Genomic DNA, 55,051 nt, shown 5'->3' with positions numbered 1-55,051 from the left:
ATCTTCCAGAAATTCTGCTTGTAGGGCATTAGAATGCCTGGACCCTCTGATGTCTTCTGCAACTGTCCGCGCACGGGGGCGATCAGCATGGTTCGGTAGGTGCTGTAAGGCAGTCCTTTGGCAGAGCCTCCTGTGGCACTGACCGTAGGAGGGTGCTCCGTCCTTAAACCGATCAAGAGTGCCGTGCTGATCGGAGACGGGGCGGAGCTAACGGATGCCGTCGTCATGATCGTGGCATCCTGCGCAGGGGCTGCGTCACTTTGGGTATGAATGCTGCTCCATGGAAAAAGGAGTAACGCTGCAGCGATAGCCCCCACTCCGGCGAAGCAAAGCAAGGGTTTTACCTTAGGTCTTGCACGTTCCTTGCGTTCAATCGCTTCCTCAATGTTGCGTTGAAGCTTGGAAGTAAAGCCGGGCTGCTCAAGCGGTCCTGATTCCAACTCCTTATGTAAGTCATCCGGATCAGGATTGTTCAAGCGCTTCACGCTCCTTCAAACTGATCACCTTGAGTCTGGCATGGTGAAGTCGGGATTTAACGGTTCCCTCCGAGATCTTGAGTATGGCGGCCATTTCTTTGGTCGTGAGCTGATGATGAGCATGCAAAATCAGAATTTCTCTATATTTCGGTGGCAGAGAAATCACTTTTTTCCATATATCACTCGCATATAGTTTCTCCATAGCCTCGGTTTCTGCCGAGTTGGTTGTGCCTGCGGATTGAATGAAGCCGACAAGCGTAACTTTACGCCAGAATGCTTTACGTAGATAGTCGTAAGTCGTATTGCGGGTAATCGTTAACAGCCAGGTTTTCACCGAGGCTTCACCGCGGAATGTGGTAAGATTGCGATAAACTTTTAGGAAAGCATCTTGTGTAATATCATCGGCTAAATCCGAGTTTCGACAAATACTGAACGCATAATTCCATACGTCATTGCCGTAGGCTTCCATTAAATTGCGAAGGATTGCTTTCTCATCCGTTGTTTCGGATACGTACTTTAAATAATCAAACACATGGACACCGGTCGTCTCCATTCTCTCACCTCTCTGAATTAGACGCTTCAAGTGCAATAAAAGTTTGAAAAAACTCAAAAAAAATTCGAGTATTTTTGCGCATCTTTATATCATTCGGGAGCAGGCCGGCATATGGGTCGGAACCTTTGGTATTGTTGGAAATTGGCAGAGGTCGAAAGGTGGAGGAATTTCACAGCGTGGAAGAGAATAGAAGGGATAACTTCTTTTTCAGGGCTGTACCCCGCCATTTTTCGACATGGTAGATCGCGTAGCAGCTTCAGCTCGAACCGATGAGGAAGGTCAGTGGGTTGGAGAAATCAAGAAGCAAAGTCGGCTGTACGTTGCGATGTTCGATAAAGTTGTTGCGATCTATAATAATCAGAACAACTACACCGCCCAGCAATTAAAAGCAGAATATAAAAAGGTAGATGATGAGACGGATGAGGCTAAAAATAGTATTTATGCGCTCACTGACAAGTTAATTATCTCCTACGATAAATCGAATGTTGCCGCTGAAAATCAGCTGAATAACAGTATGTCACAGTTGGTTCTTACGCTCCTTATATCTAGTATAGCAGTTGTCATTATTGGCTTGGTACTGAATCGATCCAGCAAATGCTGCGAATCGAGTCGTCTGTGGAGGCTTCGACACAAACTCTTTGCGATGGAGGCGATAGATGGCTCCGTGGTTGAGCTGACAGAGACAGCATCTGCCCTACAAAGAGTTGTGCAGCAATTTAAGATATAACAGGGGGATGACTTGCAAGGCTTGCCATTTGACCAACCGTTAAGGCTTTGTACCGCCAAAAGGTTTCGGAAATAAGAGCAGCCTCCCGCTCATTTTCGTACTGGACAAGAATAGTGACTTCGGGGAGTTTCTTGGCTTTAGCGGGTAAGCTGTGTTCGGTTCTGAATAACCGACTGATTCCAAACCCTAACAAGAAGCCCCCTATTCCGGTTAGGAGCCCCCAGATAATGGGCCCCCATGCGAGGACAAAACCGGCGCTAATCCCAATCACACTGCATGCCGTAGCACTAGCCAAACCAATCTCGACGGACTTGGCTGTCCGATCGAACCGCTGATCCACGATATTAATGGATTTATCGGCATCAACATCCATGAGAACGGGGGTTATTCGGCTGCGAGAAATACCGTTATGTTCAAGTATGCTTAGAGCTTGTTCCAACTCAATGGAATGTTCAAATGTACCTATCATCCACAAGGGGGGATTGCCTCCGGAATAGTTAATGAATTGCGGTTTCGGTTGGAGATAATGATCCGTTAAATAATTCCTTTGCTCAAGGCGAAATAAGCGATTCTGTTCAATGGCACTCGTATAGGAATGGAAGATAGCCCCCCCTAGTACAGATGGCATGAACATGAACCACTGAGGATGCAGAATACTGGCCACGAGCCGATTATTTCCTAAGATCAAAGCATGCAGCGCTTCATAAAAGTGGGAGAAAGTTATATAAATCCACCACCAGAAAACGCCATAAAAGCCTAGCCAAATATGTTTATTGTACAGATGTCCGAGACCGGGGAAAATCAATGCGCATATTGCGGCAGTCAGGGGTCTTTTTTTCTCAAGGAATTGGATGCCTGTGGAACGCATCAGTTGTACAGGAAAGCGGGCGTTCTCTAAAATCGCTAATTCATAATGCTTATTTGTTTCAATCGCACAGCGATAACTATCCCAAATAGCAAAGAAATAAATAATCATATAACCGTATAGCCACAAAGGATTAAGCACTTGCTTGGCCATGGTGAAATTGCCGGAAAAGGAATAGACCATGGCCAAATTGATAGATGCTAATGAATTGATGATGACCTCGGAAAGGGTTAAAAGCACACCTACGGCATTTTTGTACATAAGCAGGTGACCAAATCCTGGGAAGGAGGCCGACCACCAGGCGATGAGATAGGGATTGCGGCGCTGAGTATAGATAATGTCAAACCTTCTTACAGAGGCTAGTCCCCATCGGGGGGCGGAATTTGCTGCCATAATCTACCCATCCTTTTCGCTGCTGTACTCGTTTGAGGTAGTATGTAAATAAATGGTTTTTATTATGCGATAAGCTTGTTGAAAGTTTGCTAATGGAATGTCTTGACAATAAGAGGTCCTAACACGCAATATGAAGATAGGACACTGCGTCAAGATCAGGTCCTTCAGAGAGGAAGAGCATCATGAATTTCGTCGAGCATATCATGGATCACTTACGATCTGGACAAGTTAACAATTATCCGCAGCCGATTGCATTGAATTTGGGCTTAGCTTACACGGTTAAACTCGAAGACAGAAAGACGAATCTAATTTGGCTGCCTTTCGAATATACGGGACTTGCTTATGTAGATACGGGGCAATTGATCAATGTTCATCCTTACTACAGAGGTGTAATTATTGAGGACATTGAACTCTCACGCGGGTCGGATCTGCATAAACCGCAAACCGAAGAAGCGTTCATCAAAGCGATTTTCATCAAGAGCTGGGAGTTTCATCAGCTGCTGCAAAATGGGAAATACGCGGATCTGCAAGGGAATTCTGTGGATTTCTTGACCAAAATGTTATACATCGCAGATTGGCTGCGCTATTATAATTCGGCAATAACCATTGGAGCGGGCAAGCGGCTCGGCTAACCAAGAAAAGGACCAACCTTCGAAGTGCGGAAGGTTGGTCCTTTTCTTGCCTACCCCAGCTTGCGCCGCCGTTCTTTGCGCAGCAAATAAAGGAAGTAGGGCGCGCCGATGACGGCCGTCATGATCCCCACGGGTACCTCCCGTGGGATAATGAGGACCCGCCCGAGCAAGTCGCCCAGGAGCATCAAGTCCGCTCCGATCAGCGCTGCGAGCGGGATCAGCCACTGATGCCTACCGCCGACGAGGCTTCGCGCAATGTGCGGGGCGATCAGGCCGACGAAGCCGATCGCCCCCACCGCGGACACGGAGATGCCCGCGAGGGCAACGGCGAGCAGCAGCAGCCAGAAGCGCTGCTTCGCGATGTGCAGCCCAAGCGAGGCGGTGATGTCATCGCCAAGCTGGAAGATGTTCAGCTTGGCGTAGTTCGCCCACACGAGCGGAATCAGCACGGCGATCCATGGCAGCAGCGAGTACACATCGTGCCAGCTCCGGCTCCACAGGCTGCCGGACAACCAGAGCAGCGCCATGTTAATGTCGCTGGGGTGCCTTACGATTAAGTACTGGGTGCCAGCCTGGAACACCGTTCCAATGGCCACACCAACCAGGGCAAGAGAAGAAGGGCGCAGCGTCAAGCGCCGGCTAAGCAGCAAGAGCAGGAGGAAAGCCAGCAGGGCTCCTCCAAAAGCGGCAATCGGCAGCAAATAGCTGGGCGATTTGGGAAACAGGAAGATGACGGCCGCAGCCATCAGGCCGGCTCCCTTGGTGATGCCGATGACGTCGGGGCTGGCGAGCGGATTTCGGACAATGCTTTGCAGAATGGCTCCGCCAACAGCTAAACCGAAGCCAGCCAAGATGCCAACCAAGATGCGTGGCAGCCGCACCTGATGAATAATGAAATAGGAGGGATGCTTGGCATCCACGAGTGCGGGCCAAACATCCCGGTACGGAATACGTACGGCTCCTACATGCGCATAAATGAAGGCTAATCCAATCATGAAGGCTAAGGCAATCAATAAGGGCAGCACTCTTTTTCCCACTGTCCATGCGGATCGGTTCATCGTGTACCTCCCTGCTTACGCGCTAAGTAGATGAAGTAAGGGGCGCCGATCGCGGCGGTCACAATGCCGACGGGAGATTCGAACGGAAAAGCGATGAAGCGGCTGAGAAAGTCCGCATACAACAGGAGAACTCCTCCAAGCAAGGCGGTAAGAGGTCCTAGAATCGTCAAATTCGTGCCGACCAAAGAGCGAGCAATATGCGGCACAATCAGGCAAACGAAGCCAATTGGCCCGCATAAAGCAACGGCTGAGCCTGCGAGAACGATAACGAGCAGAATACTGATGCCGCGCACGAAATGGATGCGGCCGCCTATGCCTGCGGCAATTTCGTCATCCAGCAGCAGCATCCTAAGGGAAGGGAGCATGAGGCTGAACAAGAGCACGCCGCCGACAAAGAAAGGCAGGATAAGCCGAACTTCCGTCCAGGCAGCTTGGTTCAAAGAGCCGACAAGCCAGAAGATCATACTGTCCGTCGCCTGTTGATTCATAATGATGAATCCTTCCGTAAGCGAGGACATCAGGAAATGAATCGTAATTCCGGCGAGCGCCAAGCGCACATATTGCTTATTCCCCGTACCCGCGAGCGACCAAACCAGCAAGGCCCCTAGCGCCGCGCCAACAAAGGCAAATCCGATTAATCCGAAATTTCCGAAATGAGGGACAGCAACCAAGCCAACCGCGACGGCCAAGGCAGCACCGGCATTAATGCCGAAGATATGTGGCGAAGCCAACGGGTTCTTGGTGGTGAGTTGGGTAAGCAAGCCAGCCAAAGCAAGCTGAATCCCGACAAGACAAGCCATGATGGCTCGAGGCAGACGCAGGGTCTGAATGTACAGATGGGCCTTGTCGTTGCCCTGATAGGTAATGGCTTCAAACAACGTTTGCCAGGAAACTTGCGATTGGCCCCATTTTAAACTGCACAGAATACCGATCAGCATCACAAGGATGAAGGCAGAAAAAAGGAAGAGCAGAGGCCATATGCGGCTCTGCTTCTTATCGCTATATCCCATTGGATTATTGCCCCAAATTCTTCACGAGGTCTGCAAGAATTTTCTCAGATCCGAGCATGCCGCGAGACAGGGACCAGTCGCGTCTCTCGACGGTGTAAACTTTCTTGTTCGCAACGGCATCAATTTTTTGCCAAAGCGGGTTCGTCTCCCACTGTTTAACAATCGTTTCTTTTTCCGTAGGAAGCAAGAATAGCACTTGAGGATTAGCTTCAGCTAACTGTTCCAACGTGATTTGCGGATATGCCGCTGCATTTTTTACAGGGTCTGTGTAGCCTAGCATCGCCAGGAATGATCCACTGTAGGCATGGTCGGAATGGGCGAAGAATCCTTTTGGATTCACAACCGCAGGCAGTACGCGCAGATTCGTAGATCCCAGTTTCTTTTTCAAAGTTTCAACCGTTGCTTGGTGCTCAGCCATCCGTTTTTTGCCTTCTTCTTCTTTACCGACAGCTTTGGAGATGATCGCGACGTTCTTCAACATTTGATTGTAGTCTGCTTGGAAATCATCCAGTACCAGCACAGGAGCAATACCTTTTAATTGCGGAATCGCATTTTTATGTTTATTGATTTCCACGATGATGAGATCAGGTTTGAGCGAGCTAATCAATTCAATGTTTGGCTCGTAGCGGGAGCCTACGGATGTGTATGTTCCTAATTTACTTTTGACAGAGTCCATGAATAAATCCGGGCTGCTATCATCCGCTACACCAACAGGCTGTGTGCCGATGGAAACGAGAATATCGGTAAAGCCAAACTCCATGGCGATGATTCGTTCTGGTTTTTTGGGCAGCTCAAGGGTGCCTACCGCATCTTGAACGGTAATTTTGCCGCTTGCCGGGGTTGCAGGCTGCGTGCTAGCTGCAGGTGTCGTTGTTGAGGCAGCTGATTCATTATTGGTCGTTTTGCCACAAGCGACAAGGCTTATAGCAAACACGCTAATCAGTGCGATAAAGAGTAGATGTGTGATTCGGTTTTTCATTGATGTGATTCCCTTCGTGACAATGATTATTATTCTCATTGGGAATCATACCGAATATTCCATGCTAAGAACATGTCTACGATACAGATTAGACATGTCTTATTATTAGATTTCTTTTTGTTTGATGAGAAAAGTCCGAGGCGACATGCCTGTCCTTTTTTTAAACACTTTGCTGAAATGGAAATAATCCATAAAACCAACCCGTTGCGCCACTTCTTTGGCGAGTAAATCGGTTTGTTGAAACATTTTCTGCGCTTTCTCAATACGTAAATCATATAGGTAATCCATGAGGGTAGTACCGGTATGCTTTTTGAAAAGAACGGTGAAATAGCCCACGCTCATAGCGGCGCGTCTAGCCAGCATGGGGAGTGAGAGCTCAACCATATAGTGCTCATTGATATAGGAGAGGGTCTCCTCGATCGAGACGGAAGCTGGTTTCTTCTCTTCAGTGAGGTGAGATTCGTAGAGGTAGATGAACAGAATACGTTCGAGCATCATGCGCTTGCGAACTTGGTGAGCGGCTTCTTCGTCCGCAGTCAACGGATGGATTTCATGAGTTGTTCGCAAAAGTTCGTCAATCATATAATGAATTTTATATTCGCTTAAAGTGGTTAGAGGACCACGGAGGGACCAGAGATGATCTTCAGGCAGCATGCGATAGGTGATGAGCGTATAGTCCGCTGCTCTTGTTTTGGGCACTTGAATCTTGAAGGCGCCATGTTCGGAATGGAACGCGTAAGCTTGCGCGCAAACGATCGGCTCCTGATCTTGCATAAGGATTTGCACATGCCCGCTGCGTACAATAAGAAGCTGATAAAGATGGCGCGGGCATTCATATGTCTGGGAGGACGTACTGGCTTCAATATGTGCCATAAGCGGAATAATTGAGATGAGTTGATGAAAATTCATGATCAAGATCTCCTTTCCTTAACAGCCTATTGTCTGATAGTGACACATAGTTCCAAGATTCGTCAATCGCCCAAAGGGGCCGAAAGCTTGGTGTAACAACGTCTATACGGCTATAGTCCCGAATTCTTTAGTCCTTGACCTGAACGTCTTACTAGGCTTAAAGCCCGTTCTCAAAGGTAAATAGAAGGTTTATCCTAGAGAATGGCGGCTGTTTGTGCCTAATAAACTTATGGAGAAGCGGAGAATGAAGGATGCGGCAATGGAAAAAATGGATCTTTTTGGCAACAATTTGTTGCGTAATGACAATTGGTGTCGGACCAGAGAAGAGTGAAGCAGCGGGCCTTACAGATGTGAAAGGACACTGGGCTGAGCAGACGATTAGCCAAATGGTGCAGCAAGGCCTGCTGGACGGATTCCCGGATGGGACTTTTCGACCAGATGAATCGGTTACGGCTGACCAATTTGTGAAAATTGTGCTGCTCGCTTTTACAGATATATATCCAAATGGAGAACGGAAATGGAAAACGAGCTTTACGCAATCATTAAACGCAAGCAATCAAAGCATTTTACAGCAGGACTACCGGGATTTCACGTTTAAACCGAATACAGTCGGATATTGGGCTAAGCCCTATCTAGATTTAGCCAGTGATCTTCATTTTATAAGCAAAGGCCAGTTTACGGATTATAAAGCCAAGCTCAAACGGGAAGATGTGGCGGAAATTCTGTACTATTTGCTCAAGGAAACCGAGTATTTGGAAGATGAAGTCTATAGTCTTAAAGCGGCTTCCAAGTTCGGGGATCTCCAAAGCGCGACATCCAGGCAGCAGAAATTCATCGGTGAAGTGATGACCAAGGGCATTATGGAAGGATATCCGAACGGGTACTTCGGTGTAGGGCGTTATGTCACTCGTGCGGAAGCCTTGCAAATCATTACGCGCTTGCAGACGAAGTCTAAGCGGATTAATGTCGTTCACGAGAACGGCTTCATCAAGGTAGTTCCTACGAAAGATGGCAGCTACAAGAAGCTGATATTCCCGGATGAGCGTATGCTCAAAGCCTATGAAGTGATGGAACAAGCAGGGAAGCTGCGTGGTACGAACTACGATCTGGAAGAAACAACGCTGCGACTTTTCCGCGATGCCGAAGCCAAGGCTGCGGCGATGAGAGGCGCAACGACAGCAGAGCGGAATAGCAATGAGGCTTCCTTATGGCTGGATCCGCAATTTTCGACCTACGGGGTAACCGTGCATCTGGAAGAAGGAACGTTGGCACGAAATATGGAGAGCGTGCGGAAGTTTACGGATTACCTATTTGGCTATGATGCGGATATCTTCTATCGTCACTTCACAGAAGCTTGTCAGTTGGCGGCAGCGAAGGGAGTATTCGAAACGAGCACGAAACAGATCGGCAGCTACTCCGTTGAAACAAGGTTGGAAGCGGATGGCAAGACGATTATTTTCTCCATTATTCATAATTAAAACAAGATTAGGCTGTACATACAAGTGAGGCGAAAAAACTTTATATCCCCACCAACTAGATAACATGTACGTACAAGTGTATAATGAGTTATTATCTGTACATTTTATCGGAAGGTGTTGAGATCAGATGCTGGAGAACTTGAAGCAGGCAGTCTTGGAAGCAAATTTGGATTTGCCCAAATATCGTCTCGTCACATTTACGTGGGGCAATGTGAGTGGAATTGATCGGGAGCAAGGGCTGGTAGTGATTAAGCCGAGCGGTGTTCCTTATGAGGATTTGAAAGCGGAAGACCTCGTCGTCGTTGATCTGGATGGGAACATCGTGGAAGGCAAGCTCAAGCCATCCTCGGATACGCCAACCCATCTGGCCTTGTACCGCGCGTTCCCTGCAATTGGCGGAATTGTCCATACGCATTCCCCTTGGGCGACGAGCTGGGCACAGGCGGGAAGAGGCATTCCGGCGCTCGGGACAACACATGCGGATTACTTCTACGGCGAAGTGCCGTGCACAAGGTTGATGACAGAGGCTGAGATTAAGGGAGCCTATGAACTGGAAACCGGCAATGTCATCATCGAAACCTTCCAGGCATTGGACCCGGCGATGGTTCCGGGCGTTCTGGTCAATTGCCATGCGCCTTTCAGTTGGGGAAAAGATCCGCATAATGCGGTTCACAACGCAGTCGTCCTGGAGGAAGTAGCGAAGATCGCTTACCGCACCTTCACGCTGAATCCAGCGATTGAACCGATGGACCAAACGCTGCTCGATCGTCATTTCCTGAGAAAGCACGGAGCTAACGCTTATTACGGGCAAAAATAATACAAGGGGCTGTCTCAACAGGTTGAAAACCTAGAGAGCAGTCCCTTTGTTCATATGTTTTGGAGTTATCGAGGAGTTGCCGCAGCTGCCTCGTGCAGAGGTGAGGGAACGTCGCCGGAATTGTAGCAAAAAGTGACATTATCGCAAGGGTGAAGGAACTCCAGTCCGCTATTCGAGCCCAATGTGGCATTGTCGCGAGGTTGAGGGAATTCCAGTCCGCTATTTTGCTGTTTGATGGGGACATTCAGCGTTTTTCGCGGAAATAAGACCCTGTAGTTCCGTTACCGCCCTCGTATCCCTGCTATTTGCCTATATAGCGTCCTCTAGTTCCCTTAACAGGTTTTGTCGCTACTAAGAGGCTGATCTCTCAGGGCGGCGAAGCCGTTTTTCTTTATTTGTTTTGGAGTAATCGAGGAGTTGCCGCAGCTGCCTCGTGCGGAGGTGAGGGAACGTCGCCGCAATTGTAGCAAAAAGGGACATTATCGCAAGGATGAAGGAACTCCAGTCCGCTATTCGAGCCCAATGTGGCATTGTCGCGAGGTTGAGGGAACTCCAGTCCGCTATTTTGCTGTTTGATGGGGACATTCAGCGTTTTTCGCGGCAATAAGACCCTGTAGTTCCGTTACCGCCCTCGTATCCCTGCTATTTGCCTATATAGCGTCTCTGAGTTCCCTTCAAGGATTTGGCGCTCTTAAGAGATTTATCTCTATCTCTCAGGGGAGTGGGGTTTGGTAAATTTGCGACTGCAGGAGCCTCCAAATACGCTGATTTCCCCAAAATAGAGAATCTAGGATCCTCTAGTGTGAAATTTGCTCATGTGTGTGGAGTTAGATAGTGGGTTGGGAGGAGCGCTGAGAGTTGCTGAGAGGTAGAGTAGCTATTTGTTGGCGGTGCGGCAGCACGCCTAGAGCGAGAAAATGTTGAGTTTCTCCAAATCAATTGGTCTTTGCCAACGATCTGTATGATGCTTATTGACGCGAAAATGGCTTCTTTGACGATCTAACGAATTGAATCGGCGGGGGCTTCGCTCAAGATCCATCGGCCTTTTGGAGCCGTTCCTTTTGGCGGGAGCGAGCACTTTTTGGTATGATGGATAGGTTACTTGTGAGGTTGAATGAAGAATAAGAAAGAAGGATGAAGTCCGATGTTTGCCAAATCCAGTTATGAAGGAACAAGGGAACAACAATATACCTTGCTGATTCAGCAAGTTGAAGCATTGATACACGATGAACCGAATCGCATCGCGAATTTGGCGAATGCCGCAGCGCTGCTGGGCCAGTTTCTGAGCGATGTGAACTGGGTCGGATTTTATTTGCTCGATCAGACGCAGGGTAAGAACGAACTGGTCTTGGGCCCGTTCCAAGGAATGCCTGCCTGTGTGCGGATTCCGCTGGGCAGAGGTGTTTGCGGGACTTCTGCGGCACGCAGAGAAACCGTACTGGTGCCGGATGTTCACGCATTCCCCGGTCATATCGCTTGTGACGCGGCTTCCCAATCGGAGATTGTGGTGCCTATTCTGCTCGGCGATGAGCTGATCGGTGTTCTGGATATCGATAGCCCCATTATAAATCGCTTCGATACGATCGATCAGCAGTACTTGGAGCAATTTGTTCAAAAGCTCGCAGCTGCTATGTAAGTTCATATTTGGCAGATAAAATATCGGCCATATCTTCATCCGAACAGAAGCTGCAGCTGGCCAGCAGGTTCGTCTGTTTTAAGCGGGTGCTGAGCTGAATCAGGTGACGAATGAGCTGCTGCTCAATGAGAGGATCAGCGATGCTGAACGCGATGCCATATTCATAGAGGGAGTTGCTGAGCGTCATTTTTCGTTTAATAACGCCCAAGATCTTCATTTCTTCATGGAAAAGCAGGAAAGTGAATTCCAGCAGCAAGTTCAAATCCACGGGTAAATTCAAAGGGGTATGAATGCGAAGACCCCCTGCGCTAATATCCTTGATCATAATTTTGGATTGCTTCGTATCTGCGGCTTGATTGCGAAATCCGATAATTTTGAATAGAGCAGACAAAGGAATTTGAAGATGCATGCGGAAGCTGGAGCGCTTATTTAAATGTGACATGCAGAGTGCTCCTTGTTGTTTGTAGGTCTGGTATGTAGGTTTGGTATGTAGGTCTATTATAAAAACTGACCTTTCAACTGTTCGCAGTTGAAAGGTCAGTTTTGTATGTTGAATCAGGAAACTAAACCATGCTTAAACCACGTTGCAGATAATAGTAGCCAGTAATTTGCGCATGGAACGCGTTCCGACTTTATCCATAATTTTATCGATATGTACTTTGACTGTTTTCTCACTGATGTTGCAATGGTCAGCGATTTCTTTGTTGCTGAGGCCTCTCATGGCAATAAGACCAATGATTTCAGCTTCACGATTCGTGAGCATATGAATGGCTGCGAATTGCATAATGACGGAGTGGACACCTGTATGTGGAAGGATGCGTATCGAATTTTCTTGGACATGCGGCATACTTGAACGACCTCAATATCTGTATATAAAATGGTAACACTTGTATTCATTGTAACAGAGTTGCTTCCTAATCTTATCCAAATGATTTGTCGATTTTGAAAATCTTTGTTAATCCTTGCTTTGAATGACGAGTAAAAGGCCGCTTTCGAGCTCGATAAGTCCCTGTGATTCAACCAGAATATTACTAATGCCCAGCGATTGACCGATTTGAAGCCGGGCTTGATGAAGGGGATACTGAAAGCCGTGCAATGTGATGCCAGTCACTTCCAAACTGAGTGGAAGCAGGGAGATGTGCGTATAGTTGCCCCGTGTAATGCGGGTGGATTGTTCAATGATTCTGATCTGATTGTTGGCATCGATGATGGAACAGTCAATGTCTTGCTCTATGCCTTTGCGCAGTAGGTGCACATTGGCTAAGGAATGATCGAAGCGCGTGCCAATCGCGCCGAGCAAGATAATCTGCGCAGGGTGCTGATCCAGTGCCCAATTAAAGGCCATTTCGGTATCGGTTAAATCTTTGAAAACCGGATCACAGTCGATGAACGTTAGGCTTGAAGAGCGAATAAGGGCGAGCTCACGCTCTGTGACGGAGTCGAAATCGCCCATTGAGATATACGGTGTGTATCCGTGTTGAATTAAATATAGAGCGCCTCGATCCGAGCCGACCAGGATGTCATCGGCTTGGATCTCTCCCAAAGCCCACTCGCCAAGCGTGCCGCCTGTGACAATAATGATGCGTTTACCGTTCATGCTTGTTCCTCCAACGATTCATTTCATCCCCTTAGTATACCATACGGGAACAAAAAACCGAGCTGCATCCCTTGCAGCTCGGTTCTGTGCCTAAGTTCGTGTATCTACGCGTTTGCGCAGCGGATTAAGCTCCGTTTGATCATGATCAATTTCGGCTTCGTCCGCGAAGCCCTGCAATTCCCATGTTGTTCGGCCCAAGACAAGATCGGCTGGGAACTCGTCGCCACGCTTCAACGTAACCTCTTGTCCAGCTTCATTGGCATAAATGCCATCGGTCTCAACCGTGTCGCCTGTCATAGGTTCCATCGTTTTGTCTTTCGACATACCGTATTCCTCCTTTCCTGTTGCTTATCCATACCATTTCCAACGATGGAGGAAATTATGAGTAGAATCATGTAGAATGAGAAAGTCATCCACAGATTTGCCAGATAGAAAGGGAATGAATCGCATGGCGTTATGGGGAACGATTGTCAATGCAATCGCTATTATAATTGGGGGATTATTAGGCATGCTGCTGCCCCGCATCTCAGAAGGTATAAAAAGCACAGTTATGCAGGGCCTGGGGCTCGCAATCACTGTGCTGGGCATTACAATGGCGTTAAAATCGAATCAAATTGTACTCGTCATTATGAGCGTGGTTATTGGTGGTATTATAGGAGAGTTGCTGCGAATCGAATACCGGCTGGGACAGTTGGGTGATTGGCTGCAGTCAATAATGCGCAAAGACGGTTCGGCAGCAGACGGTACAAGCAGTATCTCGGAAGGCTTCGTGACGTGCACCTTGATTTATTGCATTGGTGCCATGGCGATTCTAGGACCACTCGACAGCGGGCTTCGCCACAATCATGATATTTTGTACACAAAATCCTTGCTCGACGGCTTCTTGTCCATTATCTTTGCCTCGACCCTTGGGGTCGGCGTGATTTTCTCAGCAGTATCCGTATTCCTGATGCAAGGCGTCATCGCACTTGGGGCAACGTTGATTGCCATGGCATTCAGCCAAGCATCCCTGGATGTGATGATTGTCCAAATCACCGCCGTGGGCGGCATTCTGGTCATTGGCGTCGGGATCAACATCTTACAAATCAAGAAGATCAACGTGGCGAACATGCTCCCCGCGCTTGTGATCGCAGCCATAGCGGTTCCTTTGCAGGAACACTTTACCGGGTGGCTGAACCGACTTTTCTAAACGATAGAGCCGTTAAATTTGTAGCCAACACCGCGAACCGTGATAATATAACGAGGCTCAGCCGGGTTGGATTCAATTTTTTTGCGTAGATTGCTGATATGCACAATAAGCGTTCGGGGATCGCCCATACTGTCCAAGCTCCATATTAGTTCAAATAAATGTTCAATTTTGTAAACACGATTTGGTGTCTTGGCCATGACAGACAGCAGATCGAACTCTTTGGCAGATAGGGAAATGGTTTGACCATTTACTCGGACGATGTGGCTGACCAAATCGATTTCAAGGCCTGGGAATTTCACCAGCTGCGGGTCATCTTTATGTTGATCTCGAATGGAGTACCGCCGTAAATGGGCTTTGACTCTCGCAACCAGTTGACTAGGACTGAAGGGCTTGGTCATGTAGTCATCGCCGCCCATGCTGAGTCCTAGAATAATATCGATGTCCTCGCTTTTGCACGAGATGAACAGGATTGGGGTATTGCTTGTTTTGCGCAGTTGGCGGCATACTTCAATACCATCTAGTCCTGGCAGCAGAATATCCAAGATAATTAGATCCGGCCTGTGTTCCTTCACGATCTCAAAGACATCTTGTCCATTATTGGTGCTTATCACTTTATATCCTTCTCTAGCTAAGTAGAGTTGAATGAGTTGGACAATTTCTTGCTCGTCATCAACGACTAAAATAGTTTCTCCTGCCATACGATAAGTCCTCCTCAGTCACGGAACGGCTCTGTTGGGGAAATGGTGTTCCCATTCCCCCTGGTTACTTTTATTATAGAACGATTCTCCCAAAAATTTCTATCCTTTTATTGTAAAAACGTGAGGTATGATACGGTTTATGACTATTAATAGGTATTATGGCCTATATAAAAAACCCGATTATTTTTCTTTTATTACATAAAGATCTAATATTTTACTTTTTTTGACGAAAAATTTAGCTGATCTTTATGGAAAATTTATGTTCTCGTGCTACGCTACCAGAGTCTCTATGTAGAATCATAAGAGGGGGCGACGAAAGTCATGAGTCATAAGGCTGATTTGGATCTTGCTGCACTTCCATGGTTTCAGAAAGATGCTTGTGTACGTCAATTCATCGAGCAAGCGTGGGACCTTTTTTGCACATTCGACATTCATGGGAATTTGACTTATGCATCGAAGAGTTTTACGCAGGTGATCGGATTTATTCCTCAGGATTTTGGACAAGTTGTAGATTTTATCGATTCGGAATACCGTATGGATTTATATAAAATGTTTATTAGAACCTTGCAATCCAGCAGCAGCAATAAGCTCGAATTCCGGGCCAAAAGTGCCAAGCAAACCGATATTTGGTTAGACTGCCAGGCAATTCCGATTAGGAACGAGACGGGTGAGTGGGCTGAAATTTCATTCGTACTTAATGATATAACGCTCCGCAAGAAACAGGAGAGCCGACTTGTCGCGATGGCTTTCCACGATACGCTGACAGGCTTGCCTAATCGGCGGTTATTCAAAGATCATCTGCAGCAAATGATTGCCGAAGTGAAAAGGACGAATCGGTCGTTTGCTCTTTTATATTTGGATATCGATGATTTTAAGACTATTAACGATACGATGGGGCACGATGTCGGGGATGCCTTCTTGCAGACGTTCGCTCAGCGAATTCAAGGATGTCTTCGTGAGGTTGATATGTTTGCCCGTATGGGAGGCGATGAGTTTACCATTTTGCTGCCGGCTGTAGATTGTGAAGAGCATGTAGAAAGTATAGCTCAGCGGATCGTTCAATGCGTGGATCAACCTTGGGAAGTTCTCGATCAGTATTTTACAGCAACAGTGAGCATGGGAATTACTTTGTACCATAAGGGAATCACAGATTCAGCCAAAATGATGAAGGAAGTTGACATTGCGCTGTATCAAGTAAAAGGAAAAGGTCGCAATCACTATCAATTTTATCATAGCCCGTAATGGCTAAGTGACGATCTCAAAGAACCGTTAAGCAGAGAGCTAAACGCTTGCTGCTAGCGGTTTTTTTGCGTTCACCAATATTTACTCCTAGCGCATTTCGCGAATTTCCATGATGATAGAAGGAGCGAAATAGGATAGGAAAAGAGGGATGTGGATGAGGAAATCCAGAAAATTATGGCGCAAAATCGTGGTTGCTCTGGCAACTTCGGGATTGGTAGCGATGGCTACGACGACTGAAGCTCCTGTGACACAGGCCCAGACAAGTTCGGCGCAAGGCGCGTTTGCTATGTCTTATCTTTACTTTGGGGCACCCAATTCGTATACGTCTCAGGTGGATAAAAGCGGTCAAACACTTGATGTCGTTTCGCCGAGCTATTTCCATATCCAAACAGACGGCAGTTTGCAAATCGATGATTCTTTCCAAGCGACTTTCGTTACGGATATGCACCAAAGAGGGAAGCGGGTTGTTCCTTTTTTGAGCAATGATTTTGATCAGGTGCTTGGGGAGAAAGCCATTGTTAACCGCGAAACTTTGGTGAATCAAATTGTTCAATTCATCACAACGAATCAACTGGATGGCATTAATATGGACATCGAGAATGTTGGAGCGGAATACCGGGATCAATATACAGATTTGGTTAAAATGCTGCGAGCAAAGCTCCCGAGTTCAGCTGAGGTTTCGGTGGCTGTAGCCGCGAATCCAACAGGCGCAACGACAAGCTGGATTGCTTTATATGATTATACGGCATTGGCTGCCGTTAGCGATTATTTGATGGTGATGGCTTATGATGAAAGCTATCCCGGCGATACGACACCGGGTCCTGTAGCTAGCTTGCCCTTTGTCGAAAAATCGATTCAATATGCAATTAAGATGGCCCCTGCCGATAAAATTGTGCTGGGTCTGCCATTCTACGGAAGGTACTGGAATCAAGACCCCGCAGCGAATGGCGCGGGTATTTCCTCACAAATGATAAAGAATCTCCTGGACACATATAAAGGAACTGTGCGATATGATGCAGCAAGCCAATCGCCTGTGGCTACATTCTCAATCTCTGCGACAGACGCAGCAACCAGCGCGTATGGCAATAAGCTGGGCCCTGGCGATTACACGGTATGGTATGAGAACGAACAGTCCTTGAAGGAGAAGCTCAAGCTGGTTAGCAAATACCATCTCAAGGGGACCGGTAGCTGGAGTCTGAATCAGGAAACTTCCGATACCTGGGATTATTACAGCCTTTGGTCGGATGGATTTTACTTCACCGACGTGCAGAAGCATTGGGCACAAGATGATGTGCTTGCCGCGGCGAACCTTGGTTGGATGCTTGGCGTAGCCGCCGACCGGTTCGCGCCGGACGCGGCGCTCACGCGGGCTGAAGCCGCGACGATCATCGTGCGCGCGCTGGGCTTAACCGGCGAGGCGGCTGCAGGCAGCGCCTCGTTCCGTGATGTGCCTGCCACCCACTGGGCGTGGCAGTCGATTCGGCTTGCGAAGTTGAGCGGGCTGATCCAAGGGATCAGCGACGATCGCTTTGCGCCGGATCAGATCATAACGCGGGAGCAGATGAGTGTGCTGCTCTCCCGCGCTTTGGGCTTGACCTCGCAGGCCGGCGGCGGAGCCGCTGCGCAGGTGTTCGCTGACGTGCCGGCTGGCAGCTGGTCGGCGGGGGCCATTGCTGCGATGAGCAGCAATGGCCTGGTCGACGGCTACGCGAACGGCACGTTTCGCCCGAGCGCGTCGCTGACGCGCGGGGAGATGGCGGCGCTGCTCAGCCGCGCCCAGCCGCTGCTCGCGAAATGAGCGAAGCCTTCAATCCCACGCGCTGCTGTGCGGGGATTGAAGGCTTTTTCGCGCTTGCTGCGGCTGTCGCGTGTCCATACCGTCAATCGTTGTCTGTTTTGACGAAGGTTGTCTGTTCTTGCGGACCTGGTTTGTCGGTGACGAATTGGCGGATGTTTTTGATGCGGGTTTCTGCGCTGGTGATGCGGTTGCTGCCGATCTGGAACAGGGAGGTTGAAGAAATCCCCAGGATGCGTACGCCCCCAACACGAATGAAAGAGCCTAAGTTATCCACACACATTGTGAATGGCTCTGGCGGCTGCGGGATCGGGAAGGGTCTTTGATAAAAAGGATAAGCCGCGAAGCTGCCTTCATTCCCATTGAAATAAGGGATTTGGCGCTGCACGGCAAAAACCCGGCTTTGGAGCAGCGTGTTGATATTATCTCCGACATGCAGGGTGCTGCTAGAGGATATGCCGTAGATATCCAGCCAGCCAACGATGGATAGTCTAACCATGGTTAGCTCTCCGCTGGAAGCGGGACGAAGGGGGAGATAATGACGGATTCCGGTGGTGTGTCGAACATGGAGGACAAGGAAATGACCTCGGTATCGCCAATCAGGAAGATGGAAGAACTGGATACCCCAATGATGCGCACATCGCCCACGAAAAGCTGTTTATTTTCGACATTCAAATTCAGCATAACTTTAACCCTCTTTCCTCGGTAAACTGGATATGTAGCTCTCTATGGCACTGACTATGTCTTGTTTGGTGCGGTCCATGATGCTGGTCGTAACAGCCTCCATAGGTTCACTGAATCCCACGCTGCGGTATTGGTTGATATAGTGCTGGACTCGAGTGTCCAATTGTTTGCGAATATCCTCGATAATGAGGTTTTTGTAATCTTCGTCCAGGATATAGCGATACTTATTTTCCAAGTTGTTCATATCGGCCTGAACCCCATGCTGCAAGTATTGTTCAAGTCCGCTCGATATTTCCCGCTGCATGCCATAAGCATCCTCTTGCGGCGATGCCTGTCTGTGTCCCCGATTTACTCCTTTATCCGTTCCCTGGCCTTGCCCCTGCATCGGTCCTATACCCGGCCCCGGCCCCTGTCCCTGTCCCTGCATATATCCAGAACCAAAGGCATTCTGGTCGGAACCCATGCCGTCGTTTTTTCCCATCTGAGAACCATTGACGGTGAAGTCATCGATATTGTCCAGTGCGCTTGGACTGATGCCGATGGTTAGGGTGCCGTCCAGTTTTTCAACCTTAAGCTGATCGAAATTATATTCGATTTTATCGATGTGGACACGTTTTTGATCTTTCAGCGCGGTGAGATCGTCTTGCAGTTTTTTGACGTTTTGTTCGAGCTTATCTATGCGTTGTTTCTGCATTTCAATATAGGCGGAGAGCTGCTGGGCCCATTGCTGCCAAGTAATAGAGTTATGCATGTATGAAAGGCACCTCCTTCCTAAATCCTGCTGGTCCTAGATACTTGGGGATCAAGTTGGGGCTGGCAAGGGGACGAGAGACACTGGATTCGTTGCGGATGTGCCCAGTTCTGGTGTTGGTTCAACATAACCGCCTGTGTTATATAAATTGGACAAGGAACGGATCGATCCAGCCGTACCAATCTGCAACACCGAGGAATTGGACACAGAGCTCACCTTTAAATGTTGAATCATGATGGTTTGATGGATGTACCAGTTCATAGGAAATGAACACCTCACTCGATTGGGAATTAGTAGTTAACCGTCGACCTGAGCCAATGCGTCGTACAAGCTTGCATGGCACTTGTGCTAGATGACAATGCCACTTGCGTTGGCTTCGATAAAGTCGGAGTCGTTCGTTATGGTGTTGCTATATGCATTATAGATGCGTGGGAAGTCACCGGTATTAAATGAGCCTGCTCCTGCAAAAGTTTTGGAGGAACTGGTGGGTGCAATGATGAAGGAATCGCCGAAGTGGACGACGGAGCTCGGTCCCACACTAATAATTTTGACATTCCCAACGATAGATGGCATAGTCGATCTCCCTCGCTTCAGGCTTATCACTCTTTAAAGTATATGAGGATATTCGCCTAGAGGTGCCCTGATTTTCCTTAGGGTGTCATTTCCAGACATAGGCACATATACTGCAAGAGAAAACGAGGTGATGGGCTTGAGCGGGTTTAATCGCCATCCTTGGCTGAAGTGGGAACAGGTCGAAAAGTTCCTTGGACAAAAGCTGCCTTTCGGTGAAAAAGGGCAGACCTTTCTAGATAATATGACGTGGGTTGAGGGATATGTACAGGACATGCTGAAAAAAGCGATGCCAGGCGAAGAAGCGAGCCTTTCCTCGCATCATCCGGCGGGTACGGAAATCTTTGAGACGCACGAGCACGTCATTATTAAGGTGAAAATTGCCAAAGAGGAAGATCCAAGAGCGCTTCAGGTGTTCGTCAAATCCAATCAAATCAAGCTGACGGGCTTTCTAAGCGACAAAAGTCGAATTCTTAAACTTCCCACTCTTGTGCTCCCAAGAACGGCCAGAGTGAGCTACAAACAGCGTCTGCTGCAGATTAAGGTGCGTAAGCGAGGTTTGAAAGAAAGTTATGTTGAAGCGTATATTAGATATTAGAAAAAAAGCAGTTCGTTCCTCATCGGAGGGCGGGCTGCTTTTGCTTTATCGGTTTCACAACGGAGGGATTTTGCGGTTGTTTTTTGTGATCCATTGGATAAATCCAATGAAATGCACAATTTCCGGGTTGAAAACTCACTTACATTGGATATTTCCAATGAAAATCTCAAAATCAGCCCTTTCTGGGCGATTCCAAGCCAAACCATTGGATTAATCCAGTCAAAGGTTGATTTCAATCTCTTCCGGGCTAATTCCATTGGATTAATCCAATCAAAGGTTGATTTCAATCTCTTTCGGGCCCATTTCATTGGATTAATCCAATGAAGTAGAAACACTAGCTAGTTTTTAGTGCATGGTGCCGCAGAGTGAGTGGTTGTGAGGTGCATGGTGCGGTGGGCAGGATTAGGAGTCGGAGAAGTAGTCAGGTGTAATAGCGCATTGTCAGCATGGTGAGTAGTTCCGCGGGCGAGAACAGTAGCTTGGGATGCAGTCAGGTGGAATCGCGCGTTGCAGATAGCTGCAGACTCTTGGACATAAGTGTACAGAGGCTGCCATGCTGGTCAGCATAAAAAATCCAGTACCCGCTGCTGCGGCACTGGATTTTTTATATGCATTCTTGCTGTTGTCTTAGGTTGTGGGGCTCTTAGTTGGGGGAATTTATAACACGCGGCGTGCCGTCATGTAACGGGAAGACCAAGTCCCACTGTTGATATTCGTGATGCGTACGCCACCCGCGCCATACGTGTGCAGCAAGTTGCCGCCGCCCATGTAGATCGCGACATGGTTAATGACGCCAGGCTTGCCTGGAATGGAGAAGAACACGAGATCGCCAGTGCGCAGGTTGCTTCTGGACACATAGCTGCCTGCATGGGACTGCTGCTTGGAATTCCTAGGCAAGTCCACGCCAATCCGATTATATACATATTGTGTGAAGGATGAGCAGTCAAATGTTCGGGTTTGACCTGCTTGGGCTCCGAACTGATAAGGTCGTCCTAAGTAGTTTTTACCGATGGAAATGACCTGACTTGCACGAGAAGCTGCCGTAATTGAAGCGGTTGCTGCATCAGCTTGATGAGGAGCACCTACAATTCCTGCCGAGAGTCCTATAGAAACGGTTAAAGCCGTTATGACTAATTTCTTGTACCATGTTGGTTGGTTTTTCATCTGGGTTGCCTCCTTGGGATGTCTTGTCGTTCTTGAGCCCAAGTATAGCAGATGAAAAACCGCCTAATATTTACCTTGCAACCTTCGCTTCCTTGCTGTCACAGGTATTGGCAGGGATTCTGAGAAAATGATGATAATCCCATTATAATCTTTCTATTGACAAGTCTTCGGCAGCTGAATAATGGCTGTAGTCCCTTCGCCCAAGCGGCTTTGAAGCTCAACATGACCGCCATGCTTCTGGACAATATGCTGGGCGATGGCAAGTCCGAGCCCAACACCGCCTTGTTTGCGATTTCTTGCCTTGTCGGTTCGATAAAAGCGATCAAACAGATGAGGCAACTCGTTTTCTGCAATGCCAATGCCATGATCGATCACCTTGATTTCGACCCACTGGTTCTCCATCAAGCGGATAGTCAGCTCAACCTGCTCCTGACTGTATTTGAGGGCATTGTCGATGAAAATGACGAGCAATTGCTTGATTTTATACGGATCTCCCGTCATCGCAAGCTCATTCAGATCCGCAGGGCATGCTACACGAATCTCACGGCCAGAAGTCATTTGCAGCGCTGCCGCGGTGTTTCTCGCGATCGGCAGGAGATCGAAGGAAAGGCCTTGTTCACAGTTTTCTCGTTCGGTATCTGTCAGAGAGAGGAGGTTCTGTGTGAGCTGTTTCAGTTGTGCGGACTCAGAGATAATGGCTTCCAGCGCTTCCTCCCGCAGCTTATCATCTTGCAGCGCCCATCTGCGCAGCAAGCTGGCATAGCTTTCGATAATGGTTAATGGCGTGCGCAGTTCGTGAGAAGCGTCAGCAAGGAATTGCTCCTGCTTCTGAAACATATCTTTCAAGCGGTCAATCATTCTGTTGAACGTAGCGCCAAGCATCGTCAATTCGTCATTGGGCCTCTTGGCTGGCAAATCGATGTGCCGGAAGGAGCCGCTTTTCTCGATGTTCTGCATCGTGCTGACAAGCTGCTGAAGCGGGCGAAAAAGCACATTCGTATAGAAATAGCCGCCAACAAGAGCTAGAATCAATGCCCCTGTGGACGTTAAAAGTAGAATAGAGATGAGCATATTCGAGTACTCGCCCAGCCTTCGCAAGCTTCGTCCAATTTCTAAAGTGGCGACCTGATGCCCTTCTTTGTAAACCGGCATCCTGATAAAGATGAAAATCCCATCGGTATCCGTCTTTAGGGTGACCGTTTCTTTGTTGACATAACCTCCTGCATAGCGCAACAGCTTCGTATCCGAATAAATTTCATGAATGACTTTAGAGTCTGGAGCAATGTATCTCAGCACTTCTTGGGGAATCAGCAGTTCATCCATTTGGGAATTGTCTTGCCAATACTCCGGGTGGTTGGGCAAATCTTTGAGCAGCAGCGTTTGTGCTTTCTCTTTTAACAAATCTAGCTCGCCCTTGGTGGTAACCCGGATGAACATGTAGTAAACGAATGTAAAGCTGAAGAAGAGGATCAGCATAAGTCCCGCGCTAACCCACAATGTGATTTTCAGTTTCAGGCTCATGAGGGTTTGGGCTCGTCTTTGGGGAGAGAGGCACCAGTGCTGTCATCGGCATCTTTGTCTGTGGCGGAAGGCTCGTATCGCAGCAAATACCCAACGCCTCGTATCGTCTGAATCAGCTTGGAGGAGAAGGACTTGTCCACCTTCTGCCGCAGATAACGGATATAGACATCCACGACATTCGTATCCCCTACGAAATCATAGCCCCATACCTCCGAAATGATTTGCTCCCGCGTCATCACTTCGTCTTGATGTTGAATCAAAAAGCGCAGAAGATCAAACTCCGTTGGCGTCAGCTCAATCGGCACACCCTCGCGGGCGACAGCCCGACTTTTTAAATCCATGGTCAGGTCATCTACTTTCAACAAATGGGGCTGTTCCGGCGGTTGATCCTGCAGGCTTCGCTGTCTAAGCAAGCTGCGGATACGCGCCAGCAGCTCAATGGTGGCGAAAGGCTTCGTCACATAGTCATTCGCCCCTTGATCCAGACCGCTTACGCGATCAGGCACGGCGTCGCGCGCCGTTAACAGAATGATCGGCAGCGTTGGATTCACTTGCCGGATGCGGCGCAGAACTTCCAAGCCGCTGAGCTCTGGCAGCATGACGTCGAGCAGGATAAGTTCCCAATCAGATTCATTCAATGCCGCAGTCAGGCCGGAACGTCCATCCGATCTCGTGTGGACTTCATATCCTTCATGCTCCAGTTCCAGTTGGAGGACACGGGCGATGCGTTCTTCATCTTCAATCAGCAATATGCGGCTCATAGTGGGTAGATGTCACTCCTGGCGTGCTGTTTTACCATACTATTTTCAGAACGGAGCAGAAATATCCTTCCTTGCCTAAGATCACCTATGTATTTTTCTCCTAAATAACAGGTAGCGTTCATATGCCTAGTCCGCGTTCGTCCTTAGCGACATAAAATAAAACAAAGAAGATAAAATGAAGGAGTAGGACAAATGAGTATATCTCCGAAAAAGAAGGTGCGTATTAAAGCGAATCAAAAGGTAGCCATTATCCTCCAAGATCATGATGCTACCGGTAAGGTCTATGTTGAAATTCAAGGTAGTCTCAAGTCGCGTGAGGTGATGGTCGAAGCGCTTAAGCGCTTGGAGGATGGATTGATTTATGCCGATGAAGACTGTACAGAGCTTATTGAAAGTGAATATATCGAGGTGTTTCGCAAAAGAAACGTGTCCCGACGGGACGAAGAGGAGTTCATCTTTCTCATTGATCGGGCGTATGCCGAGGATTATGTGGTTTCAGCTAAATTGCTTAAATAACAGAAAACCCCTTGCGAATCCACGTCGTGTGGACCGCAAGGGGTTTTAATGTGCAAATAAGGAAAGGCTTAGTCTTTGTGAATAGCAGGAGCTGTTTCCACGGAAGTCAAACGATCGTAGAAATCTACAAAGTTATTTCTTTCGTTGGAATTCAATAACGCCATTGCCGTACGTGGATGCTCATCAAGCGCACCAACGATCATGTAAGGAATGAGGTAGCCCCAATCCCATTTTTGACGCATCGTAATCATATGTTTCTCGATAATTTCAAGAACTGGACGAATGTCGTAACGTGCGCCTTTGAGGTAGCTGAGCAGCAGCTCAGTCGTACAGTTTCCAGCAGCACGGCCCATTCCGTATACGGAGGAGTCAAGGAAGGATACGCCTTTGGCAGCGCCGGCAATCGTGTTAGCGAAAGCAAGCTGCATATTGTTGTGCATATGCAAGCCAAGCTCTTTCTCTGGCAGCAAACGTTGGAACTTCGTAACCAAGTAATCGATATCTTTGTGATCCATGCTGCCGTAAGAATCTACGATGTAGACAACGTCAACTGGACTTTTGTTAATTTCTTCGAAAGCTTCAACAAGCTCGTTTTCCATTACGTGCGAAAGCGCCATGATGTTCAAGGACGTTTCGTAGCCCATGTCATTGAATTTTTGGACAAGCTCAAGGCCTTTATCTACATCTTTGATGTAACAAGCAACGCGGATCAGGTCAAGCAAGCTGTCTTCACGAGGCAGAATGTCCTTCTCATCAACACGGCCGATATCTACGAGAGCAGATAGTTTCGTATCCGTTTTTTTGGTAATGACATCACGCAAGAAGTTTTCATTTAAGAATCTCCACGGACCGGAAGCTCCGCCTTTCAGCAATTTTTCCGAGTTTTTGTAACCAATTTCCATATATTCTACGCCGGCTGCACTTAACCCGCGATACATGTCTTGGACAAATTCCACGCTAAAATCCCAATCGTTTACCAAACCGCCGTCCCGAATCGTACAATCCAATATCTTGTGTTGATGTTGCTTACCCATGCTCGTATTGCCCCTTTCGACAGCTTATGTCGCGTAAGATTTTGCTATATTATCACTTATGAATAGGCAGCTTGTCAATCTAACCGTCCTCTTAACCAACAACTTTCGTAGGAAACATATGGTAATATGAGAGAGTGGAGTACTAGATGGCACAAAGGGGCTGAGCAATTGGAACGGAATGAGAAGACTTTAGCCAAAGAAGTTGCACGAGAGGCTGCTCGGAAAGCAGGCGCACTTGCCAAAGAGCGCTTCGGAAGTACAATGAACGCCGTGCACAAGGACGAGCGGGGTGATTTGGTTACGGAAGTAGATATTCAGGCAGATCGTTTAATTGTAGACGAGATTTTGGCTGCCTTTCCCAGTCATCGTATTTATAGTGAAGAAGCAGGCGAAGGCGGGGTTGCGAGCGATTGGGTATGGCATGTAGATCCGCTGGATGGAACGAATAATTTTGCTCTGGGGATCCCTCTTTATGGTGTTTCTATTTCACTGAGCTACCAAGGACTGATTGTGCTAGGGGTCGTCCATGATTCCGTGATGGGGCTTAGTTACGTAGCCTCCCATAAGGAAGGCGCCTGGCAGGAAGGGATTCAATTAGAAGCGAAGCCGCAAGGTGCCCTTGCCAAATCGACCATCTCTTGGATTCAGGGTCATGGGGTGGGGAAGAATGACGCTACAGCGTTAGGGCTCAGACATCATCTGGAACATTCGCTGAAAAGAGTGCTGCGCATGTGGGCCCCATCGCTGACTTGGGCGATGCTGGCGCGCGGAGATTTGCACGGCATTGTGCTGTACAATTCTGAAGGTGAGGATCTGTACGCAGGCATGCTGCTGGCGCAAGAGGCCGGCGTGAAAGTGACGGATTTCTCAGGTCATCCCATCTCGCTGCTGGGTGGCGGGGGAAGCGCTCACTGCGAACCAGCGGAGGGGATTCACGTTGGAGAAGGCAGATATGTAGTAGCTGCTGTAGAGGAATATCATGAAGAGCTGCTCAAGATCGTGCAGGCAGGAATAAGAGGGGCATAGATCACGAATAGGCTAGGAACATTTTGCAAAAGCTAATGGCAGACTTTCCCTACGGAGGAAGAAAGGATGCTGGGCGATGAATAACTTTGTTCCTATTTTTTTTGAATTTGATAAAGAACGTGATGCGCTGCTTGCGCTGGATACACTGGAAGAGCTCGGCTACAAGCCGGAGCTGCTTGATGGAGAGCGGGCTACCCTGCATATCCATCTGGACGATCAGGAAATCACGTCTGCGCTAGAAATCGCGCAATCGCACGGTGGTCGGCTCGCGGAGCGGCAGCAGGCGCAGGCAGAGCAGGCGACGTTCGCCATGGCGTACGATCTGGAGGGCTCAATCCGCATCCCGGCTCACACCGTGAATGAGGATTGGCCTGACAGCTACGCACAGGCGCAGGTACCGCTGGATAGCGACGCGGTGCCAAGTGAGGAAGAGGCGGCGTTCGACCCGTCCTCCGACGACTACAACCATTTCAGTCCGGGCATCCGGATATGAAATGGGGCTGGCGCAGCCCGCTGGCTGCCTCGGCTACGAGGCGGCGGCGGAAGTTGAAGGTTGGCGCGGCTCGACAGCGCTAACGTAGTGCAGTGGCCTCCCTGCGTGCAGCAGGAGGCTTTCGGAGGCCGCCCACGTTGTGGGGCGGCCTGTTATGGTTTGGTGCCACCTGGCGGAGTCGAAACAGCGAAATAGAGGGACAGAGTTCCGCGGAAGCACCCTTTGGCGCGGTTTTCGCCAAAAAGCGGATCTTTATTACAAAGTTATGGACGATCATTTAGTGATCGAGCCGGGTCAATCCGCTGGAAGTGAAGCAAGAAACAACGAATATTCAAACCCGATTGGCAAAATCAAACCATGCAACTGGTCGAATCATAATCTGTGGCTCTCCCTAGAACCCTGCCTTATTATTGTAGATACCACAGAAAACGTAACTTTTATCAGCACTGACTCCTCAAGTGCCTTGTCTCATTTTCCCAGCATTGGCCCGCAATTCTAAGGGATGGCTTGCTGAGGGAAGGGACGGCTTTTCGCATACAAAATGCTGGTTATGCCTCTAGTCCTCATTCTTGTTATTAACAGTATTTCATCGCTCTCAAGTCTGGGTCAGCTTCGCAAGTTGGGACTCAAAACGATTGGTTGGTTCTTGCTCACAACAGGGATTGCCGCATTAATCGGGCTGTTGGTTGCTCTGGCATTTGACCCCGGTAACGGCATTGCACAAGCGGTACCGAAAGATTTCAAAGCAAGAGAAATTCCTACGTTCTCACAGGTTATTCTCGATCTGGTACCATCCAATCCGATTAACGATATGGCCACGGGGAAAGTTGTGCCTGTTTTGATTTTCGCGATTTTCGTAGCAGTGGCTATCGTGCATGTAGGTTCCAAAAAGCCAGAAACGGTAGCGCCTATTAAAGCGTTTATCACATCAGCTACGGCTGTTATTCATCAAGTAGTTAAGTACGTAATCCGTCTTACACCTTATGGTGTTTACGCATTAATCGCGGCTATGGCGGCTAAATATGGTCTGGATACACTTGCTCCTCTGGCTAAAATCATCCTTACGTCTTACGTAGCCTTGATCATTCACTTCGTGTTGATCTTCGGCGGGTTGGTTCTTCTTGTGGCCAAGGTTAATCCAATCAAGTTCTTCAGAAAGGCCTATCCGACAATCGCAGTTGCCTTTACAACACGCAGCAGCTATGCAACATTGCCTGTGAACTTGGAAGTCATCACGAAACGTCTGCGCGTATCTCCCCGTATTGCAAGCTTCGTTGCCCCGCTTGGCGCAACGATGAACTTCAATGGCTGTGGCGGTGTATGGCCGGCAGTTGTAGCGATATTCGTCGCGAAGGTTTACAATTTACCGCTTAGCGTGTCTGAATATGCCTTGCTTATTCTAGTAAGCGTGATTTCTTCCATCGGTGTGGCTGGTGTCCCAGGTCCTGCTGCAATCTCGACGACTGTCGTGCTTACAGCATTAGGCTTGCCGCTGGAAGGTATGGGTCTTGTGCTTGGCGTTGAGGCGCTGATCGACATGGGTCGTACAGCTGTTAACGCAACAGGAACAACCGTAACGGCTCTGCTTGTGGCAGAATCCGAAGGTGAATTCGATCGCGCCGCATTTGACCGCGACGAGGAAGATGATCTTGAGCTGGCTACAGCTTAAGTGGTAATAAAGAGGGTGCTCTCTCGGTTGAAAAACCGAAAGAGCACCCTCTTTATTTGTCTGATGTCTAACAGGAATGCCTCCCGCTAATTTTGGAGAAAATGGCTGTTCAGCGAGAAATCAGCAGCATGTTTACCAGCCATAAACCCTGTAGAGAAAGCCGCGGTAATGTTATAACCGCCCGTATATCCATGGATATCTAGAATCTCACCACAGAAATACAGCCCGTTCACGAGCTTGGATTGCAGGGTGCTCGGATCGATTTCTTTCAGTTGGACGCCGCCGCCTGTGACGAAAGCTTCTTCCAGCGAAAGTGTCCCTTTGATGATGACGGGGAAGGCTTTCATGAGCTTGCAGAGCTCCAGCCATTTCTGTTTAGGGATGTTGTCGTAAGTTAATTGCTCGTCGAGGCCGGATTTATCCAGCAAAATTGGGACCAGACGCTCGGATAGAAGGCTTTTGAGCACATTCTTGATTGCCTTTTTGGCATCGGCCTTGGCAAGAGCCATGCTGTGGTTATACACGTCGTCCGTGCTTTGATCCGGAAAGAGATCCACGGTAAGGAGGACTTCTTTGCGCTCCGATTTGTTGAGCTCTTTGACGACGAACTGGCTGCAGCGCAGCGCAATAGGACCGGACAGGCCGAAGTGGGTGAACAGCATGTCCCCTCGATGGGAAATTATGGACTTGCCTTTGGCGTTCCACACGGACAGGCTCACATCCCGCAGCGACAGCCCCTGCAGCTCGCGGCTGCGGATAAAGGCCTCTTTCGAGGTTAACGGCACCTCGGTCGGGAACAGCGGCGTGATGGTGTGCCCACCAGCCTCGGCCCAGGCGTAACCGTCTCCCGTGGAGCCGGTGTGCGGGACCGAGCATCCGCCGGATGCGATGATGACAGCGCGGCTGTGCATCGTTTCGCCGGACTGAAGCAGGACGCCTTGGACGCTGCCGTCCTGGTACAGGACCTTCTTGACCGGACTGTTCGTCCGGATCTCAACGCCTTGCTTGCGCACTTGGCCGATGAGCGCGTCGACGACAGTCTTGGCCTTGTCGCTCACGGGAAACATTCGGCCGTTGTCCTCTTCCTTCAGGGGTATGCCAAGATTCTCAAAGAAATCAATAATGTCCTTATTCCCAAAATGGGTGAATGCACTATATAGAAAGCGGCCATTGCCCGGAATATGCTTGATCAGTTCATCCATGTCTTTGTTGTTCGTGACATTGCACCGGCCACCACCGGAAATCCCGAGTTTACGCCCGAGTTTATCCCCTTTATCCACAAGCAGAACCTTGGCGCCGCCACGGCTGGCTGCGATACTGGCCATCAATCCAGCGGAACCCCCGCCGATTACGGTTACATCATAAATCATACAAAACTCCTTTATACCTTTTTGCAAATTGTAGCATTAAATGGAGGCAAACCCAACTATCCAGACTAGTATCTCTGTAGCAAAAAGATTCGGGCATGAATATCTTAAATTGTCAGTCAAGGCCAGCTTGGCCTGTTAAGCGACCGTTATCCGTGATTATGACAAGCTATAATAAACCCGGGTTTGTGGGAGGGGCCATTCAAGGTGTCCTGAATCAGACGCATGAGGACTTTGAGCTGCTGTTGATGGATGATAACTCGAATGAGCAAACAACCTCTGTTATTGCAGCCTACCTCTATACGATATGCTGCGCTTATCAATCAGGCGATTGGCATGGCACTGAGCTTAAATCCGCATGCGGAAATCCTCATTAAGCCGCATCCCTGGGAAAGAAAGGGCTTCTGCAGGCATATGAGCAGCTGGCATCCGAGCATGCGAGGGTCCAAATCGTGCCGGCTGAGACAGATCCCGTTCCTTCCTATGCTGGAGGTCGGTTTCAGCAAACATTCAATTAGCGTTCATTTTGTGTTCATTTCCCCGAGCTATGATGAGGTGAATTCACGAAATGAGAGGATGAGCAGCGATGAATATTACCAGTACCAGTATGAATTCTTTGTACAAGCAGCATACGCTTAAGGTATCGCAAAGCTCCACAGCGGACAATGACTCGGCCGCTGTCACCAGCTCGAAAACCAAAAAAACGGATAGCGATTCCATCCAGCTAAGTCCAGAAGCGCAGCAGTTGTTTTCCTTGCTGAAACACTCAGCGACAAGTACCGAAGATTCTGCTGCAACAGGCGTGGAGGATGCAACGTCAACTTCTGCAGCGACTGCTGCCAGCGGCTCGACAATTTCAGACGAGGATCTAGATAAGCTGCTCACAGAGTTGAGTGATGCCTTGGATGGATCGACGAAGGATGAGGCGACCGCAACAACGTCGTCTGCGGAAGCCGGGAAGCGTCCGATGGGACCTCCTCCAGGAGGCAGACCACCGGGTGGTCCGGGTGGGGCCGGCGGCCCTGGAGGCCCTGGCGGAGCTGAGGGAGCAGATGCGACCTCCTCCAAAGATTCACTTCAAGCTTTGCTTCAACTGTTGAGCGAAGATGACGAAGACGATGACGAAGATGACGACAGCGTAAACAGCGTAAACAGCACGCAAAGCACGACCACGGCAGTAACGGCATCAGCATTGCAGGAATTATTGAAACGTACATATAACGTAAGCAGCGGGTTTGATAGCGAATCGTCCTCCTTGTTGGACATACAGGGTTAACCAGAGGTGAGAGAGGCGAGAATGCTTTAGGAAGTTAGGCTTCCTGAGGTATTTTCGCTTTTTTTGCTATGGACCTGCGCTAATAGTTGCAGTAAACAGTTTTCAGCAAACCATCAGCTTCTGTTCAACTGATTTTCAGCCTTCGCTCAGATGGGATTCAGCCTATCCCTATAAACTAACTGCATGTAGAAAGGGGATTTCGCATGGCTCGCATTCTCATCATGGACGACGAAGGTACCGCTCGACATTCTCTCCGGTACAGCTTGCAGCGCGAAGGATTTGAGGTTGTTTGTACGGATGACACACAGCAAGTTCCACTACTTATTGAACAATTACAGACTGAATTAATTATTCTGGATGTCACGGCTGCGCAAATGGGAGGCTGGCAAATCGCGCGTCAGCTGCGGCAAGAAGCGGATCTGCCAATGCTGCTCATCGGCCCTGGCGGCGATTATACAGACGCCGTGAAGGGATTTCAGCTCGGCGCTGATGATTATATGGCCAAGCCCTTTCATCCAGAGGAGTTGGTGATGCGGGTGAGATCGCTGCTGAAGCGGAATCGTGTCGCGGCATGCACCAAAATACACATCGGCGAGTTCATGATTGACAAAACGATGCATGAAGTTCAAGTCCAGGGGCAGAGCCTCTTTCTTCCACTTAAAGAATTTCAATTGCTGTTTACATTAGCCAGTTATCCCAATCATATTCTGACAAGAAGTCAATTAATTGAGCAGGTGTGGGGGGTCAATTATGAGGGAGGCGAGCGAACCGTTGATGTGCATATCAAGAGATTGCGCAGCAAACTTGCGGCTTTCTCACAGGCCATCCAGTTCACAACCGTGCGCGGGTTAGGTTATCGGTTCGAAATAAAAACGACTCGACATTAGGCTTCTTGGAGCTTTGTCGGGTCGTTTTTTTTGACATTTTTTTTGTGTCTTGAGTGGCATCTAATGAACTGTAGGATGCTTATCGACGAGAAAATGGTTGCTTTGGAGATTTAATGAACTAGATTGGCGTTATCGACCACTTTATTGGCGAAATGGTGATCAATTGCTTGAAATAGCGCATCTGGCATTCATTAGATTTTCAGAATGAGCGATTTTGGCCGAATAAAGGGTATTGAGTTCGTAAGGAACTTGCGAAGGTGCATGGACTTGATGACCTAGCCGCAGGCTAGGTTTTTCATGCTACGTTCCTGCTTATAGCAAAAGCATGCACAGGGTGTGGATAACATGTTGATGGAATTGCATATTTTGTGGGTAAATCCTAAATGTATTGTGGATAATGTGTGGATAAATGTGGATAAGTACTTCGGGAGCAGATAGCAGCTCGTCTCCTCAAGTGTATCTATCCACATTAGTTGAAATCAAGAGACTAAGTCATGGAAATGGAAATGGTCAATTTGCATATCCAGCCACCTGCGACGGAGCGATATTTCCTTTCCAAAATAGTGCAGCTCTTGATTCGCAGAAACCACAACAGCTTCGCAAACCGAAGTGCGCTTAGCCATGAGCGCAAGGCCTTCGGCTACCCCAAGCCTGCAAAGCAGCCGTGCCCATACTTGGCACTCCACAAGATCCTGGCCTGCAACGGTGCACTGCACGACGTCGCTTGCGGAAGGGGCTGCATGGTGGTCTTCAAACTGGTTGTAAGTAGACAGGGAGCCTTCCGGCATGGCTACAGCGCCCAGCTTGGCATTCGCTTGCCAAGGGTTTTGGATGCCAATGATCCACGGGTCCAGCTTCTGTTCGTTGCGTCCCCATACCGTCATGTCCCCACCAGCCAGGATCAGGCCTTGCTGCAGGGACATATGCCTGCGAATATATTCGGCTAACCGTTTGATGGACCAGCTTCTATCAATACCACGCAAGTCGATGGTGGAGTGTATAGGCAGTTTAATGGATTTCAAAGACGGATCGACTTCCCATTCCAACGCGGCCGTTGATGCAGCGAAGGCTTCATTCGTTTCATTAGGCAGGAGTGGATTATAGTTGCCATCCGTGACGGCTTGATACATTTCAGCCAGGAAGAGTACCTCTAGCATCGTGTTGGATACCATACAGTTTTCGCCGGCCAACGTATTTAATAGGCTGATTTCACTATCAGCGAGTATGCGGCTGAAACGTTTCTCCGTTTGGTGAAACCAGTCAGTGGCCAGCTTCTTGATGGGGGCATAATCTTTCTCCTCGCAGCTGAGCAGAAGTTCCACATTGGATTCAATGGCTTGAAATTGAAAGGAATGAAAGGATGGTGTAATAGGCTCCATAAGGTTTCCTCTTTTCTTCGTGTCCTTATGCCTTATTATAGGAGGGTTAACTGAGATTCAATTGATAGTTAGCTGAAAAAATACTGAAAACTCCGTTAAGGTTATCTTAAATCGCCCATCTTCAGCAACCTTTCAGCCACTGCTCAGGTTGTTTTTAGGCAGGATATGGGATACTGGGTATAGAAAGCTTTAAGCAGGAAATTTATTCGGGAGGAATACACCCCATGCGCCAATTAAAAGGGATTAAAATATTACTCGTAGATGACGAGCCACATATCTTGGAATTTCTGGAATTAGGTTTAACGAATGAAGGCTTTGAAGTGATGACGGCATCCGATGGGCTATCAGCCATTACGACATGCAATAAATTTCAGCCGCATATTGCGATTTTGGACGTGATGATGCCGGGCATGGACGGATTTGAAGTATGCCGCATGATTAAGAAGACGGAGAATGTCGCCGTCATCATGTTGACTGCCAAGGATGAAGTGGATGATCGGGTGAAGGGACTTACGCTGGGCGCGGACGATTATATGGTCAAACCGTTTAGCTTTGAGGAATTGCTTGCCCGGATTTATGCCCGGATTCGCAATCATTTTCCCAACTTGTTCGGCGAGGTTGTCATTGGACCTCTGCGGATGGATGACCGCCGGAAGGAAATCAGCTTGCACGATAAAGTGCTGGAGCTATCACCAACAGAATATGAATTGCTTAAATTTATGGCGATTAATCACGGGCTTGTGCTCAGCAAATCGATGATCCTGGATAAAGTCTGGGGTTACGATTTCGGAGGCGAAGAAAATATTGTCGAGGTGTATATCCGATCCTTGCGCGACAAGCTGGGAGATAAGGAACATAAGCTGATCCGCACGATTCGCGGCGCCGGTTACCGGATGGATTTGACATGAAAAGGCGAGGCAGGTTTGCCGACCTCTTCGTGATGGGTTCCTTGAAATTTCAGCTATTATCGCGATCATTGCTAGTCATGTCTGCCCTGCTTCTGCTCATTGGCGTATTTCAATATGTCGTTATGCAGAAGTTCATGTATCAGAATAAAGCGGAGACGATTCGCAATCAATTGGCGGCGCTTCCGCCGAATATGTGGCGCTCCGGCGGCGGGGATTTTCAAGGCCCCATAGGAACGCCTTCGTTCCCGAAACAAGAACAAGAACGCAATAATAACCGTGCCGACAATGGGGGAGACCCGCAGCGAATCTTCGTCTCGGAATTGTCGATTGCTTTGATTGACGCAAGCGGTAATTATAAGCTGATGTCGACACAAAATGAGCAGCCTACACCGCAGCTTCCGCCGTCGGAATATGTAGCGATGATGGCCAAGAGGATGAAGCTGCCTTATAAGATTATCAATGACGCCAATGGCAATGAGCAATTGGTCGTTTTTCATCAAATTGGCGGCGAACCTGAGCGATCAAGGGGAAATGCCGGCATACAGGGCATGATTCAAGCTAGCACAAGCACGGCACCACTGAAAGATGTGCTGGCTCAGCAGTTGGTGACCTTCATCTTCCTTTCTTTGTTAGCGCTTATATTCGGCTTGCTGGGCTTCCTTCCCGTGTTGAGGCGTACGCTGGTGCCGCTTTCCAATATGGTCGATACCGTGAAGCAAATTGATGCCGGGAATCTGAATGAACGTTTTCCGGCGCATCAAGGACAAGTGGAAATTGATCAGTTGGCTGTTTCTTTCAACAGCATGCTGGAGCGGCTGGAATTTTCTTTCGAGGCGGAAAAGGAAGCCAAAGAGCAGATGCGGCGTTTCGCGGCCGATGCCTCGCACGAATTGAGAACGCCGCTCACCTCGATTCACGGCTTTCTGGAAGTGCTGCTTCGCGGGGCTTATCAACAGCCCGAGCAGCTGCTGAAAGCGCTGAAAAGCATGCACGGCGAATCCGTGCGCATCAATAAATTAGTCGAGGATCTTCTCATGCTCGCGCGCTTGGATCGTACCCCGTCTTTCCATAAGACGGATGGCGTGCTCGATGAGCTGCTGCGCGAAATGGAGCATCAACTCCGTCTACTCGCAGGAGACAGGACGGTTACGTTCCGGCTAGAGCCGCAGACACATTGTCTGTATGATCCGGACAAAATCAAACAGGTTGTGCTCAACTTGTTCCACAACGCCGTTCAGCACACCCATCCGGAGACAGGCCAGCTCAGGCTTTCTCTGGCGACAAGGGAGGCAGGCGTCGTTGAGATCGCCATTCAAGACAATGGGCCGGGAATTGCTCCGGAGCATCTCCCTCATTTGTTCGATCGCTTCTACCGCATCGATTCCTCGCGGGCCAGACGCAGCGGCGGAGCCGGACTGGGCCTGTCGATCACGCAGACGATCGTCGAACTCCACGGCGGTATGATCGAGGTGGAGAGTGAGGTAGGGGTCGGCAGCACATTCAAGGTGCTGCTGCCTGTAGGGAAGTGAGAGAAGCCTTATCCCGCGTTGGGGGATAAGGCTTTTTTTTGCGCTGTTGCAAGCGCGCTGATAAAGTGAAGTCCCTTCCAACCGCCTCACCGTGTGTTTGAAATTGACGACTATTCCGACAAGCTTGGCTTTAATGGAGATCGCCTTCTTGCTCGGGTGTCCACTTTTCCTAATCCGCAACCGTTTTCAAGTTTTGGTTTTGCGCTCAACGCGGTACCTTAGCTTTCATGCTGCTTCTACCCCGGTTGCCGCCAATTAGCGGATCGTGGTTCCTTTTGACACTGCGCTCTGTGACATCGCATAACCCAAAGGGAACTAGGATCCGCTATAAAGCTGAAAACCGCCTAATTCCACGCCAAAGGGAACTACGATCCGCTATTTCACCATTTCCCGGTCGGAATCAGCAACTTTCGCTTACATAGCGTACCTCAGTTCCCCTTCCTGCTGCTTTTACCCCGGCCCCCGCCAATTAGCGGATCGTAGTTCCTTTTCACGCTGCTCTCGGTGTCATCGCATAGCCCAGAGGGAACTAGGATCCGCGGAAGCCCCATTTTGGGCGGTTGCCGCCCAAATAGCGAATCTGCGATCCCTCTGAGCCCAATTGGTCCTGAAGGCGAAGGGAGATAGATGGTAAGGAGAACGTGTAGAGTAGATGCTTCCATTTTCAGCCAACCCTCAGAAACTTCTCAACGAACACTCAGTTTATACTCAGATGGGATTCAGGTAAGGGGGCTATACTTGGTTTTGTAAGGAAGAAACAAACAAAAAATATAAGAAAAAGGTGGAAACAAATGATGAAAAACATCGGCAGAAAAATTCTTACAGGTTCATTGGTAGCTTCTTTCGTACTCGGAGTTGGTTTTGTTGGCGCCCTACATAATCAAGCATTTGCAGATACGGCAACAGGTTCGACAAATAGCACAACGACGCAGGAAGCGCACGGCGGTAAAGGTCGTGGTGATTTTGGAAACCGTGGCGGCTTCCATGGCAGCAATGTGGTGAAAGAAACAGCGACCATTCTGGGCGTTGAAGAAAGTGCTGTTCAGGAAGCGTTGAAAGCTGATAAAACGTTGGCCGCATTTGCAGTGGAAAAAGGACTAACGGAAGCGGACTTTCTGGCCAAGTTGGTCGCAGCTGAAACGGCATCGATTGCAGAGCAAGTGACAGCAGGCAAAATCACGCAAGAACAAGCGGATAAGGTTATCGCGGGTCTATCGGATCAATTAACGAAACAGATCCAGGGCAAAGGTTTCGGCGGCGGCGGATTCCATGGTGGAGGTCAAGGCCAGTTCCCAGGCGGAGATCGCGGCGGCAAAGGCAGCAATTTGATTGCGCAAACAGCTACGATTCTTGGCGTAGAGCAAAGTGTTGTGCAGGATGCTGTAAAATCAGGCAAAACACTGGCCGCTTTTGCGGTGGAGAAGGGGCTGTCAGAAGCCGACTACGTGGCGAAGTTGGTTGCAGCAGAAACAACGTCCATCAATGCAGAGGTTACCGCTGGCAAATTGACACAAGAGCAAGCTGACAAGAAGTTGTCCGGTCTTTCCGAGCGCTTGACGAAGCAAGTAGAAAGCACGCGTCCTGAGGGCGGTCAAGAAGGCAGAGGAGGCCCTGGCGGTCGCGGCGGCCCAGGTGGTCCTGGTGGATTCTTTGGCAACCCTGAGTTAGTAACGTCCATTCTTGGCATCACGCAGGATGAGCTCAGAACTGAGCTGGAAGCGGGTAAATCCCTCGTGGATGTAGCCACATCCAAAGGCATCAGTGAAGACGACTTGATCAGCAAAATAAAAGATGGCTTGACCGACAGCATCAAAAAACAAGTAGAGCAAAAAGGCACGGACCACAAACGTCCGGATGGCAAAGCGGGCAAGGGAGCCGCAGCACCGGCACCGACTGCAGCAGCCGCTGCAACAAACTAAGAGTCGGAATCCGTTTCATCTAAACGAAATGATAAATCAACCGCTGCCCCCTGGAGGGAAAGTGGTTGATTTTTTGTATTGACACCTTTTAGGAGATGATCTATAGTAAGAACAACCTAATACCAAGTTAGTAGATCGGAATTGTAAATTTAAGCATTCGCTAAGTGATTGGAGGGCTCAAGTTGAACATCGAGAACATCGAAGCATTCGTGTATGTGATTCATTATGGCAGCTTCAATAAGGCAGCGGAAGTCCTCTATCTGTCTCAGCCATCGGTCACAGCGCGAATACAATCACTGGAGCGTGAGCTGGATTGTCGACTTTTTGATCGCGTAGGCAAACAGACTTCTCTGACGGATGACGGGAAGAAATTTCTGCCCTTTGCCCAGCAACTTTTGCAAACCTTTCAGAAAAGCAAGATTCAGTTGAAGCAAAAAAGAACACTGCCTAACGAACTGCGCGTAGGGTGTACCGTGTCCGTTTCCAATTATATCATTCCAACGATTATACCGAAGCTCAAGCACAAATATCCTGACGTTAACTATAAGCTCTCCACGGCGGCTTCTGAGGATATCATCAACAGAGTGCTGAACCGCGAACTGGATCTCGGTTTTGTTCGTAATATCAGCCATCCGAATCTCCTCTCTGCCAAAGCCTATGATGACCCTATTCGTCTATATGTCTATGCAGGCCATCCTTTTACTCAGAAGGCAGAGGTCTCGCTTGAAGAGATTGGCGAATATTCCCTGGTTTTCTTCGAGTGTGGTTCTCTGGACTGGATGCGAATCCATCGGTTATTCGCCAGTATGAAGCAGCCGCCGAGTATTGAATTTCAGACAGATAATCTGGAAACGGCCAAGAAGCTCGTGCTGCAAGGCGCAGGCATCGCGTTTCTGCCCAGTCTATGCGTGGAACAGGAAGTCAGGGACGGGAAGCTCTTTCCAATCGATTTCCCGCAAACCGCGGGCATTTCCTTACAGACGAATATGATCGCTCTGAACGGAGAGAACGCGATATTTTTCAATAGCGCCTTAGATTTGTGTAAGGGAATTGCTCAGTCGATCCGAGAACATATATGACTTTTGAATATGCATATAGAAAAACTCTATTATCCAGTTGCTGCACTTGATGATAAATTAAAGGCATAGCTATAATCCACACTTAACAGGTAGGAATTATTAACATTAAATTTAAACAGAAGATACAATGGAGGGGTTCACGATGAAACAATTGACAACACTTGCTGTGACAACACTAACTTTAGCCTTGGTGGTAGCAGGCTGCGGCTCCAAAAGCACAGCAACAGATGCATCCCCTAAAGCTGCTGCAGAAGGCAGCAAAGCTCCAACTGCAAGCGCTGCTGCAACAACAGCACCTGTCAAAACGAAAAAAATCATCGTAGGGACTGGCACACAGTTTCCTAACGTAGCTTTCCTAGATAAAGACGGTAAACTTACCGGTTATGATATTGAACTTGTGAAAGAACTGGATAAACGTCTTCCAGAGTATGAATTTGAATTTAAAACGATGGATTTCGCGAACTTGCTGCTCAGCCTCGAAACGAACAAAATCGATTTCGTCGCTCATGAAATTGAGAAGAACAAGGAAAGAGAGCAGAAATATCTGTTCAATAACGAGCCCTATGCATACTGGAAAACAAAAGTAATTGTAGCCAAGGACAACACGACAGTGAAGTCTATTGATGATTTGAAAGGCAAGAAAGCTTTGACAACAGCAACGAGCGCGGAAGCGACACTGCTGGAAAACTACAATAAAGCACACGACAATGCGATCAAAATTGTGTATCAAAGCGGTGCTGCCAACGATTTAGTCAATCAACTTACAACAGGACGTGCGGATGGCGCGCTAGGAGCAGATTTCTTGCTGCCGCTGGTTGATCCCCAAAGCAAACTGAAAACAATCGGACCTATTATCGAAGAGGCTGAAGTTCGTTTCTTGTTCCGCAAAAACGATAAAGACGGCCAAGAACTTGCCGATAAAATCGATGCTGCACTGAAGGCTGTCAAGGCTGACGGGACACTTTCGAAGCTGAGCACACAGTGGTTGGGCGGAGATTTCACGAAAAAAGAAGATTCCAAGTAAATGTGCCTACAACGATTAAAGGAAAGGTGAGATCGCCGTCATGGCCAACCAATTCGATATCACCTATGTATTTAATTTCTTGCCCAAATTATTGTCTTACATCGACATAACTCTATTCATCGTTGCTTGCTCCATGCTGCTCGGCATCATTTTTGGACTTCTCATTGCCCTGCCGCGACTGTATAAAGTGCCGGTTCTGCAACGGTTGTCACAGATCTACGTCTCTTTCTTTCGAGGAACGCCAATTCTGATCCAGCTATTCCTGATCTACTACGGGCTTCCGGAGATGTTGAAGACCATTCATGTGGATGTTTCCAAAGCGCCGGTATTAACGTTCGTCATCTTGACGTTTGCCCTTCACTCCGGAGCTTATATCTCCGAGGTGATCCGGGCAGCCGTCAAAGCTGTCGACAAAGGCCAGGTAGAGGCTGCTTATGCCGTCGGAATGACCGGGTACCAAGCCTTCACCCGAATTATTGCTCCGCAGGCACTGGCCATATCGCTTCCTAATTTTACGAATTTACTGATTGCCAACCTTAAGGATACATCGCTTGCTTTCTCGCTTGGCGCCATGGAGCTTATGGGCAAAGCTCAGACATTGGGGGCTGCCACGCAGCACTTTTTTGAAACTTACGTGTCCTTATCGATTATTTATTTCATCATTTGTTTCGGTCTTGAGAAGCTGTTTATTTCTATCGAGAAACGACTTCTTGCACATGAACAACCGTTGGTGACAGAAGAACGTCAGCCGCTATCGCGCCGTTGGTTCAAAGGCGTCTGGTCATCTCAACCGGATAAAGGAGGCTTCCAAGCATGAAGTTAGATCCTGCGTTCATTTGGACCGCCTTTGTTCAATTGCTGTCTGCCCTGCCGACGACTTTGATTATTACTATTGTTTCTGTCTTTTTTGGATTTCTGATCGGAACAGCGATAGCTTTAATCCGACTATATCGAGTGCCTTTTATCCATTACCTAGCTACGGCTTATGTTACTTTTGTTCGTGGTACACCGATGCTGATGCATTTGCTGCTTATTTATTTCGGACTGCCGATGCTTATTGACGCCGTCGCGGCTGCGATGGGTTGGAGCTTCCGCTCGGTATCCATTCCGATGATCGGTTTCGCCTTTCTTTCCTTCTCCATTACAGCAGGAGCCTACCTCTCTGAAGTGGTGAGATCAGGGATCGTATCCATTAATCGGGGGCAAATGGAAGCTGCTTATTCGATCGGGATGACGACGACGCAGGCGCTTCGACGCATTATTTTACCGCAAGCGCTGGCTGTCAGCTTACCCAATCTATCCAATACGCTGATCGGGATGCTGCATGGTTCCACATTAGCTTTTACCGTATCGGTCGTTGAAATTAATGCCAAAGCGCAAATTGTCGCAACAACCAACTGGAAATTTTTCGAAGCCTATATCGCCGCTGCCATCTTGTTCTGGGGAATTACCTTCTTGATCGAAAGAGCAACAGGTCTGCTGGAGAAGCGAATCAATCTGTATAACCGAGGTGGCGTATCATGATCCGAATGGCCAATATCACCAAATCGTTTGGTAAAAATGAGGTCTTGAAAGGGATTAACCTGACTGTCAAAAAAGGGGAAGTGGTCTGTATCCTTGGTCCCAGCGGTTCCGGCAAAACAACCCTTCTGCGCTGCATGAACTATTTGGAGAAACCGAATAACGGCGAAGTGACCATCGGGGATTTCACTGTCAATTGCAAACGCCCCAGCAAGCAGGATATTCATACCCTTAGGCAAAAAACAGCGATGGTTTTCCAGCACTACAATCTGTTCAAACATAAAACCGTGCTCGAGAATGTGATGGAAGGACTCGTTATCGTTCAGAAGCAGCCCAAGGATAAAGCGCGGGAAACCAGCGTGAAGGTGTTGGAGAAAGTAGGACTGGGCAGTAAGCTAGACGCCTATCCTAGCCAACTATCCGGCGGTCAGCAGCAGCGGGTGGGCATTGCGCGTGCGCTGGCTCTGAATCCAGAGGTCATTCTATTCGACGAACCAACTTCCGCGCTTGATCCCGAACTGGTTGGCGAGGTCCTGGATGTTATTCAGAAAATCGCTAAGGAAGGCATCACGATGATTGTTGTTACGCATGAAATGGGCTTTGCTCGTGAAGTTTCCAATCATGTCGTGTTTATGGATGAAGGCGTGATCGTCGAGGAAGGCAAGCCGCAGGAAATTTTCGGTGCTGCCAAAGAAGAACGCACAAGACAGTTTTTGAAACGAATTACGCCTGAGTGGAGCTATAACATATAACGACCGAATCGGAATGGAGTGAGTGGTCATGGGGATTAAACTTAGTATATTGGACCAAAGCGTTGTTTTTCCTGGGGAGACTGCCGTTGATGCCTTCAAACATACTATCCAGCTTGCGCAGAAGGCGGAGGCTTTGGATTATACGCGTTTCTGGGTATCGGAGCATCATGATTCTGAACAGGTAGCGGGGTCATCACCGGAAGTGTTGATTTCACATCTGCTTGCCAAAACAGAGCGCATCCGCGTTGGCTCCGGCGGTATCATGCTGCAGCATTACAGCCCCTACAAGGTAGCTGAGAATTTCAATGTGCTGGCTTCCCTGGCGCCGGGCCGGGTTGATCTTGGTGTAGGTCGCGCGCCGGGCGGACTGCCTCGCTCTACCAAAGCCTTGCAGCAAGGTATTGTGGAAGCTACTTCCCTAGCGGATAAATTGGGCGAGCTGCAGCAGTTCGTGCAGAATAAATTGCATGACGATCACCCTCTGAAGGGTCTTCGCGTCTCGCCAATTCCTACAGTGCCTGTGGATATCTATATCCTTGGAGCTAGCGCAGCAAGCGCGCAATCTGCAGCTGAGGCCGGCCTTCCGTATGTATTCGCACAGTTTATCAACGGGGATCATGCGATCGCTGAAGCGGCATTCGAGGCTTATCAACAGAACTTTAATTTCGAAAAAGGCACACAACCCAGACTGCTTCTGGCGCTTTCTCTCATCGTAGCAGATACGGAAGAAGAAGCCATTGAACTGGCTGGCGAATATAAAAATGTGAAAATTCATTTGGAAAATGGCAAGACCTTAACGGTGGGTACGCTTGAACAAGCCGAGGAATACGGCCGCCAAACACAAGCTAAGTTCACTGTGGAGGAGAAGCAAGCTGAGATTACGAAGGGAACGAAAGAAACGGTGCGTCAGAAATTGCTGGAGATCCAGCAGAAATACGGCATCGAAGAATTCATCGTAACCACATCTGTCAAAGATTTCGCCAAGCGATTGCGTTCATTCGAACTGCTTAGTGAGGCATTCTCAGAAACCTTGGTCTAGGTTCGAAGGAGGAATGAAAATGAGTACATCAACTTCGGAACGGACGCTGCCGGAATTTGCACAGAAGCTAGTCGATATTCGGCGTCATTTGCATCAAAATCCTGAATTATCGCATGAGGAAATCCAGACAACAGCCGCCATTCGCGCTTGGCTCACGGAAGCTGGTATTCGCATTGCGAACTTCCCGCTCAAAACTGGACTGATCGCTGAAGTTGGCGGGAAACAGCCAGGACCGATCATCGCGATTCGCGCGGATATAGATGCTTTGCCGATTCAAGAGGAAACAGGCTTTGCCTACGCCTCGCTGGTTGCGGGAAAGATGCACGCATGCGGGCATGATTTCCACACGGCGGCGGTCCTGGGAGCTGCGTTTCTGCTCAAGGAGCGGGAGAGTGAGCTGAAAGGAACGATCAGATTCGTGTTCCAGCCCGCTGAGGAGAAAGCGCAAGGCGCTGAACAAGTCATCAAAAGCGGTGCACTCGATGGCGTGCGGGCGATCTATGGCATGCATAACAAGCCTGATCTTCCTGTCGGAACGATAGGGATCAAGTCTGGTCCTTTGATGGCGGCGGCAGATGGCTTTGTCATCGAAGTCGAAGGGCTTGGCACCCATGCGGCGGTTCCCGAAGCGGGCATTGACCCGATTGTGACAGGAGCGCATATTGTGACTGCGCTGCAATCGATCGTAAGCCGCAACATTAGCTCCCTGCAAAGCGCGGTCATCAGTGTAACGCGCATTCACAGCGGTACAGCCTGGAACGTTATTCCAGACAAAGCGATACTGGACGGCACGCTTCGCACGTTCGAAGAGAGCGTAAGATCGCTGATTATCAAGCGGTTTGAGCAAGTCGTACACGGCGTTGCGGCCGCCTATGGCACCAAAGCAGTCGTGCGCTGGGTCAAAGGGCCTCCGTCGGTATTCAATGACAGCGAATTAGCGCTTTTGGCAACCGATGCAGCCCTTGAGGCGGGTTTGGAAGTCATTACACCTGCGCCCTCCCCGGCTGGCGAGGACTTCGCTTTTTATCAGAAAAAAATTCCTGGTGTGTTCGTATTCATGGGCACCGAGGGTTCACAAGAATGGCATCATCCGGCTTTCGATTTAGACGAACGAGCTTTGCCTATCAGCGCTAATTATTTTGCTGTTTTAGCTGAAAAAGCGTTGAAAGAGCTATCATCCGACATTCCACTGGAGGTATCGCCATGAGTCAAGCAACCCCCGATTTACCGTCCTATTTGCACACACATGATCAACTGCAAGAAGCCATTCAGGGGCTTAGCGAAGCTCAACTGACATGGAAGTCCGCACCTGAGAAATGGAGCGTGACCGAGGTTCTTTCCCATTTGGCCGATCACAACATCGTCGTGTCTTTCCGAATCCGCGCGATTATTTCCGGCGCATCGGCACAGCTGCCAGCTTTTGACCAAGATCCATGGGTCAGCAGCGCCAAAGCGAATGAAGGCTCGGCATCGGATATTTTAGCGGTTTTTCAGGCGTTATTAGTGTATAACCATTTATTATTTAAGCGGCTATCCACCGAGGATTGGGCGAAAACAGGCGTTAATTTCAAAGGCCAAATTCTCACATTAACGGATGTTGTTCAGTCCTTCGTCGCTCATGTTCAGGTTCATTTGGCTCAAATCGCACGGATTAAGAATGAATTGGAAGCGCGTGTATAAGGGAGGGTTTACGTATGGCGGATGCAAAAGAGCTTGAAATTCGGGAAGCCACGGAGGCTGATCGGGACGCAATTCGCAAAGTCCTGGAAGACGCTTACGGACAATATCGCGCAGTCCTGCCTCCTGAAGGCTGGAATCAATATAGAGAAAACATTATTGCTTCTGTTGATAGCGATAAGCCAACGGCTCGCATAATTGCTTTAATCGACGGTGAAGTTGTCGGGAGCTCGCAGTTGTTCCTGTCTTCTGAAGCCGCCTATGGGCTGCCGGAACTTGAGATCCAGTCGCCTATCATTCGTTTATTGGCTGTTTCGCCAAGTGCCAGAGGGCGCGGAATCGCTACAGCTCTAATCAAAGAACACGTTAGACGCGCTAGAGAGTTAGGAGCAGCTACGCTGCATTTGCATACCTCAGACATGATGGAATCGGCTGTGAAGCTCTACGAGCGACTCGGCTTTGAACGCGCTCAGGATAAAGATATTCATAAAGGCGAGACACTCGTCAAGAGCTACCGGCTGCACCTGCAAACCGCAGCTATATTATGAAAGGACGGAGATAACCATGGCTAAGCAAAAACAAATTAAATTGGGTGCTATCATTCATGGCGTTGGCGGTAATGTTTCGGGCTGGAGACACCCGGATGCGATTACGGATGCGAGTGTGAACTTCGGTTTTTATAAACAGCAGGCTCAGAAAGCGGAATCCGGTAAATTCGACCTTGTGTTTATCGCGGATGGTCTCTTCATTACCGAGAAATCGATTCCGCATTTCCTCAATCGTTTTGAGCCGATTACGATCCTGTCTGCCTTGGCTGCGGTCACTTCGCATATCGGCCTTGTGGGCACGTTATCGACTTCCTATAGTGAACCCTTTACGGTGGCTCGCCAATTCGCGTCTATTGATAAGATCAGCGATGGGCGTTCAGGCTGGAACATTGTAACTTCTCCGCTTGAAGGCTCAGCCAAGAACTATAGCAAGGAACAGCACCCAACACATCCTGAGCGCTATCGCATTGCGAATGAATACTTGGAAGTAACGCGCGGCTTATGGGATTCCTGGGAAGACGATGCTTTCGTTCGTGATAAAGAGAGTGGCGTATTTTTTGATCCTAGCAAGCTGCATACGTTGAATCATAAGGGTGAATTTTTCTCCGTGCAGGGTCCCTTGAATATTGCTCGTTCCAGACAAGGTCAGCCTGTTATTTTCCAAGCAGGGGCGTCCGAGGATGGCCGCGCGTTTGCGGCGAAAGTGGCGGATGCGATCTTCGCTGGACATGAGACGATTGAAGACGCGAAGGCGTATTATGCGGATATCAAAAAGAGAGCCGCAGCCGAAGGTCGCAACCCGGATGAAGTGGTGATCCTTCCTGGAATCGCACCGATTATCGGGCGTACAGAAGAAGAGGCTGAGCGCAAATATCAAGAAGTTGCGAACCTCGTAACGATCGACAAAGCGCTTGATTTCTTGGGCCGCTTCTTCGAACATCACGACTTCTCCCAGTATCCATTGGATGAGCAGTTCCCAGAGCTGGGCGATATCGGCAGCAACAGCTTCCGCAGCGGTACGGACAAAATCAAGCAAACCGCCAAAGAAAAGAACCTGACGCTGCGCCAAGTCGCGCTGAATGTAGCCACGCCGCGTTCTGAATTCACGGGAACGGCTGAACATGTCGCTGACCGCGTGCAAGCTTGGTTCGAGGAAAACGCAGCCGACGGCTTCATTATCGCAGCGGCCCTGCCTCAAGGCTTGGACGATTTCGTTGATCTCGTCGTGCCGATTCTGCAGGATCGCGGCATCTACCGGACAGATTACGAAGCGGACACACTGCGCGGCAATCTCGGTATTCCGGTTCCGGCGAATCGCTATACGAAGGTGAACGTGTAAGATAACTTCAAACAGAGGGCTGCCCCAAGTAATTCAACTTGGGGCAGCCCTCTGTGCGTAGCTGAACAAGGTTACGGATTAACGTTGAATACAAGAAATTAGCCCAATTTATAGGGAGCTTTTCCAGCTAGAATCAAATTTCCTTGCCATATCGCGAAATTAGCTGGAGAAATTCCAGTTAGTCCAGGCTACTGAAAGCACAAATGAAATGCATGGCACCATCAACGAGTGTGTTTTCTCTTCGTTGCTTTCTTGCGCGAAGTAGTGACAGATTTCGCTGCCTTTTGCAGACCTCCGCTTTGCTGACCTCCGCTTTGCAGCCCGAGGTCAGGAATATATAGGATTTCCCCTGGATAAACCGTAGTTTGGTTTTGCAATTGATCATTCAGGGTGAGCAGCTCGGCTACATTGACGCCAAAACGCTGCGAAATCGTGTAGAGGCTATCCCCGAACTGAACCATATAAAAACGGCCTTGAACCTGCAAGGCACCTTTGCTTGTTAGGACACGCATACTGGCGAACACCTCCGCTACAGCATACGCGCAGAAGCTGGCAGCGGAGACGGCAGCTGCCTAGCTAGCGTCATAGCCTTTGGCGATGGAGGGCTCGATCCATCGCTTCCGCGTGTGTTCGCGGCGCATGATGACGACGCGGTCTTGGTAGACATCGACCACGAGACTTTGGCTGATCGCCACCGTCTCGGGTTCATTCGCAGCGTTCCAGACCTCGCGGATGGAGGCGCTGGAAGCAGCGAGGAATTTCAGCTGCTTCACTTGCTTCGTCGTTTCCAGGTTCCAGTGGGTGTGACCACTGAAGAAGATCACGTTCGGGTGCGCTTCGAGCAGCGCCCGCAGCTCCTTGTGCTGGACGACGCCCAGCTCCCGATCTGTGCCATCCAGCGTCTGCGGCAGTGGCTGGTGGAGGAACACGAACACAGGCTTGCCGGCGTCCGCTGCGGTCCTGTTCGTCAGCCGCTCGCGCAGCCAAGCGAGCTGCTCGGGAGAGAGGAACGCATCCTCCGCGTAGGAGGCGTTCACGTCCCGGTACGCTTCCCCGCTCAGGAAGAGGAAGCGGTAGCCCTCCACGATCAGCTCGTGATACGGCTTATCGTAACCCCACATGCGGTCGAATAACGCGACCGCTTGCTTGCTCGACCAGGCTGGATTCATCTTCGATGTATCCATGCCACCCTCCGGCGTGCGCCACACGCCGTAGTAATCGTGGTTGCCCATGGTCGCATGCACAGGGGCATGGGGCTGGCGGCTAAGGAGCGCCAGCAAGCTGCGATAATCGGCCTCACTCCCATTCGTGAGGTCCCCGTTCAAGACGAGCAGCTTGCTGTCCGGGCGCAGCGCGCGATGGTCCGTCAGCGCATTGCGCAGCAGCAGCTGAGCTGCTTCATCCGAAGCGATCATGTGAACATCGCTCATCACAGAGAAGGAGAACAAGGGCGCAGATATCGGCTTCTCGGCTCTGGCAAGCTCCTTGCTGTTCACTGACAGATGGGGAGCCCAAAGCAGCAGCAAGCTAACGAAAGCTAAGCGTATTTTAAAAGAATTCATTCGTAAAATTCCTTTCCTGAGAATGATTATTTAGGCATTTGTCCTAGTGGTATTCCCAGTTCATTGGAGATTTATGTTGCGAGATAGCGCCCAAATTAATCGTAAAGTGTTGACTTTTAACTTAATTGGTTATATGGTTAATTACATGAGTAACTAACCAATGTGGTGGTGAGAAATATGGGATTAATGATGGACGACAGCCGCCCGATTTTTGTGCAAATTGCGGAGCGTATCGAGGATGACATCATTGAAGCAAGAATGCCTGAAGAAACACAGGTCCCTTCTACGAATCAGTTCGCATCTTTTTATCAAATTAATCCAGCGACAGCCGCCAAAGGTGTGAACCTGTTGGTGGACCAAGGGATTTTGTACAAAAAACGCGGAATAGGCATGTTTGTAGCGGAGGGAGCGCGAGCGAAATTGATGGAAAAGCGAAAAGAACTATTTTATGAGCAATATGTCGTTACCATGGTGAAAGAGGCCGAGAAACTTGGCATTACGGTGGAACAATTGACAGAAATGGTGCGCAGAGGGGAGAAAGCGTAATGACGAACATTGTGGAAGTGAATGGATTAACGAAGTCCTACGGGAAAATGACCGCCGTCGATCATGTCAGCTTCACGATTCAACCCAATAAAATCTACGGGCTGCTAGGCAGAAATGGCGCAGGAAAAACGACCATCATGCAGATGATTTCCGCTCAGCAGTTCGCTACCAGCGGCGAGTTGAAGGTGTTTGGCGAGGAGCCTTTCGAGAACAGCCGGGTGCTGGACCAGATTTGCTTCATTAAGGAAAGCCAGAAGTATCCGGATACCTTCCATGTGAACGATGTTATGGCGGTAGCCAAATCACTCTATCCTAATTGGGATGATGCCTATGCCCATGCACTGATTGAGAACTTCCGGCTGCCTTTGAAAAGGAAGATTAAAAAATTGTCCAGAGGGATGCTCTCCTCCGTAGGCATTGTGGTTGGGCTGGCTAGCCGCGCACCGCTTACCATCTTTGACGAACCGTATCTTGGGCTTGATGCCGTTGCTCGCGTACTCTTCTATGATCGTTTACTGGAGGACTATGCTGAGTTTCCGAGGACCGTGATCCTTTCTACGCATCTGATTGATGAAGTAAGCCGATTACTCGAGCATGTGCTGGTGATCGATCAAGGCAAACTAATCCTTAATGAGGATGCGGATGCGCTTAGGGGCCGAGCTTGTACAGTATCCGGCTTGGCGACAGCTGTGGATGCGTTCACGAGAGGCAAAGAGGTGCTGGAACGCACAGCGATTGGCGCAGCTGCTTCGGCTACCATTCTGGGAACTCTGAATGAACGAGATCGCAAGGATGCCGAGTCGTTCGGGCTTGAGTTTACTTCGGTATCTATGCAGCAACTGATTATTCATCTAACACGCACATCGAATGTTGGAAAGGGGAGTGAGGGCGAATGAGTCGATACAAACAAGTTGTACAGCTCCATTTGCGCAACAAATATACTTGGTTCTATGTTCCGTGGATTATTCTCGGTGTTAACTTCCTCATCAATTTCATTATCGGCACGGCATTGAACACTGGGGAGACGATGAATACAGGATCGATTACCTCAATATTCATCTACACGTTCGTAGCGGGTACTATTACGATTAAGGAGACATTTCCTTTTGCCTTAGGACTCAGCATTCGACGCAAGGATTATGTGCTAGGAACCATCTTAACGGCGTTTCTTGTCAATGCCATTTCAGCCTTGCTTTTGACGCTATTTTCGGTCTTGGAAGAGGCTACGGATGGCTGGGGGGTTCAAATGAGCCTGTTCAAAGTAGGCTTTCTGAGCGATGTTTCTGTGATTGGCATGTTAGGTATCTACCTGATTCTCTTGCTTAATATGTATTTTTTCGGCTTTGCCATCTCAAGCATTCACCGAAGATTCGGGAGTACCGGAATGTATGCCTTTTTCACGGCGCTGTTCCTGATAGGGACAGTTGGCACCTATTCCCTCACACACCTTGGACTTTGGGGAGGAATTTTTGGCTGGCTCGTCCAACATTACATGGCTTTATTTTGGTGGATGCTGCCTTTGTTAGCCGTCTACCTATCGGCAACATATAGTTTGCTGCGCAGAGCCGCGGTATAATTCAATATGCTAAAGCCCACGGCAAACAGTCCTGGGCTTTTTTTTCTATACAACATTATTGCTATTGTTATCAATTAAATCCGGATCAATGGTATTGGTATTGCCAACAATGTTCTGATTACTTCCAAAACTATCCCCAGGGGAAAAAGAGTTGGCTCCCGCATAGTACTTGCTATTGCTTGACAGTCGAATAAAGGCGGTATCTCCGATCTGGACATTCGAACCTGAATTCACACTATTGATTTTGATACCTCCATAGACAACAGCCGGCATTGCCGCCGCCCCCTTTCCGCTCTAAACCCATTGTATGTATAAGGAAGCCTAACTGTCACCGTGACTTTGCTCTAGGCTAGGTTTATCATGCGTTAGATGAAGTTAGAGTTTAGTAGCTAGCTTCTGCTTTTCTCGCTATACCTCTTCACAAAAGCAGGCTCAATCCAACGCTTCTCCGAATGTTCGCGTCCTTGGATAGCAATCCGGTCCGCGAAGACATCGACGACCAAGCTTTGACTGGCCTTGCTGCCTTCTGGTTCATTGTGGTCATTCCAAACTTCTCTCACGGATGAACTGCCTACGGCAAGGAATTGCAATTGCTTGATTTGTTCCGTCGTTTCTAGGTTCCAATGCGTGTGGCCAGTGAAGAAGACGATATTTGGATATTGGTTAAGAATCGCCCGCAGTTCTTCATGTTGAACGACGCCAAGATCTTGGTCGGAACCTCCTACTGTATGAACGAGCGGCTGATGCAGGAATACGAAGATCGGCTTATCCGGATCGGCTTCAGCAGCAAGCTTGAGTTTGGTTTGGAACCACACTAGTTGATCAGGGGATAAGTAGGCATCTTCTTTGACACTGGCATCTAGATCCTGATAGGCTTCGCTGCTGAGAAACAGAAAATGATAATCCTCCATAACCAGTTCGTGGTAGGGTCTATCGTAATTGAACATTTGTTGGAAGGAGTTAATGGCTTGTCCGCTGGACCAATCCGTACGCAGCTTGCTCGTATCCAAGTACTCTTGCTTCGTTTCCCATAAACCGTAGTACTCGTGGTTCCCCATCGTTGCATGGACGGGCGGGAGTGTGAACTCATACATGATTTTGAATAGACTTTTGTAATCATTGTTGATGCCGTTCGTAAGATCGCCGTTCAGAACCATTAATTTGCTGCCTGGTCGGATAGCCAGTTGATCGGCTAGTGCTGTTCGGAAACGCTCCTGTGAATCCTTATCCTTGGCGCCAACATGCACATCGCTCAGCACCGAGAAAGAGAACAATGGCTCTGTGCTTATGGACATCTGCAGCTTCTTAATAGTCAGAGGAGCTAAGGATTGCAATTGCGCCGCTGCTTGTGTAGCTGGGGCTGGGGCCGTTGTCGTTGCTTCCCAGGCATAGGTTGGCAGGAGCAGCACCAATAACGAGAAGAGCAAGATCCGGATCACCACGGATCTCAGGTTCGACTTCGTATGTATTCGTCCATTAGATAGCTTCATTGATTTCATGTGAGGGTTTCCGCCTTTCGCATCCGAAATTTGTCGATACTTCGTCTGTTAAGTACTTAACCCGTATCCGTGTCGTATAAACATAATGTTTAAGGAGGTCTTAGAAGCGCCCCGACTAAGGTCTAGGATCAAATACCGCCTGCGGTCCGTTTTGGAAAGCTTCATTTTTACCTAGAATAAAGACATGAACAAGAGCACAACAAATAAACGAAAGGCGGTGACGAAACGATGAAAAGAAATACAGGCTTAGCCGCTCTGCTAATCGCATTCGGTGCCCTGATTTTGTTAAATAAACTAGGCTTTCACCTTGGACCGTTTATCGGCTCGGTGATGGGATATGTGATCCCGATCGCAATGGTTGGTCTAGGTTATGTCGGCATTCAGCGCGGCAGCAAAATTGGTTGGTTAATTGCAGGAATCGGCGGGGTCATCCTGCTGGGTAAATTAGCTGGTTGGGTCATTATTCTTCTAGCAATCGGGTTGATTGGCTATGGAGTATCGATGCTGACAAGAAGAACCGCGTAAGTTGAACCAACAAACAGAGAGTGAAAAAGGTGGTATGAGAGATGAGCCTATTAAGGCGTATGAGAGACATTACCGTGGCATCACTGAATGAACATTTGGAACGATCCGAAGATCCGGTTCGCTTGATTGACCAGTACTTAGCTGCACAGCGTGAGCAGCTTCAGCAATCTGAGAGGCTGTATCAACAATGTGTCAGCCACGCCGCTTCGCTCCGCCAGCAATATTTGACGGCGCTGGAAACGAAAGAGAAGCGCGAGCATCAAGCGCTTCTGGCTTTGAAAGCCGGCGAAGAACATATGGCACGCATTGTGCTGCAAGAGAAATTGCAAGCCGAAGAGAAGAGCGAGCAGTACCGTGAGCTGTATGAGCAAGCGAAGCAGTCGATTCTCGATATGGATGAGGAGCTGCAGCAGCTCAAGGCTGATTACAAAGAAGTGGCAGATAAACGCAGCTACTTCTTAGCCCGAATGGAATCCGCGCGGTTGCAGCAAAGATTGCATGCCCGCAGCAGTGTGACGCAAGACGGCGCGCCGCGGATGTTCGGACGCTTGGAAGAGCGCGTATCCGATATGGAGTTACAGGCAAAAACGCTTCGAGATGTCCGCCGAATGGGACGTGAAAGCTACTACAGCGGGGGCAACCCGGCCGTAGATGCGGAGCTGGAAGCTCTGCGAAATAGACTGAAGCAGGAGGGATAATAAGATCATGAGCAAACTATACCGCTCACGAAGAGATAAAAAAGTTACCGGCCTATGCGGCGGACTCGCCGAGGCCATGAATGTAGATGCAACATTATTAAGATTGCTAGTGGTCATTACGACATTTTTCACTGGAGGTACGGTCATTTTCATCTACTTCATAGCGGCAATTGTGATTCCTAAGGAACCTGGCTATGACCAACCGTACGATCCTTATGCCAGCTCATATGGCCGTCAAAATTATAACGGTAGCGGAGGTTGGAATGGGCATAAGTCATACCCGCCTCATCAAGCGCCACAGCAGCCTGCGAACTTCAATACCCCACCGTACAATGCAGGTGTACCGACGAACAACATCGATGAGATGATGAAAGACATTGAGAAAAAAGCGCTGCAAAGAGAAGTGGAAGAACTGAGAGCCAAAGTCGCTCGTTTTGAACAAAAACCAACCATTGATATTAAAAAAGGAGACGTGTAAACCATGGGAGTATTTACAAGAATGAAGGATATGACAAAAGCATCAATTCACGAGGTATTGGATAAAATCGAGGATCCGATTGTTATGTTGAATCAATATCTGCGCGATATGGAGCAAGAAATCGCACAGGCTGAAGTGACGGTTGCCAGACAAATCGCAAGTGAGCGCAAGCTGAAACAACGTTTGGAAGAATCCGTACGCCTGGTTGCTGACCGTGAAGGCAAAGCAGCTGCAGCCATCAAAAACGGCCAGGAAGCACAAGCTCGCCAAGCTGTTGAAGAAAAATTGTACCACGAAGATAAAATCGTTGAGTACACAGATCTACATGCATCCGCTAAAGCGCATGCGGATGAATTGACGCAACAACTGCACGAAATGAAAGATGAATTCTACAAAATGCGCAACAAACGCAATGAGCTCGTTTCCCGCGCTCAACTTGCGAAAGCTAAGAAGCAAATGGCGCAAGTATCCTACAGCGGCGTCATCGAAAGCGGTAGTGCATCCCGCGGCTTCCAACGCATGGAAGAGAAAATCATCCAGCTGGAAGTGGAAGCAGAAATCGCTCGCAAGCCATACGTACCTGCTGGTTCAGTAGGCAGCTATACACCAGTTGATGTAGCGAAGCAAGCGAAAGTGGATGAGCAGTTGAACTTGTTGAAAGAGAAATTGAACGGTAAAACCGCCGAATAATGTAACACCGCCGAGTAATCGGCTTAATGTGAAGGGATTGTCTTCAGGCAGCAGATATTGCTGCCTGGGGACAGTCCCTTTTTTGAAATAAAAGAGTTTATATGTTGTGGAGTGAAAGCGGAGTTACTCCAGCTGCCTCGCGGGGACGTGAGGGAACTACGGTGCGCTATTCTAGCTAAAAGTGTCAGTATCGGGAGGTTGAGGGAACTACAGTACGTTATTTTGCTGTTTCATGGGAATTTCAACACTTTTTGTGGAAATAAGATCCTGTAGGAGACCGTCGATTAACATTCTGCATCCAGCCCTCCCACTTCCCAATTAGCAAATTTTGTGGAAATTCTTAAAATTTACGTATGCGAGTCCTCATTTTGTTTCCCCAACAGGTGTTTAAC

Annotated in this window: 62 protein-coding genes and 1 pseudogene (1 of these 63 cut by a window edge); 36 read left to right on the top strand and 27 right to left on the bottom strand. The window is 48.8% G+C overall.

The genetic code is table 11. The features are described from left to right. Positions 1-476, bottom strand: partial view of a hypothetical protein gene (locus IEY34_RS13960; protein ID WP_189012485.1) — the start only. Its footprint begins 814 nt before the window's first position; 476 of the gene's 1,290 nt are visible here — the first part of the coding sequence; its start codon is at positions 474-476; the stop codon falls past the left edge of the window. Beyond that, on the bottom strand, positions 463-1,029 hold the full coding sequence (locus IEY34_RS13955) for an RNA polymerase sigma factor (RefSeq protein WP_189012484.1): 567 nt from the start codon (positions 1,027-1,029) through the stop codon (positions 463-465). Before IEY34_RS13955 ends, IEY34_RS13960 begins: the two co-directional genes overlap by 14 nt. 235 nt (positions 1,030-1,264) lie before the next feature. On the opposite strand from IEY34_RS13955, the gene IEY34_RS13950 reads away from it, so the two are divergent. Continuing rightward, positions 1,265-1,756 (top strand): hypothetical protein, encoded by a 492-nt coding sequence (locus tag IEY34_RS13950; RefSeq protein ID WP_189012483.1) that lies wholly within the window; start codon positions 1,265-1,267, stop codon positions 1,754-1,756. On the opposite strand, the gene IEY34_RS13945 is transcribed toward IEY34_RS13950, so the two are convergent. Beyond that, positions 1,746-3,014, bottom strand: coding sequence for a hypothetical protein (locus tag IEY34_RS13945; protein WP_189012482.1), 1,269 nt, complete (start codon positions 3,012-3,014; stop codon positions 1,746-1,748). The genes IEY34_RS13950 and IEY34_RS13945 overlap by 11 nt on opposite strands. A 182-nt stretch (positions 3,015-3,196) precedes the next feature. Here IEY34_RS13945 and IEY34_RS13940 point away from each other — a divergent pair, with 182 nt between their 5' ends. Next, positions 3,197-3,646, top strand: coding sequence for a hypothetical protein (locus IEY34_RS13940; protein WP_229757637.1), 450 nt, complete (start codon positions 3,197-3,199; stop codon positions 3,644-3,646). Positions 3,647-3,696: 50 nt separating this feature from the next. Here the strand turns inward: IEY34_RS13940 and IEY34_RS13935 are convergent, their stop codons facing one another. The 4 genes from IEY34_RS13935 to IEY34_RS13920 all read right to left on the bottom strand — a co-directional run bounded on the left by IEY34_RS13935 (position 3,697) and on the right by IEY34_RS13920 (position 7,602). Further along, entirely contained in the window at positions 3,697-4,641 is a 945-nt protein-coding gene (locus IEY34_RS13935) for a FecCD family ABC transporter permease (protein WP_189012576.1), read from the bottom strand. A gap of 59 nt (positions 4,642-4,700) precedes the next feature. Next, complete coding sequence (locus IEY34_RS13930) at positions 4,701-5,714, bottom strand: FecCD family ABC transporter permease (RefSeq protein ID WP_189012481.1); 1,014 nt, start codon at positions 5,712-5,714, stop codon at positions 4,701-4,703. Between the two features lie 4 nt (positions 5,715-5,718). After that, the gene (locus tag IEY34_RS13925) at positions 5,719-6,693 is read right to left on the bottom strand and encodes an ABC transporter substrate-binding protein (RefSeq protein ID WP_189012480.1); all 975 of its coding nucleotides are present in this window, start codon (positions 6,691-6,693) and stop codon (positions 5,719-5,721) included. Positions 6,694-6,798: 105 nt separating this feature from the next. Further along, a complete protein-coding gene (locus IEY34_RS13920; RefSeq protein WP_189012479.1) occupies positions 6,799-7,602 on the bottom strand; it encodes a helix-turn-helix domain-containing protein in 804 nt (267 codons plus the stop codon). A gap of 251 nt (positions 7,603-7,853) precedes the next feature. Here IEY34_RS13920 and IEY34_RS13915 point away from each other — a divergent pair, with 251 nt between their 5' ends. From IEY34_RS13915 to msrC, 3 genes are all read left to right on the top strand, one after another. Then, on the top strand, positions 7,854-9,080 hold the full coding sequence (locus IEY34_RS13915) for an S-layer homology domain-containing protein (RefSeq protein ID WP_189012478.1): 1,227 nt from the start codon (positions 7,854-7,856) through the stop codon (positions 9,078-9,080). A 127-nt stretch (positions 9,081-9,207) separates the two neighbouring features. Beyond that, the gene (gene araD / locus IEY34_RS13910; protein WP_189012477.1) at positions 9,208-9,897 is read left to right on the top strand and encodes an L-ribulose-5-phosphate 4-epimerase; all 690 of its coding nucleotides are present in this window, start codon (positions 9,208-9,210) and stop codon (positions 9,895-9,897) included. A gap of 1,144 nt (positions 9,898-11,041) precedes the next feature. Then, the gene (gene msrC, locus IEY34_RS13905) at positions 11,042-11,533 is read left to right on the top strand and encodes a free L-methionine (R)-S-oxide reductase MsrC (RefSeq protein WP_189012476.1); all 492 of its coding nucleotides are present in this window, start codon (positions 11,042-11,044) and stop codon (positions 11,531-11,533) included. Here the strand turns inward: msrC and IEY34_RS13900 are convergent. The 4 genes from IEY34_RS13900 to IEY34_RS13885 form a co-directional block, all read right to left on the bottom strand. Further along, entirely contained in the window at positions 11,526-11,975 is a 450-nt protein-coding gene (locus tag IEY34_RS13900; RefSeq protein ID WP_189012475.1) for a PilZ domain-containing protein, read from the bottom strand. The genes msrC and IEY34_RS13900 overlap by 8 nt on opposite strands. A gap of 132 nt (positions 11,976-12,107) precedes the next feature. Then, entirely contained in the window at positions 12,108-12,380 is a 273-nt protein-coding gene (locus tag IEY34_RS13895; protein ID WP_189012474.1) for a helix-turn-helix domain-containing protein, read from the bottom strand. A gap of 108 nt (positions 12,381-12,488) precedes the next feature. Next, complete coding sequence (locus tag IEY34_RS13890; RefSeq protein ID WP_189012473.1) at positions 12,489-13,130, bottom strand: thiamine diphosphokinase; 642 nt, start codon at positions 13,128-13,130, stop codon at positions 12,489-12,491. Between the two features lie 90 nt (positions 13,131-13,220). After that, complete coding sequence (locus IEY34_RS13885) at positions 13,221-13,454, bottom strand: hypothetical protein (protein ID WP_189012472.1); 234 nt, start codon at positions 13,452-13,454, stop codon at positions 13,221-13,223. A 124-nt stretch (positions 13,455-13,578) separates the two neighbouring features. Here IEY34_RS13885 and IEY34_RS13880 point away from each other — a divergent pair, with 124 nt between their 5' ends. Then, complete coding sequence (locus IEY34_RS13880) at positions 13,579-14,319, top strand: DUF554 domain-containing protein (protein ID WP_189012575.1); 741 nt, start codon at positions 13,579-13,581, stop codon at positions 14,317-14,319. Here IEY34_RS13880 and IEY34_RS13875 read toward each other — a convergent pair. After that, positions 14,316-15,017 (bottom strand): response regulator, encoded by a 702-nt coding sequence (locus tag IEY34_RS13875; protein ID WP_189012471.1) that lies wholly within the window; start codon positions 15,015-15,017, stop codon positions 14,316-14,318. The two genes, IEY34_RS13880 and IEY34_RS13875, sit on opposite strands and share 4 nt — an antisense overlap. A 321-nt stretch (positions 15,018-15,338) precedes the next feature. On the opposite strand from IEY34_RS13875, the gene IEY34_RS13870 reads away from it, so the two are divergent. Both IEY34_RS13870 and IEY34_RS13865 read left to right on the top strand, forming a co-directional pair. After that, positions 15,339-16,259, top strand: coding sequence for a sensor domain-containing protein (locus IEY34_RS13870; RefSeq protein WP_189012470.1), 921 nt, complete (start codon positions 15,339-15,341; stop codon positions 16,257-16,259). Between the two features lie 154 nt (positions 16,260-16,413). Then, positions 16,414-18,057, top strand: a complete 1,644-nt coding sequence (locus IEY34_RS13865; protein ID WP_189012469.1) for a glycosyl hydrolase family 18 protein — start codon at positions 16,414-16,416, stop codon at positions 18,055-18,057. Between the two features lie 82 nt (positions 18,058-18,139). Here the strand turns inward: IEY34_RS13865 and IEY34_RS13860 are convergent, their stop codons facing one another. The 5 genes from IEY34_RS13860 to IEY34_RS13840 all read right to left on the bottom strand — a co-directional run bounded on the left by IEY34_RS13860 (position 18,140) and on the right by IEY34_RS13840 (position 20,062). Further along, entirely contained in the window at positions 18,140-18,553 is a 414-nt protein-coding gene (locus IEY34_RS13860) for a spore germination protein GerPE (RefSeq protein ID WP_189012468.1), read from the bottom strand. A 2-nt stretch (positions 18,554-18,555) separates the two neighbouring features. Then, positions 18,556-18,738 carry a spore germination protein GerPD gene (locus tag IEY34_RS13855; protein WP_308423013.1) on the bottom strand — a complete coding sequence of 61 codons (183 nt, stop codon included), beginning with the start codon at positions 18,736-18,738 and terminating at the stop codon, positions 18,556-18,558. A gap of 4 nt (positions 18,739-18,742) precedes the next feature. Beyond that, entirely contained in the window at positions 18,743-19,489 is a 747-nt protein-coding gene (gene gerPC / locus IEY34_RS13850; protein WP_189012467.1) for a spore germination protein GerPC, read from the bottom strand. 51 nt (positions 19,490-19,540) lie between these two features. Continuing rightward, complete coding sequence (locus IEY34_RS13845; protein WP_189012466.1) at positions 19,541-19,750, bottom strand: spore germination protein GerPB; 210 nt, start codon at positions 19,748-19,750, stop codon at positions 19,541-19,543. Between the two features lie 87 nt (positions 19,751-19,837). Continuing rightward, positions 19,838-20,062 (bottom strand): spore germination protein, encoded by a 225-nt coding sequence (locus tag IEY34_RS13840; protein WP_189012465.1) that lies wholly within the window; start codon positions 20,060-20,062, stop codon positions 19,838-19,840. 136 nt (positions 20,063-20,198) lie between these two features. On the opposite strand from IEY34_RS13840, the gene IEY34_RS13835 reads away from it, so the two are divergent. Then, on the top strand, positions 20,199-20,657 hold the full coding sequence (locus IEY34_RS13835; RefSeq protein ID WP_189012464.1) for an Hsp20/alpha crystallin family protein: 459 nt from the start codon (positions 20,199-20,201) through the stop codon (positions 20,655-20,657). A gap of 657 nt (positions 20,658-21,314) precedes the next feature. On the opposite strand, the gene IEY34_RS13830 is transcribed toward IEY34_RS13835, so the two are convergent. The 3 genes from IEY34_RS13830 to IEY34_RS13820 form a co-directional block, all read right to left on the bottom strand. Continuing rightward, a complete protein-coding gene (locus IEY34_RS13830; protein ID WP_189012463.1) occupies positions 21,315-21,821 on the bottom strand; it encodes a C40 family peptidase in 507 nt (168 codons plus the stop codon). A 153-nt stretch (positions 21,822-21,974) separates the two neighbouring features. Then, positions 21,975-23,342, bottom strand: coding sequence for a sensor histidine kinase (locus tag IEY34_RS13825; RefSeq protein WP_189012462.1), 1,368 nt, complete (start codon positions 23,340-23,342; stop codon positions 21,975-21,977). After that, on the bottom strand, positions 23,339-24,103 hold the full coding sequence (locus tag IEY34_RS13820; protein WP_189012461.1) for a response regulator transcription factor: 765 nt from the start codon (positions 24,101-24,103) through the stop codon (positions 23,339-23,341). The genes IEY34_RS13825 and IEY34_RS13820 overlap by 4 nt, the downstream gene beginning before the upstream one ends. 192 nt (positions 24,104-24,295) lie before the next feature. Here IEY34_RS13820 and IEY34_RS13815 point away from each other — a divergent pair, with 192 nt between their 5' ends. Beyond that, a complete protein-coding gene (locus IEY34_RS13815; RefSeq protein ID WP_189012460.1) occupies positions 24,296-24,619 on the top strand; it encodes a hypothetical protein in 324 nt (107 codons plus the stop codon). Positions 24,620-24,687: 68 nt separating this feature from the next. On the opposite strand, the gene IEY34_RS13810 is transcribed toward IEY34_RS13815, so the two are convergent. Next, complete coding sequence (locus tag IEY34_RS13810) at positions 24,688-25,653, bottom strand: aldolase catalytic domain-containing protein (RefSeq protein ID WP_189012459.1); 966 nt, start codon at positions 25,651-25,653, stop codon at positions 24,688-24,690. Positions 25,654-25,779: 126 nt separating this feature from the next. Here IEY34_RS13810 and IEY34_RS13805 point away from each other — a divergent pair, with 126 nt between their 5' ends. The 3 genes and pseudogenes from IEY34_RS13805 to IEY34_RS13795 form a co-directional block, all read left to right on the top strand. Further along, positions 25,780-26,679, top strand: coding sequence for an inositol monophosphatase family protein (locus tag IEY34_RS13805; protein WP_189012458.1), 900 nt, complete (start codon positions 25,780-25,782; stop codon positions 26,677-26,679). A 76-nt stretch (positions 26,680-26,755) separates the two neighbouring features. Next, positions 26,756-27,172: a hypothetical protein gene (locus IEY34_RS13800; protein WP_189012457.1), complete on the top strand. Its 417-nt coding sequence runs from the start codon at positions 26,756-26,758 to the stop codon at positions 27,170-27,172. A gap of 538 nt (positions 27,173-27,710) precedes the next feature. Continuing rightward, positions 27,711-28,841: pseudogene (locus IEY34_RS13795) on the top strand (dicarboxylate/amino acid:cation symporter); the annotation flags it as partial. An 86-nt stretch (positions 28,842-28,927) separates the two neighbouring features. Here the strand turns inward: IEY34_RS13795 and IEY34_RS13790 are convergent. After that, positions 28,928-30,211, bottom strand: a complete 1,284-nt coding sequence (locus tag IEY34_RS13790) for a BaiN/RdsA family NAD(P)/FAD-dependent oxidoreductase (protein ID WP_189012456.1) — start codon at positions 30,209-30,211, stop codon at positions 28,928-28,930. A 95-nt stretch (positions 30,212-30,306) separates the two neighbouring features. Here IEY34_RS13790 and IEY34_RS13785 point away from each other — a divergent pair, with 95 nt between their 5' ends. The 3 genes from IEY34_RS13785 to IEY34_RS13775 all read left to right on the top strand — a co-directional run bounded on the left by IEY34_RS13785 (position 30,307) and on the right by IEY34_RS13775 (position 32,371). Beyond that, entirely contained in the window at positions 30,307-30,585 is a 279-nt protein-coding gene (locus tag IEY34_RS13785; protein ID WP_189012455.1) for a glycosyltransferase, read from the top strand. 209 nt (positions 30,586-30,794) lie between these two features. Continuing rightward, the gene (locus tag IEY34_RS13780) at positions 30,795-31,484 is read left to right on the top strand and encodes a hypothetical protein (RefSeq protein ID WP_189012454.1); all 690 of its coding nucleotides are present in this window, start codon (positions 30,795-30,797) and stop codon (positions 31,482-31,484) included. Between the two features lie 203 nt (positions 31,485-31,687). Next, positions 31,688-32,371, top strand: coding sequence for a response regulator transcription factor (locus IEY34_RS13775; RefSeq protein WP_189012453.1), 684 nt, complete (start codon positions 31,688-31,690; stop codon positions 32,369-32,371). Positions 32,372-32,850: 479 nt separating this feature from the next. On the opposite strand, the gene IEY34_RS13770 is transcribed toward IEY34_RS13775, so the two are convergent. Then, positions 32,851-33,750, bottom strand: a complete 900-nt coding sequence (locus tag IEY34_RS13770) for an FAD:protein FMN transferase (RefSeq protein WP_189012452.1) — start codon at positions 33,748-33,750, stop codon at positions 32,851-32,853. A 224-nt stretch (positions 33,751-33,974) separates the two neighbouring features. Here IEY34_RS13770 and IEY34_RS13765 point away from each other — a divergent pair, with 224 nt between their 5' ends. From IEY34_RS13765 to IEY34_RS13705, 13 genes are all read left to right on the top strand, one after another. After that, positions 33,975-34,658: a response regulator transcription factor gene (locus IEY34_RS13765; RefSeq protein WP_189012451.1), complete on the top strand. Its 684-nt coding sequence runs from the start codon at positions 33,975-33,977 to the stop codon at positions 34,656-34,658. Next, positions 34,655-36,187 carry a sensor histidine kinase gene (locus tag IEY34_RS13760; RefSeq protein ID WP_189012450.1) on the top strand — a complete coding sequence of 511 codons (1,533 nt, stop codon included), beginning with the start codon at positions 34,655-34,657 and terminating at the stop codon, positions 36,185-36,187. Before IEY34_RS13765 ends, IEY34_RS13760 begins: the two co-directional genes overlap by 4 nt. 791 nt (positions 36,188-36,978) lie before the next feature. Next, positions 36,979-38,106, top strand: coding sequence for a hypothetical protein (locus IEY34_RS13755; RefSeq protein WP_189012449.1), 1,128 nt, complete (start codon positions 36,979-36,981; stop codon positions 38,104-38,106). A 182-nt stretch (positions 38,107-38,288) separates the two neighbouring features. After that, the gene (locus tag IEY34_RS13750) at positions 38,289-39,185 is read left to right on the top strand and encodes a LysR substrate-binding domain-containing protein (protein ID WP_189012448.1); all 897 of its coding nucleotides are present in this window, start codon (positions 38,289-38,291) and stop codon (positions 39,183-39,185) included. Between the two features lie 142 nt (positions 39,186-39,327). Further along, positions 39,328-40,209: a transporter substrate-binding domain-containing protein gene (locus IEY34_RS13745; protein ID WP_189012447.1), complete on the top strand. Its 882-nt coding sequence runs from the start codon at positions 39,328-39,330 to the stop codon at positions 40,207-40,209. A 40-nt stretch (positions 40,210-40,249) separates the two neighbouring features. Next, positions 40,250-41,026, top strand: coding sequence for an amino acid ABC transporter permease (locus tag IEY34_RS13740; protein ID WP_189012446.1), 777 nt, complete (start codon positions 40,250-40,252; stop codon positions 41,024-41,026). Beyond that, positions 41,023-41,733 (top strand): amino acid ABC transporter permease, encoded by a 711-nt coding sequence (locus IEY34_RS13735; RefSeq protein WP_189012445.1) that lies wholly within the window; start codon positions 41,023-41,025, stop codon positions 41,731-41,733. The genes IEY34_RS13740 and IEY34_RS13735 overlap by 4 nt, the downstream gene beginning before the upstream one ends. Then, complete coding sequence (locus tag IEY34_RS13730; RefSeq protein WP_189012444.1) at positions 41,730-42,482, top strand: amino acid ABC transporter ATP-binding protein; 753 nt, start codon at positions 41,730-41,732, stop codon at positions 42,480-42,482. Before IEY34_RS13735 ends, IEY34_RS13730 begins: the two co-directional genes overlap by 4 nt. Before the next feature lie 28 nt (positions 42,483-42,510). After that, positions 42,511-43,521, top strand: coding sequence for an LLM class flavin-dependent oxidoreductase (locus IEY34_RS13725; protein ID WP_189012443.1), 1,011 nt, complete (start codon positions 42,511-42,513; stop codon positions 43,519-43,521). Positions 43,522-43,534: 13 nt separating this feature from the next. Continuing rightward, entirely contained in the window at positions 43,535-44,728 is a 1,194-nt protein-coding gene (locus tag IEY34_RS13720; protein ID WP_189012442.1) for an amidohydrolase, read from the top strand. Continuing rightward, on the top strand, positions 44,725-45,201 hold the full coding sequence (locus IEY34_RS13715) for a DinB family protein (protein WP_189012441.1): 477 nt from the start codon (positions 44,725-44,727) through the stop codon (positions 45,199-45,201). Before IEY34_RS13720 ends, IEY34_RS13715 begins: the two co-directional genes overlap by 4 nt. Before the next feature lie 14 nt (positions 45,202-45,215). Next, a complete protein-coding gene (locus IEY34_RS13710) occupies positions 45,216-45,746 on the top strand; it encodes a GNAT family N-acetyltransferase (protein ID WP_189012440.1) in 531 nt (176 codons plus the stop codon). A 16-nt stretch (positions 45,747-45,762) separates the two neighbouring features. Then, positions 45,763-47,085 carry an LLM class flavin-dependent oxidoreductase gene (locus IEY34_RS13705; protein ID WP_189012439.1) on the top strand — a complete coding sequence of 441 codons (1,323 nt, stop codon included), beginning with the start codon at positions 45,763-45,765 and terminating at the stop codon, positions 47,083-47,085. A 221-nt stretch (positions 47,086-47,306) separates the two neighbouring features. On the opposite strand, the gene IEY34_RS13700 is transcribed toward IEY34_RS13705, so the two are convergent. After that, positions 47,307-47,597: a LysM peptidoglycan-binding domain-containing protein gene (locus IEY34_RS13700; protein ID WP_189012438.1), complete on the bottom strand. Its 291-nt coding sequence runs from the start codon at positions 47,595-47,597 to the stop codon at positions 47,307-47,309. A 60-nt stretch (positions 47,598-47,657) separates the two neighbouring features. Further along, a complete protein-coding gene (locus IEY34_RS13695) occupies positions 47,658-48,647 on the bottom strand; it encodes a metallophosphoesterase family protein (RefSeq protein ID WP_189012437.1) in 990 nt (329 codons plus the stop codon). Positions 48,648-48,824: 177 nt separating this feature from the next. Between IEY34_RS13695 and IEY34_RS13690 the strand changes: the two genes are divergently transcribed. Genes IEY34_RS13690 through IEY34_RS13680 form a run of 3 tightly spaced genes read left to right on the top strand, consistent with a single transcriptional unit; the run spans position 48,825 to position 50,769 of the window. Continuing rightward, on the top strand, positions 48,825-49,193 hold the full coding sequence (locus IEY34_RS13690) for a GntR family transcriptional regulator (protein ID WP_189012436.1): 369 nt from the start codon (positions 48,825-48,827) through the stop codon (positions 49,191-49,193). Next, positions 49,193-50,089 carry an ABC transporter ATP-binding protein gene (locus IEY34_RS13685; protein ID WP_189012435.1) on the top strand — a complete coding sequence of 299 codons (897 nt, stop codon included), beginning with the start codon at positions 49,193-49,195 and terminating at the stop codon, positions 50,087-50,089. The genes IEY34_RS13690 and IEY34_RS13685 overlap by 1 nt, the downstream gene beginning before the upstream one ends. Continuing rightward, positions 50,086-50,769: a hypothetical protein gene (locus tag IEY34_RS13680; RefSeq protein WP_189012434.1), complete on the top strand. Its 684-nt coding sequence runs from the start codon at positions 50,086-50,088 to the stop codon at positions 50,767-50,769. Before IEY34_RS13685 ends, IEY34_RS13680 begins: the two co-directional genes overlap by 4 nt. Before the next feature lie 45 nt (positions 50,770-50,814). Here IEY34_RS13680 and IEY34_RS13675 read toward each other — a convergent pair whose 3' ends face one another. Further along, positions 50,815-51,042, bottom strand: a complete 228-nt coding sequence (locus tag IEY34_RS13675; RefSeq protein WP_189012433.1) for a spore germination protein — start codon at positions 51,040-51,042, stop codon at positions 50,815-50,817. 116 nt (positions 51,043-51,158) lie between these two features. After that, positions 51,159-52,268, bottom strand: a complete 1,110-nt coding sequence (locus IEY34_RS13670) for a metallophosphoesterase family protein (RefSeq protein ID WP_189012432.1) — start codon at positions 52,266-52,268, stop codon at positions 51,159-51,161. A gap of 228 nt (positions 52,269-52,496) precedes the next feature. Here IEY34_RS13670 and IEY34_RS13665 point away from each other — a divergent pair, with 228 nt between their 5' ends. From IEY34_RS13665 to IEY34_RS13650, 4 genes are read left to right on the top strand one after another with little or no spacing between them, the layout of a single operon-like run. Beyond that, positions 52,497-52,793 (top strand): LiaF transmembrane domain-containing protein, encoded by a 297-nt coding sequence (locus tag IEY34_RS13665; protein ID WP_189012431.1) that lies wholly within the window; start codon positions 52,497-52,499, stop codon positions 52,791-52,793. Between the two features lie 41 nt (positions 52,794-52,834). Next, complete coding sequence (locus IEY34_RS13660; protein ID WP_189012430.1) at positions 52,835-53,491, top strand: PspA/IM30 family protein; 657 nt, start codon at positions 52,835-52,837, stop codon at positions 53,489-53,491. Positions 53,492-53,498: 7 nt separating this feature from the next. Then, the gene (locus IEY34_RS13655) at positions 53,499-53,969 is read left to right on the top strand and encodes a PspC domain-containing protein (RefSeq protein WP_189012429.1); all 471 of its coding nucleotides are present in this window, start codon (positions 53,499-53,501) and stop codon (positions 53,967-53,969) included. Positions 53,970-53,972: 3 nt separating this feature from the next. Continuing rightward, positions 53,973-54,659 carry a PspA/IM30 family protein gene (locus IEY34_RS13650; protein ID WP_189012428.1) on the top strand — a complete coding sequence of 229 codons (687 nt, stop codon included), beginning with the start codon at positions 53,973-53,975 and terminating at the stop codon, positions 54,657-54,659. Positions 54,660-55,051: the final 392 nt, after the last annotated feature.

The organism is Paenibacillus marchantiophytorum, from assembly GCF_014640555.1.
Taxonomy (GTDB): domain Bacteria; phylum Bacillota; class Bacilli; order Paenibacillales; family NBRC-103111; genus Paenibacillus_E; species Paenibacillus_E marchantiophytorum.
Note: the sequence above shows the minus strand (reverse complement) of the source record. Positions and strands in the feature narration are given on the sequence as shown.

Excerpts from the sequence above, each read along its gene's own strand:
- IEY34_RS13955 (WP_189012484.1), bottom strand. The coding sequence starts at position 1,029 with ATGGAGACGACCGGTGTCCATGTGTTTGATTATTTAAAGTACGTATCC.
- IEY34_RS13950 (WP_189012483.1), top strand. The coding sequence starts at position 1,265 with ATGGTAGATCGCGTAGCAGCTTCAGCTCGAACCGATGAGGAAGGTCAG.
- IEY34_RS13945 (WP_189012482.1), bottom strand. The coding sequence starts at position 3,014 with ATGGCAGCAAATTCCGCCCCCCGATGGGGACTAGCCTCTGTAAGAAGG.
- IEY34_RS13940 (WP_229757637.1), top strand. The coding sequence starts at position 3,197 with ATGAATTTCGTCGAGCATATCATGGATCACTTACGATCTGGACAAGTT.
- IEY34_RS13935 (WP_189012576.1), bottom strand. The coding sequence starts at position 4,641 with ATGATTGGATTAGCCTTCATTTATGCGCATGTAGGAGCCGTACGTATT.
- IEY34_RS13930 (WP_189012481.1), bottom strand. The coding sequence starts at position 5,714 with ATGGGATATAGCGATAAGAAGCAGAGCCGCATATGGCCTCTGCTCTTC.
- IEY34_RS13925 (WP_189012480.1), bottom strand. The coding sequence starts at position 6,693 with ATGAAAAACCGAATCACACATCTACTCTTTATCGCACTGATTAGCGTG.
- IEY34_RS13920 (WP_189012479.1), bottom strand. The coding sequence starts at position 7,602 with ATGAATTTTCATCAACTCATCTCAATTATTCCGCTTATGGCACATATT.
- IEY34_RS13915 (WP_189012478.1), top strand. The coding sequence starts at position 7,854 with ATGCGGCAATGGAAAAAATGGATCTTTTTGGCAACAATTTGTTGCGTA.
- araD (WP_189012477.1), top strand. The coding sequence starts at position 9,208 with ATGCTGGAGAACTTGAAGCAGGCAGTCTTGGAAGCAAATTTGGATTTG.
- msrC (WP_189012476.1), top strand. The coding sequence starts at position 11,042 with ATGTTTGCCAAATCCAGTTATGAAGGAACAAGGGAACAACAATATACC.
- IEY34_RS13900 (WP_189012475.1), bottom strand. The coding sequence starts at position 11,975 with ATGTCACATTTAAATAAGCGCTCCAGCTTCCGCATGCATCTTCAAATT.
- IEY34_RS13895 (WP_189012474.1), bottom strand. The coding sequence starts at position 12,380 with ATGCCGCATGTCCAAGAAAATTCGATACGCATCCTTCCACATACAGGT.
- IEY34_RS13890 (WP_189012473.1), bottom strand. The coding sequence starts at position 13,130 with ATGAACGGTAAACGCATCATTATTGTCACAGGCGGCACGCTTGGCGAG.
- IEY34_RS13885 (WP_189012472.1), bottom strand. The coding sequence starts at position 13,454 with ATGTCGAAAGACAAAACGATGGAACCTATGACAGGCGACACGGTTGAG.
- IEY34_RS13880 (WP_189012575.1), top strand. The coding sequence starts at position 13,579 with ATGGCGTTATGGGGAACGATTGTCAATGCAATCGCTATTATAATTGGG.
- IEY34_RS13875 (WP_189012471.1), bottom strand. The coding sequence starts at position 15,017 with ATGGCAGGAGAAACTATTTTAGTCGTTGATGACGAGCAAGAAATTGTC.
- IEY34_RS13870 (WP_189012470.1), top strand. The coding sequence starts at position 15,339 with ATGAGTCATAAGGCTGATTTGGATCTTGCTGCACTTCCATGGTTTCAG.
- IEY34_RS13865 (WP_189012469.1), top strand. The coding sequence starts at position 16,414 with ATGAGGAAATCCAGAAAATTATGGCGCAAAATCGTGGTTGCTCTGGCA.
- IEY34_RS13860 (WP_189012468.1), bottom strand. The coding sequence starts at position 18,553 with ATGGTTAGACTATCCATCGTTGGCTGGCTGGATATCTACGGCATATCC.
- IEY34_RS13855 (WP_308423013.1), bottom strand. The coding sequence starts at position 18,738 with ATGCTGAATTTGAATGTCGAAAATAAACAGCTTTTCGTGGGCGATGTG.
- gerPC (WP_189012467.1), bottom strand. The coding sequence starts at position 19,489 with ATGCATAACTCTATTACTTGGCAGCAATGGGCCCAGCAGCTCTCCGCC.
- IEY34_RS13845 (WP_189012466.1), bottom strand. The coding sequence starts at position 19,750 with ATGAACTGGTACATCCATCAAACCATCATGATTCAACATTTAAAGGTG.
- IEY34_RS13840 (WP_189012465.1), bottom strand. The coding sequence starts at position 20,062 with ATGCCATCTATCGTTGGGAATGTCAAAATTATTAGTGTGGGACCGAGC.
- IEY34_RS13830 (WP_189012463.1), bottom strand. The coding sequence starts at position 21,821 with ATGAAAAACCAACCAACATGGTACAAGAAATTAGTCATAACGGCTTTA.
- IEY34_RS13825 (WP_189012462.1), bottom strand. The coding sequence starts at position 23,342 with ATGAGCCTGAAACTGAAAATCACATTGTGGGTTAGCGCGGGACTTATG.
- IEY34_RS13820 (WP_189012461.1), bottom strand. The coding sequence starts at position 24,103 with ATGAGCCGCATATTGCTGATTGAAGATGAAGAACGCATCGCCCGTGTC.
- IEY34_RS13815 (WP_189012460.1), top strand. The coding sequence starts at position 24,296 with ATGAGTATATCTCCGAAAAAGAAGGTGCGTATTAAAGCGAATCAAAAG.
- IEY34_RS13810 (WP_189012459.1), bottom strand. The coding sequence starts at position 25,653 with ATGGGTAAGCAACATCAACACAAGATATTGGATTGTACGATTCGGGAC.
- IEY34_RS13805 (WP_189012458.1), top strand. The coding sequence starts at position 25,780 with ATGAGAGAGTGGAGTACTAGATGGCACAAAGGGGCTGAGCAATTGGAA.
- IEY34_RS13800 (WP_189012457.1), top strand. The coding sequence starts at position 26,756 with ATGAATAACTTTGTTCCTATTTTTTTTGAATTTGATAAAGAACGTGAT.
- IEY34_RS13790 (WP_189012456.1), bottom strand. The coding sequence starts at position 30,211 with ATGATTTATGATGTAACCGTAATCGGCGGGGGTTCCGCTGGATTGATG.
- IEY34_RS13785 (WP_189012455.1), top strand. The coding sequence starts at position 30,307 with ATGAATATCTTAAATTGTCAGTCAAGGCCAGCTTGGCCTGTTAAGCGA.
- IEY34_RS13780 (WP_189012454.1), top strand. The coding sequence starts at position 30,795 with ATGAATATTACCAGTACCAGTATGAATTCTTTGTACAAGCAGCATACG.
- IEY34_RS13775 (WP_189012453.1), top strand. The coding sequence starts at position 31,688 with ATGGCTCGCATTCTCATCATGGACGACGAAGGTACCGCTCGACATTCT.
- IEY34_RS13770 (WP_189012452.1), bottom strand. The coding sequence starts at position 33,750 with ATGGAGCCTATTACACCATCCTTTCATTCCTTTCAATTTCAAGCCATT.
- IEY34_RS13765 (WP_189012451.1), top strand. The coding sequence starts at position 33,975 with ATGCGCCAATTAAAAGGGATTAAAATATTACTCGTAGATGACGAGCCA.
- IEY34_RS13760 (WP_189012450.1), top strand. The coding sequence starts at position 34,655 with ATGAAAAGGCGAGGCAGGTTTGCCGACCTCTTCGTGATGGGTTCCTTG.
- IEY34_RS13755 (WP_189012449.1), top strand. The coding sequence starts at position 36,979 with ATGATGAAAAACATCGGCAGAAAAATTCTTACAGGTTCATTGGTAGCT.
- IEY34_RS13745 (WP_189012447.1), top strand. The coding sequence starts at position 39,328 with ATGAAACAATTGACAACACTTGCTGTGACAACACTAACTTTAGCCTTG.
- IEY34_RS13740 (WP_189012446.1), top strand. The coding sequence starts at position 40,250 with ATGGCCAACCAATTCGATATCACCTATGTATTTAATTTCTTGCCCAAA.
- IEY34_RS13735 (WP_189012445.1), top strand. The coding sequence starts at position 41,023 with ATGAAGTTAGATCCTGCGTTCATTTGGACCGCCTTTGTTCAATTGCTG.
- IEY34_RS13730 (WP_189012444.1), top strand. The coding sequence starts at position 41,730 with ATGATCCGAATGGCCAATATCACCAAATCGTTTGGTAAAAATGAGGTC.
- IEY34_RS13725 (WP_189012443.1), top strand. The coding sequence starts at position 42,511 with ATGGGGATTAAACTTAGTATATTGGACCAAAGCGTTGTTTTTCCTGGG.
- IEY34_RS13720 (WP_189012442.1), top strand. The coding sequence starts at position 43,535 with ATGAAAATGAGTACATCAACTTCGGAACGGACGCTGCCGGAATTTGCA.
- IEY34_RS13715 (WP_189012441.1), top strand. The coding sequence starts at position 44,725 with ATGAGTCAAGCAACCCCCGATTTACCGTCCTATTTGCACACACATGAT.
- IEY34_RS13710 (WP_189012440.1), top strand. The coding sequence starts at position 45,216 with ATGGCGGATGCAAAAGAGCTTGAAATTCGGGAAGCCACGGAGGCTGAT.
- IEY34_RS13705 (WP_189012439.1), top strand. The coding sequence starts at position 45,763 with ATGGCTAAGCAAAAACAAATTAAATTGGGTGCTATCATTCATGGCGTT.
- IEY34_RS13700 (WP_189012438.1), bottom strand. The coding sequence starts at position 47,597 with ATGCGTGTCCTAACAAGCAAAGGTGCCTTGCAGGTTCAAGGCCGTTTT.
- IEY34_RS13695 (WP_189012437.1), bottom strand. The coding sequence starts at position 48,647 with ATGAATTCTTTTAAAATACGCTTAGCTTTCGTTAGCTTGCTGCTGCTT.
- IEY34_RS13690 (WP_189012436.1), top strand. The coding sequence starts at position 48,825 with ATGGGATTAATGATGGACGACAGCCGCCCGATTTTTGTGCAAATTGCG.
- IEY34_RS13685 (WP_189012435.1), top strand. The coding sequence starts at position 49,193 with ATGACGAACATTGTGGAAGTGAATGGATTAACGAAGTCCTACGGGAAA.
- IEY34_RS13680 (WP_189012434.1), top strand. The coding sequence starts at position 50,086 with ATGAGTCGATACAAACAAGTTGTACAGCTCCATTTGCGCAACAAATAT.
- IEY34_RS13675 (WP_189012433.1), bottom strand. The coding sequence starts at position 51,042 with ATGCCGGCTGTTGTCTATGGAGGTATCAAAATCAATAGTGTGAATTCA.
- IEY34_RS13670 (WP_189012432.1), bottom strand. The coding sequence starts at position 52,268 with ATGAAATCAATGAAGCTATCTAATGGACGAATACATACGAAGTCGAAC.
- IEY34_RS13665 (WP_189012431.1), top strand. The coding sequence starts at position 52,497 with ATGAAAAGAAATACAGGCTTAGCCGCTCTGCTAATCGCATTCGGTGCC.
- IEY34_RS13660 (WP_189012430.1), top strand. The coding sequence starts at position 52,835 with ATGAGCCTATTAAGGCGTATGAGAGACATTACCGTGGCATCACTGAAT.
- IEY34_RS13655 (WP_189012429.1), top strand. The coding sequence starts at position 53,499 with ATGAGCAAACTATACCGCTCACGAAGAGATAAAAAAGTTACCGGCCTA.
- IEY34_RS13650 (WP_189012428.1), top strand. The coding sequence starts at position 53,973 with ATGGGAGTATTTACAAGAATGAAGGATATGACAAAAGCATCAATTCAC.